The 46858-nt window shown below is 41.3% G+C and carries 39 protein-coding genes and 1 pseudogene; 20 read left to right on the plus strand and 20 right to left on the minus strand.

All coding sequences use genetic code 11. The annotated features are described in order from the left end of the window. Nucleotides 1-1484 (minus strand): primosomal protein N' (gene priA, locus DP117_RS13105; protein WP_169218746.1); only part of this gene is annotated, 1484 nt, incomplete at its 3' end. Between the two features lie 1153 nt (nt 1485-2637). Between priA and DP117_RS13110 the strand changes: the two genes are divergently transcribed. From DP117_RS13110 to DP117_RS13125, 4 genes are all read left to right on the plus strand, one after another. Next, complete coding sequence (locus tag DP117_RS13110; RefSeq protein WP_169218747.1) at nt 2638-3807, plus strand: RpoD/SigA family RNA polymerase sigma factor; 1170 nt, start codon at nt 2638-2640, stop codon at nt 3805-3807. Nucleotides 3808-4136: 329 nt separating this feature from the next. Then, nucleotides 4137-6248, plus strand: coding sequence for a TonB-dependent receptor (locus DP117_RS13115; RefSeq protein ID WP_169218748.1), 2112 nt, complete (start codon nt 4137-4139; stop codon nt 6246-6248). Nucleotides 6249-6283: 35 nt separating this feature from the next. Further along, nucleotides 6284-6580, plus strand: coding sequence for a hypothetical protein (locus DP117_RS13120; RefSeq protein ID WP_211176087.1), 297 nt, complete (start codon nt 6284-6286; stop codon nt 6578-6580). Nucleotides 6581-6907: 327 nt separating this feature from the next. Then, nucleotides 6908-7243, plus strand: coding sequence for a hypothetical protein (locus tag DP117_RS13125; protein WP_169218750.1), 336 nt, complete (start codon nt 6908-6910; stop codon nt 7241-7243). Here DP117_RS13125 and truB read toward each other — a convergent pair. The 5 genes from truB to DP117_RS13150 form a co-directional block, all read right to left on the minus strand. Next, nucleotides 7236-8123 carry a tRNA pseudouridine(55) synthase TruB gene (gene truB / locus DP117_RS13130; protein ID WP_169218751.1) on the minus strand — a complete coding sequence of 296 codons (888 nt, stop codon included), beginning with the start codon at nt 8121-8123 and terminating at the stop codon, nt 7236-7238. The genes DP117_RS13125 and truB overlap by 8 nt on opposite strands. Nucleotides 8124-8442: 319 nt before the next feature. Then, nucleotides 8443-9360: a DMT family transporter gene (locus tag DP117_RS13135; protein ID WP_169218752.1), complete on the minus strand. Its 918-nt coding sequence runs from the start codon at nt 9358-9360 to the stop codon at nt 8443-8445. A 177-nt stretch (nt 9361-9537) separates the two neighbouring features. Further along, a complete protein-coding gene (locus DP117_RS13140) occupies nt 9538-10716 on the minus strand; it encodes a GNAT family N-acetyltransferase (protein WP_169218753.1) in 1179 nt (392 codons plus the stop codon). A gap of 98 nt (nt 10717-10814) precedes the next feature. Then, nucleotides 10815-11384, minus strand: a complete 570-nt coding sequence (locus DP117_RS13145) for a GNAT family N-acetyltransferase (protein ID WP_211176083.1) — start codon at nt 11382-11384, stop codon at nt 10815-10817. Between the two features lie 36 nt (nt 11385-11420). Then, complete coding sequence (locus DP117_RS13150) at nt 11421-12194, minus strand: amino acid ABC transporter ATP-binding protein (RefSeq protein WP_169218755.1); 774 nt, start codon at nt 12192-12194, stop codon at nt 11421-11423. A gap of 110 nt (nt 12195-12304) precedes the next feature. Between DP117_RS13150 and DP117_RS37225 the strand changes: the two genes are divergently transcribed. Next, a complete protein-coding gene (locus DP117_RS37225) occupies nt 12305-13189 on the plus strand; it encodes a basic amino acid ABC transporter substrate-binding protein (protein ID WP_211176084.1) in 885 nt (294 codons plus the stop codon). A gap of 62 nt (nt 13190-13251) precedes the next feature. Beyond that, complete coding sequence (locus DP117_RS37230) at nt 13252-13962, plus strand: amino acid ABC transporter permease (protein ID WP_169218756.1); 711 nt, start codon at nt 13252-13254, stop codon at nt 13960-13962. Nucleotides 13963-14017: 55 nt separating this feature from the next. On the opposite strand, the gene DP117_RS13165 is transcribed toward DP117_RS37230, so the two are convergent. Further along, complete coding sequence (locus DP117_RS13165) at nt 14018-14248, minus strand: hypothetical protein (protein WP_169218757.1); 231 nt, start codon at nt 14246-14248, stop codon at nt 14018-14020. A gap of 361 nt (nt 14249-14609) precedes the next feature. Between DP117_RS13165 and aspS the strand changes: the two genes are divergently transcribed. Beyond that, nucleotides 14610-15908, plus strand: a complete 1299-nt coding sequence (gene aspS, locus DP117_RS13170) for an aspartate--tRNA(Asn) ligase (RefSeq protein WP_169218758.1) — start codon at nt 14610-14612, stop codon at nt 15906-15908. A gap of 104 nt (nt 15909-16012) precedes the next feature. On the opposite strand, the gene DP117_RS13175 is transcribed toward aspS, so the two are convergent. From DP117_RS13175 to DP117_RS13185, 3 genes are all read right to left on the minus strand, one after another. Further along, nucleotides 16013-17476: a glycoside hydrolase family 13 protein gene (locus DP117_RS13175; protein ID WP_169218759.1), complete on the minus strand. Its 1464-nt coding sequence runs from the start codon at nt 17474-17476 to the stop codon at nt 16013-16015. A gap of 168 nt (nt 17477-17644) precedes the next feature. Then, the gene (locus DP117_RS13180) at nt 17645-17965 is read right to left on the minus strand and encodes a multidrug efflux SMR transporter (RefSeq protein ID WP_169218760.1); all 321 of its coding nucleotides are present in this window, start codon (nt 17963-17965) and stop codon (nt 17645-17647) included. A 127-nt stretch (nt 17966-18092) separates the two neighbouring features. After that, on the minus strand, nt 18093-18413 hold the full coding sequence (locus tag DP117_RS13185) for a DUF2087 domain-containing protein (protein ID WP_169218761.1): 321 nt from the start codon (nt 18411-18413) through the stop codon (nt 18093-18095). Nucleotides 18414-18973: 560 nt separating this feature from the next. On the opposite strand from DP117_RS13185, the gene DP117_RS13190 reads away from it, so the two are divergent. From DP117_RS13190 to DP117_RS13200, 3 genes are all read left to right on the plus strand, one after another. Continuing rightward, on the plus strand, nt 18974-20734 hold the full coding sequence (locus tag DP117_RS13190; RefSeq protein WP_169218762.1) for a WD40 repeat domain-containing protein: 1761 nt from the start codon (nt 18974-18976) through the stop codon (nt 20732-20734). 73 nt (nt 20735-20807) lie between these two features. After that, complete coding sequence (locus DP117_RS13195) at nt 20808-21755, plus strand: phosphotransferase (protein WP_169218763.1); 948 nt, start codon at nt 20808-20810, stop codon at nt 21753-21755. Between the two features lie 420 nt (nt 21756-22175). Beyond that, the gene (locus tag DP117_RS13200; protein WP_169218764.1) at nt 22176-22400 is read left to right on the plus strand and encodes a hypothetical protein; all 225 of its coding nucleotides are present in this window, start codon (nt 22176-22178) and stop codon (nt 22398-22400) included. 168 nt (nt 22401-22568) lie between these two features. Here the strand turns inward: DP117_RS13200 and ftsH are convergent, their stop codons facing one another. Then, nucleotides 22569-24506 (minus strand): ATP-dependent zinc metalloprotease FtsH, encoded by a 1938-nt coding sequence (gene ftsH / locus DP117_RS13205; RefSeq protein WP_169218765.1) that lies wholly within the window; start codon nt 24504-24506, stop codon nt 22569-22571. Nucleotides 24507-24585: 79 nt separating this feature from the next. Beyond that, entirely contained in the window at nt 24586-25254 is a 669-nt protein-coding gene (locus DP117_RS13210; RefSeq protein ID WP_169218766.1) for a DUF1614 domain-containing protein, read from the minus strand. Between the two features lie 396 nt (nt 25255-25650). Between DP117_RS13210 and DP117_RS13215 the strand changes: the two genes are divergently transcribed. The 4 genes from DP117_RS13215 to DP117_RS13230 all read left to right on the plus strand — a co-directional run bounded on the left by DP117_RS13215 (nt 25651) and on the right by DP117_RS13230 (nt 32264). Beyond that, nucleotides 25651-26772 (plus strand): AI-2E family transporter, encoded by a 1122-nt coding sequence (locus tag DP117_RS13215; RefSeq protein ID WP_169218782.1) that lies wholly within the window; start codon nt 25651-25653, stop codon nt 26770-26772. Nucleotides 26773-27704: 932 nt separating this feature from the next. Beyond that, on the plus strand, nt 27705-29498 hold the full coding sequence (locus tag DP117_RS13220; protein WP_169218767.1) for an ABC transporter ATP-binding protein: 1794 nt from the start codon (nt 27705-27707) through the stop codon (nt 29496-29498). Nucleotides 29499-29577: 79 nt separating this feature from the next. Then, nucleotides 29578-31230, plus strand: coding sequence for a glycosyltransferase (locus DP117_RS13225; RefSeq protein ID WP_169218768.1), 1653 nt, complete (start codon nt 29578-29580; stop codon nt 31228-31230). Next, the gene (locus DP117_RS13230) at nt 31227-32264 is read left to right on the plus strand and encodes a polysaccharide deacetylase family protein (RefSeq protein WP_169218769.1); all 1038 of its coding nucleotides are present in this window, start codon (nt 31227-31229) and stop codon (nt 32262-32264) included. Before DP117_RS13225 ends, DP117_RS13230 begins: the two co-directional genes overlap by 4 nt. A gap of 96 nt (nt 32265-32360) precedes the next feature. On the opposite strand, the gene DP117_RS13235 is transcribed toward DP117_RS13230, so the two are convergent. Continuing rightward, nucleotides 32361-32675 (minus strand): BMC domain-containing protein, encoded by a 315-nt coding sequence (locus DP117_RS13235; protein ID WP_169218770.1) that lies wholly within the window; start codon nt 32673-32675, stop codon nt 32361-32363. A gap of 905 nt (nt 32676-33580) precedes the next feature. Here DP117_RS13235 and DP117_RS13240 point away from each other — a divergent pair. Then, nucleotides 33581-34132, plus strand: a complete 552-nt coding sequence (locus tag DP117_RS13240; RefSeq protein ID WP_169218771.1) for a response regulator — start codon at nt 33581-33583, stop codon at nt 34130-34132. 33 nt (nt 34133-34165) lie between these two features. On the opposite strand, the gene DP117_RS13245 is transcribed toward DP117_RS13240, so the two are convergent. Together DP117_RS13245 and acsF are read right to left on the minus strand one after the other, a co-directional pair. Further along, a complete protein-coding gene (locus tag DP117_RS13245; protein WP_169218772.1) occupies nt 34166-34852 on the minus strand; it encodes a hypothetical protein in 687 nt (228 codons plus the stop codon). 78 nt (nt 34853-34930) lie between these two features. Beyond that, nucleotides 34931-36007, minus strand: coding sequence for a magnesium-protoporphyrin IX monomethyl ester (oxidative) cyclase (gene acsF, locus DP117_RS13250; RefSeq protein WP_169218773.1), 1077 nt, complete (start codon nt 36005-36007; stop codon nt 34931-34933). A gap of 537 nt (nt 36008-36544) precedes the next feature. On the opposite strand from acsF, the gene DP117_RS13255 reads away from it, so the two are divergent. Next, nucleotides 36545-37051, plus strand: coding sequence for a TM2 domain-containing protein (locus DP117_RS13255; RefSeq protein ID WP_169218774.1), 507 nt, complete (start codon nt 36545-36547; stop codon nt 37049-37051). Here DP117_RS13255 and DP117_RS13260 read toward each other — a convergent pair. The 3 genes from DP117_RS13260 to thrC form a co-directional block, all read right to left on the minus strand. Next, entirely contained in the window at nt 37048-37695 is a 648-nt protein-coding gene (locus tag DP117_RS13260) for a DUF2996 domain-containing protein (protein WP_169218775.1), read from the minus strand. The two genes, DP117_RS13255 and DP117_RS13260, sit on opposite strands and share 4 nt — an antisense overlap. Nucleotides 37696-37906: 211 nt before the next feature. After that, nucleotides 37907-38182 carry a MoaD/ThiS family protein gene (locus DP117_RS13265; protein ID WP_169218776.1) on the minus strand — a complete coding sequence of 92 codons (276 nt, stop codon included), beginning with the start codon at nt 38180-38182 and terminating at the stop codon, nt 37907-37909. 84 nt (nt 38183-38266) lie between these two features. Beyond that, nucleotides 38267-39571 carry a threonine synthase gene (gene thrC, locus DP117_RS13270; RefSeq protein ID WP_169218783.1) on the minus strand — a complete coding sequence of 435 codons (1305 nt, stop codon included), beginning with the start codon at nt 39569-39571 and terminating at the stop codon, nt 38267-38269. A gap of 216 nt (nt 39572-39787) precedes the next feature. Between thrC and DP117_RS13275 the strand changes: the two genes are divergently transcribed. Next, entirely contained in the window at nt 39788-40339 is a 552-nt protein-coding gene (locus DP117_RS13275; RefSeq protein ID WP_169218777.1) for a Uma2 family endonuclease, read from the plus strand. Nucleotides 40340-40439: 100 nt separating this feature from the next. On the opposite strand, the gene DP117_RS13280 is transcribed toward DP117_RS13275, so the two are convergent. After that, nucleotides 40440-40736 (minus strand): hypothetical protein, encoded by a 297-nt coding sequence (locus tag DP117_RS13280; protein WP_169218778.1) that lies wholly within the window; start codon nt 40734-40736, stop codon nt 40440-40442. A gap of 149 nt (nt 40737-40885) precedes the next feature. Next, complete coding sequence (bchI, locus tag DP117_RS13285) at nt 40886-42007, minus strand: magnesium chelatase ATPase subunit I (RefSeq protein ID WP_169218779.1); 1122 nt, start codon at nt 42005-42007, stop codon at nt 40886-40888. Between the two features lie 214 nt (nt 42008-42221). Between bchI and DP117_RS13290 the strand changes: the two genes are divergently transcribed. From DP117_RS13290 to DP117_RS13300, 3 genes and pseudogenes are all read left to right on the plus strand, one after another. Further along, on the plus strand, nt 42222-42896 hold the full coding sequence (locus tag DP117_RS13290) for a Uma2 family endonuclease (protein WP_169218784.1): 675 nt from the start codon (nt 42222-42224) through the stop codon (nt 42894-42896). Nucleotides 42897-43008: 112 nt separating this feature from the next. After that, a complete protein-coding gene (locus DP117_RS13295; RefSeq protein WP_169218780.1) occupies nt 43009-44358 on the plus strand; it encodes an AAA family ATPase in 1350 nt (449 codons plus the stop codon). Nucleotides 44359-45017: 659 nt separating this feature from the next. After that, nucleotides 45018-46858, plus strand: a pseudogene (locus tag DP117_RS13300) (ribosome assembly protein 4); the annotation flags it as partial.

The following is a 46858-nucleotide window of genomic DNA, read 5'->3' on the forward strand; positions in this document are numbered from 1 at the left end:
ACTCCCCCGACTCCCCCGACTTCCTCTACTCCTCCTACGTCCCTAACACTCACCCACGTTTCCAGTGAGGGAGTTGCTGAACCTAGGATGAGGGGGTAGTTTTCTAACTCTGCTCGCCATTGGGCGACTGTGCGGGCGTGATAGTTGGGGATGAGAGAATCTTGCTTAAAGCTGCTGTCGTGTTCTTCGTCTAAGATTATCAAACCTAAATTTGGTAAAGGAGCAAAAACTGCACTGCGGGTACCTATGACAACTTGGGGTTCTCCTGTTAACATTTGTCGCCAAGTGTCATATCGTTCACCATCTGAAAGGGCGCTGTGATAAACGCTGACTTTATTGCCGAAACGAGCACGGAAACGATCAGTCAGCTGAGGTGTCAGTCCAATTTCTGGTACTAAAACGAGAGCAGACTTGCCTTTTGCCAGTAGAGGGGCTATGGCTTGCAAATACACCTCTGTTTTTCCAGAACCTGTCACACCATGCAACAATACCGTAGCACATCCTTCTAGATGGGTAATGACCCCTAACGCTTGCGATTGAGCTGATGTTAGTATTTTGGTCTGCTCCAATGCAGAAGTATCGCCTTGCGTTCCGTCTGCAAGAGGAGGAAACACAGGAGATGTTCGCAAGACTTCTCGTTCTTGAATGACAATGTACCCCTTTTGTTCTAATGTTTTAAGAGTGGAGGTAGTGGTACTACAAATTTGTAAGAGTTCACTTTGCCACAACTCGCCCCCGCGTCTTCGCAGCACTTCTAAAATTTCTCGCTGACGAATGCTTAAGTCGCGTTCCAATGTACTCCCTATTAGTGTCACTGCTTTTTGCTGTTTTGGTTGAGTCAGTCGTGGGGGTTCTAAATAACTTTCCACTAAACCTCGTCGCTGCAGTTCTCGTACACCTTGGTAAGCAGCTTTGATTTGGCGTTGCAGGTAGGCGAAACTATAATCTCCATCTGCTTGTGCTTGTAAAAGTTCCAGAATTTGCTGCGCTGCTGAACTGAGGAAGGGTAGAACAGATGACGAAGATGAGGAGAGGTTTATTTCTTTGTTATCTTTTTTGGCGAGGCGAATGCGCCGTTGCGATCGCCCTAACAAACCAGGTGGTAAAGCTATACGTATAACTTGAATCAGCGGTGTGTAGTAGTACGCTGCAACTCGATTCAAAAGTTCCCAGTAATGCGACGGAAAAAACCCCACACTGACGACATCTTCTACGTTACGAATTTTTTCTAGTGGTAAATCTACTGGAGGTTGTGTTACAAAACGAATGGCGATTCCTCCTAGCAATTGCGTACCAAATGGCACACTTAAAATATCCCCTGGTTTTACTTCTAACTGAGCAGGGAGCCGATATGTATAAAGTCCTGAACCTCCCGGACAGTCTACTAGCACCTCAATCCAACGATTCACTGGTGTTTGTGACTGGTACGATTGACCAGGTTCAGCAACTATCAAAGAGGACAACCTGACACCATTCATATACATACTTTGTGAACTAATAGTATAGATCTTTTCTTTACCAAAACAGTTCCAAGTGTGAAAAGACTTCTTTTCTATTTTCAATCCTCTAGATGACTCCAGCACTTAGGAAAATAGTTAGAAGCCCTCGAATTGATTCTTGGAAAAACAACTTTTTTTCTTTGTTCTATGTTTCGGATTCATTGGTCGTCATTTCTATAAAACTCTCAACTCAACACTTTTGCAATCATGAACCAGTTTGTCTATCTTAACTTTCCTTTCTTCGGCTCTAAATATATACATCCCTTGATGGAAAATGTAATTGCCAATACTGTCATCAGACATAATACTTGATAAGTTTCGTCTTATGTAATCTGGTAGAAAATGACTCTATTACTGTAGAAGACAATCAATATTTGAGGTTATCCCAACAAAATTAGACAATCTCAGCTTTTTCAGTTCATATTCTCTGATTACTAAATAGGGAATGATGCTTTTCCCCCTATTGATAGATATTCAACCCTAGGTGTATGTGAGATCCTTTATCAGGAGAAGACATTGCTAAAGTTTTTACTTGCCAAGTTTCTAATTTTGGGGAAAGCTCAAGAGCGATGCATAACCCCCACTATTCTAAAGACATCAAAAAGTCAAAAAAATTAGAAAATACAAAAAGATTTAAGATTCTGGAGAGAGACGAATGAGTTTTTACCATTGTTAAGATAGTGATACTTTCGTGGAGGAGGGTTAGGAAAAATTTTTAATCAAGAAAATTAACAAGACCTGTATCGCTAGCCTGAGAAAATATTAATAGGGTGAGACTACCAAGATTAGTTAAGAACTGTATCTATCTGTAACCAAAAAATGACATCAACCGAGGTTTAAGTGTTGAAAATGAAGTATGAAGAAACTGCATAAATAAAAAAACCAGGGCTTGTGTGAGAGTGTTTCCTGTTTTTTCATACTTCTACCTTGATCCCAGCTTATGGCAAATACTGACATCTTTATTGTATGTCATTGGCTTAAGACACTTTTCCTAAAGCATGAGCTTTTGGTGATGATAGATAGATACTATTGTTCAGAATCAGATCAATTCTGGGCAGGTATTTGTATTTTGTCATGTGGCAGTGTCTTTGTTCTTAAAAGAAAACAATAAGCAATGCCTGAGTAGCTGTGACTAATTATGTACCAAACAGAGCAACAATCCCTGAAGGAAACTATGAATCTAGCTGAATTAAAAACAACGGAGACAATGGGAAGTGCTGCTGATAATGAAGAATTATTTATAACGTTAGATGCAGTGGTAGATGATGAATCTCTAGTTGTAGTAGAAAATATAGAAGCCGAAGAGCGCGATGGAGATCGAATGGCGGCGGCGCGTCCCTCGGGATATAATAAAACCGAGTATGATGATGCGGTTGGGGCGTTTTTTAAAGAAATGGCTCGCTACCCGTTGCTAAAGCCAGATGAAGAAGTTGAATTAGCGCGTAGAGTCCGATTTTTAGAAGAATTTAGAGAAATACAAGCTTCGTTGTTTGAAAAACTAGGAGAACAACCAAGCAAGGAAACTGTAGGTTCCCATCTGGGGATGACAGAAAAACAATTGGAACATCGGTTGTATCAAGGGCGGGTTGCGAAACGTAAAATGATTCGCTCAAATCTACGGTTAGTCGTTTCTATTGCTAAGCGATATTTAAATAGGGGAGTTCCTTTTCTGGATTTAATTCAGGAAGGAGCAATGGGGTTAAATCGTGCCACAGAAAAATTTGATCCAGATAAAGGATATAAGTTCTCTACATATGCTTATTGGTGGATCAGACAAGCAATTACGCGGGCGATCGCCAACGATGCACGAACAATTCGCTTACCCATTCATATTGTTGAAAAACTTAACAAACTCAAAAAAGCGCAACGAGAACTCAAGCAGAGATTAGGGCGCAACCCATCTGAAGAAGAAATGGCTCAAGCTTTGGATGTTCCCGCCCAACAACTACGCCAGCTGCAACAACTACGACGACAAGCACTATCCCTCAACCATCGTGTTGGTAAAGAAGAAGACACAGAATTGATGGATTTGCTAGAAGATGATGATAACCTCTCTCCAGAGGCGAAAATGAATGAAAGTATGATGCGCCAGGAGATTTGGGAAGTCTTAGGTGACGTACTTACACCTAGAGAGAAAGACGTCATCTCTCTACGCTATGGTTTGGTGACTAGTGAACCCTGTACTTTAGAAGAAGTTGGTACTATGTTCAATCTTTCCCGCGAGCGAGTGCGACAAATTCAAAGTAAAGCTATGCGGAAGTTGAGACGCCCTCACATCGCCAAACGTTTAAAAGGATGGTTGGTATAGATGAAATACCCCACTCTAGCAGCAGTTCAAGGGTGGGGCTTGCAGTTTCACACAAGAGTGGCTATGCTCCACTTGGGGATCGACCTCCGTGGGGATCCCTAGTACAAGGCGGCGGAAATAAGGCTACCATTTTCAATCAACAAAAAGCTTACAGCATAAGCCTTTTGACTTGTTACCTTCAATGCATGACTTCCGCACAGCGGTACTAGCCCCCCACCTGACACGAAGTTTGACAGCTTGTCTTTTGACAAATCATCTTACTAATCGTAAGTTGACAAATACTCTTACCAGAGTTTTTGTTAATAAAGTTGGGTGTGGTGAGGTAGAAAATGAGATTCAATCTCCTTATTTGTCCAGTCATATTAATTAACTTTGCTTTCAATTCTGTCGCTTTTGCACAAGAAAATAATTTAGAGCCAAAGAAGACTTCCATAAAGAAAATATCAAAAATTCCCTATTTAAATGAGATAGAAAAACCATATACCAGTGCAAAATTCCTCACTCAAACGCCAATTCCATCTCAAAAACCACAAACAACTGATAACCCAGAACCAAATTCCACAACGAACGAATCCAAACCCGTAGTTGAAGATGATGGTGCGATTATTATAGATGTGACAGGAAAGAAAGATGACCTTCCTCAATCTACTCCTACATACGTCATTGAAAAAGAAGAAATTGAAAAACAAGGTGCGACAAGTGTCTCTGATGTGTTGAAAAAGTTGCCTGGTTTTGCTATCAATGACTCAGGTCATGGTGCAGATATTCACACAGGTACATACTATCGAGGAGCTTCGATTAATCAGTCTGTCTTTCTGATTAATGGCAGATCCATTAATACTAATGTCAATACCTATCATGGTGCAACAGATTTAAATAGTATTCCTGTAGAAGCAATTGAACGAGTGGAGTTGTATAGTGGAGCTGCTTCTACTCTTTATGGTTCTTCCGCTTTTGGAGGAGTTGTTAATATCATCACCAAAGAAGGTAGCAGGGATCCTCGCTTAAATGCAACTGTAGAATTTGGCGATTTGAATTTTAATAATCAACAATTAACTTATGCAGGTGCAACTGCTTCCTTAAGATATAACCTCAGCTTTGAAAGATCTTTTATTGATAACCGTTACCGTGTTCCTGTTGGTGCAGCCAATCGTGATGAGCGAGGATATTTATTTAATGCTGATACAGCTAGGAGCACATATTTTGGTAGTTTTGCCTTTGATGTCAATTCTAGGAATACGTTAAGTTTAGATGTGACTAAACTTAGCAGTCGTCGAGGATTAATTTACTTTGGCTTTCCTTTGCAAAGCGACCGACTAGACCATGATAATTTAAATATTGGTTTTTCCTGGAAAACTCGCTTGGGTAATGGTAACAGTTCTGTTCTGACAACGACACTCGGTTATAACCAAGATTACTTTAATACTTATGGTCCTAGCAGTCAATATTACCGTACAGGAACTTTAGATACACAATTATATACAGCTAGGGTAGACCATGTGTGGCAACTCACTCCCAATTATAAATTGCGCTGGGGATTAGATCTACAAAACACAGATTTAAGCGGTGATGCATTGAGTACAGTTCCTAATCGAGTCGCCTTGAATGAAGAAGAAAATCAAAGTTTATTCAACACCGCATTATTTGCTGTTAATACTTGGAATATCACCGATAATTTTCAGGTAGATTTAGGCTTGAGACAAAGCTTTGATAGCAAATTCGGAAGTTATCTGAATCCAAGCGTGGGATTTAAATATGATATTGTTCCTGCTTTAGCTGTGCGAGGAAGTTGGGCAGGAGGACAACGTAATCCTGGTTTGGATCAATTGTACGTTTATGATACAGTGCATGGATGGCTTCCTAACCCTGATTTAGAACCAGAAACTGGCTCATCTTGGACTGCGGGAGTTGATGTCATGTTTTTTAAAAACTTAACAGGACAATTTACTTACTTCGGGAGTAGTTTAGATAATCGCTTAGGAGTCGTACAAGGAAAATGGGCAAATATTGGGTTAGTTGATACCAATGGTTTTGAGGCGGCGTTACGGTTGAAAATTGCTTCTGGATGGTCAACTTTTCTCAACTATACATACACAGATGCCAAAATTAAAACGGGAACAGAAAAAGGTTTACAGTTGGGTTTAATTCCTTACTCTGTTGCTTCTGCTGGTATTGGTTATGAAAATAGAGGTTGGCAGGCTAATTTGTATGCTACTTATTATAGTGGCGCTCGTCGCTCTTTATATACAAGAGCTGGAGATACAACGACAGATTTCTCGCCCTCTTTCTTTAATTTAGATTTTAGCGCTCGCCTTCCTGTGACGAGAAATGTGGGGTTAACAGTTTATCTCGAAAATTTACTCGATGAACAATATGAGCGAGTCAATCGTATCTATAGCCCTGGGTTTACTTTTCGTTTGGGTTTAACAGCTAGTATTTAGATATTGTGGAATCTAACTGAGTAAAAATGGCTATCATGAAAGCCAAAATTCAAGACAGCGTACTTTTTCTTCACCACGAGGATGTGCCAGAGTACAAAAAAGGTGGTTCTGTGGTGAGGAATAGTTATTTCTGGGCGCTGCGTTCGATTGCTGGTAAGGCTTCGCGTTATAGTGATTGGGAATATGAGTCTGAGGTTTGGTTTGCACTGACGCGCATGCTTTTATCCTTCGCTGAGTCTGGTTATTTGGGGCTAAAAGAAACTGTGCTAGAGTTTCCTCTATCTCAAGGGGAAATTCCTGAAGTGCTGCGAGATGTTTCAACTTGGGAATAGGATAATACTCAAGGCGGAGGCTGAAAACGAAAAGAATGTAGCAACGTTTACACAAAAACTTAATATTAAAATCAGTCAAAAATCATAGAAGTTAAGGGGCAAAACTAGCTATGCTAGTTTTGCCCCTCGCAAAAAAATTTACCTACTGGAGAGTTATAATTATCCAAACTTTGATCTATTAAAATACTCGCTCTGCTTCGAGATGTTTTAACTTGGCAATAGGATAAAGCTGGAGACTCCGCCTTAGAAAATTTATTTTCAGGCTGAGCCTGGAAACCAGGAGATATTGATTCATTCCAAAAAAATATTTGGGGGGCAAAACTAGCTATGCTAGTTTTGCCCCCCCTTGCAAAGAAATTCATCTACTGGAGAATTATGCATGAAAGCTCTGAAGAATACCGTCAGTTCATTGAAAAATACAATAAGTTCATTGAAGAATACAATAAGTTCTTACAAAATTATGGAAACTCCTCACGAGTTCTTACAGCCATGAAAACTTCAAAACCGCAAAATACTCAAGTTGCCGTATTATATGACGAAGCTCTACAGGCACACATCTATGCTACTGATGCATACATAAAAACAGTTGCAATGTATAGAGAGTTAGTTCAGAAATGGATTTTGTTAGCAAAATCCTGTTACAAGAGTGGATCATTCAAATAGGCTCAAATACCATTTCAGGAATGAGTTGCTCTTGGTTGTCTAAATTTATCAGTTTACCTATTCCCAAAAAACGCTGCTCTTCGTTGTAGACTCGCAAAATTCCTGTAAGACTGGGCGTGACAGGAATACGCTGACCTTGACACCATTTTTGTGCTGATGTTACTGGTAATTTTATAAAAGGAAGATGCTGTAGTGGTGCATCAGGGACAAGAGGTTGAAATGTCCCGGCTTTGAGATGTGTTTCCAAGTCAGTCAAGGTAAGACTATTGGTTAAGTCAAACCCACTGCTTTGTGTTCGTGTTAAAGCAGCAAGAGTTCCACCAGTTTGTAATATTGTGCCTAAATCACGGGCGATCGCCCGAATATATGTACCCGCACCACAGGCGATCGCCACATCCACTTCTGCAAATTCCTCTTCACGCCAGTCCAAAACCTCGATTTTAAAAACCTCCACTGTTCGCGCTGGTACTTCTACATCTTCCCCTTTGCGTGCTAAGTCGTACAAGCGTTTTCCTTGAACTTGAATGGCGCTGTAAATCGGAGGAATTTGTTCAATTTTCCCGACAAATTGTTGCAGTGCTGATTTCACTGCATTTAAACTCAACCCAGTGCAAGGTTTTGAGGTGATGATTTCGCCTTGCAAATCATCAGTTGTTGTCCGCACACCCAAACGAATTGTTGCTTTGTAAGCTTTTTCTCCTGGAAGATATTGTAACAAGCGAGTTGCTTTTCCAAGAGCGATCGGTAATACTCCTGTTGCTGCTGGATCTAAAGTTCCAGCATGTCCGACTCGTTTGAGGTGCAAAAGTTTGCGTGTCTTCGCTACACAGTCGTGAGAAGTCCAACCAAATGGTTTGTTGAGATTGAGGAAACCTTGCATATGAGTTTTGAATTTTGATTTCTTTTTTAACCGCACGAGGCAAGAGAGAACGCACCAGAAAATACGCTTCGCTTGATAGATAATTTTAGAGCACCGAAGAAAGTAAGTTTAGGTTAACTTAGATTTTGCACCTCTACCTGAGCAATGTAGAGACGTAGCATTTACGTGCTCTACACATCACCAAATCTCACCAATAATCCTTAACTGAATATTGCGTTAAAACGGAGCCAAAGACTTATCCAGTCGGTTTTAACGGACTTGAACTTTGAGCCAATAAATTTATTTATTGACATAGGAAAATAATGGTGCGAGATATCAGTTAACGTTCTTTTCCCAAAGCAATAGTCATCGAACCTGTGACCACTAAAACTGCTCCTACGATTCCGATAAAGGAAATGTTTTCTGGTAAAATGAGAGTTGGTGCCAAAACTGATACAAGCCAAATTGAGATTAAAGTCACAATTGGAGCTAATGCTAAAACTGCACTCACGCGTGAGGCTTCCCAATGTTCCAGAGATTCAGCGAATGCACCATAAGCAATCAGAGTATTTAAAGCACAAAAAATTAACACACCCAAATGCCAAGGATTTAGTGTCAAAATGACTTTTGGATTAGCAAATGGAGTAAATAACAAAGTACATCCTCCATAAATGATCAGCATGATGCTAAAAGAAGATAAAGATTGTAATAACTGCTTTTGCGCCAAAGCATAAATAACCCAAGTGACTGCACCTAGCACAACCAAACCACTACCCAAAAGATATTGATCATGAGCTGTCACTAAATTCTTTAATTGTTCGTGAAAAAACAGAGTGAAGCCCATAACAAGAACACTGACACCAATCCATTGAGGCAGAGTATAACGTTCTCTAAAAAGAAATAAACCACCAAAACCCAAAAGGAAAGGAGCCAACTGAATAATCACTTCAGCGTTACCAGGTGTAGTTAATGCTAAACCTTGCGTGAAAAGAATATAGTTAGTTGCTAAGCCGAGAATAGCAATTCCTAGCAACATCCAAGAAGTGGAACGCAATCTTTCTAATGTTGGTAGTTTTCCTTGCCATCCTAAATAAACAGCTGATAACACAAACGATACTAAAAAGCGAAACCAAATGAGCGTGTAAACATCAAGTACTTGCAAAGTGATTGCTAAAGCAATTGGTAGAATTCCCCACAAAGAAACGGTCACTAACGATAATGCTAGCCCGAAACGCCAGCGACCGGAAGTTGTATGCATTGTAGTTATTAGTTATGAGTTATTAATGATTAGTCAAAGAACAAACGACTAATGACAAAAGACAACATCAGGACTTATGTAAAGAAACCCGGTTTATACCAAAAATCATTTGTTTTGCAAGCAAATACGAACGAATAAACCGGGTTTCTAGCAGATGGTGCGTCAGTGGTAAACATTTTAAAAAAAATCAGCCATCCAAGGGGATGCGCCAGCAAATATTTGAGTTGCTGCTAACAAAGCTGTTTCTGTAGCATCAAGTTGTCCTGCAAGTTGCAGTTTCTCAGGAGTAAACAAGCCTGTGTACAAAGGTGCTAATCCTCTAATATCTAGCTTCATTTCGCCTTTCCCACCACTGGTAACTTCACCGCGTCCATTGGCAACAGACAAAATAAATCTACCATTATTTTCAGCAAGCAAGTCATCTTGAATTTCCAGGTGCAGTTCTGCTTTTATTCCTAGTGGATAACCACGCTTTTCTAGCGCCTTGACTACATCAATGACACGTAGCATCCAGCGCTTGACAGATTTTTGCTTAGCAGTTTGCTCTGGTAACAGTAAAGTTAGAGAGTCAACAGCAGAACCTTTCCATCGGATATAGTTGATCATAGAACGATGGTTGGCAATAAAGTTCCAAAAGGTTCGTGCAGCAGCACTTGTCAGGACTGCCCAATCCCTGATACGTATAAAGGAGTCATCCTCGTTTTGGTCTTGATTGAATATTATGTAGCCTTGGGGTTGGTCTGCTGAACCGATAAAATAAGCGTAAACTGTTTCCTTCTCATCTGGTGTCACTAAACGTTTCCAAATCCCTACATGTCGATCTAAGTGTCCGTTGTTGAGTCTTGCATGTTGCTGATACAGCTCATGAAAGAGTTCATGATTGTCTGATATTCTAGATACTAGAGGTAGTGGTTGCTCTTTTAGTTGGATACTCTGGGTATCGACTTCCCAAATACAAAAGGTACCACCTTGTTCATAGCCTGTTTTTCGGTATAAGCCTTGAGTCGCTGGATAAAGAGCAGAGATTGGTACTCCCTTCGCGTGAAGTTCTCTAACAGTATGCTGCATCAGAGTTAATCCTGCTCCACCTCCACGATATTCTGGAGCAACACCTACTGCAGCTATTCCTATCATAGGTACACGTTGACCACCCCACCACTGAGCCATCGGGATAGTCGCTAGTCCACCAGCAACTTCCTCACCTACACGGATGACATGAAAGTTTTCCAAGCCGAGACGGTTGAAGTAAATTTCGCTCTCACCCGGCGACATGAGAAAACACTGCTCAAGAATATTCCCTAGTCGCTGAATGTCCTTTTGATTGACAACTTGGCTGTATTTAAATGTTGATATCATTGTATGTGCTGCCTAGTACGCTCAAACTACAAGCATACTACAGCAAGTAGTCGTACTAGCGCCTCACCCAAAAGGTTCATGCAAATGGGGGAAGTGTGTTAGCCTTCAATTTGTTTTGAAGACTTCCAGTCTTTTGTTTCTATTGCTAAGAGATTTTCTTCCACCCATTTCCCGTGTTTCTGGAAACCTTGTGGGATATAACAAATAAATTTCATCCCAATTCTTTTTAAAACTTTCTCGCTAGCCTTATTCCACAAAGCGTGATACGCTTCAATACGTTCCGCTCCTAAAACAGTAAAACCAAACTCGACAATAGCTTTAGCCGCCTCTGTCATATAACCTTGACGTTGGTGTTCTGGGTGTGTCCAAAACCCAAGATTCCAAACATCTTTTAATTCGTTATGTTTTCTGATAGAAATTCTGCCAATAAATGCATTTGTCTCAGCAGATTCAAGCGTGAATGTGTAAGCTAAACCGAAATCCCAAGCTTGAAGATTTCGTTGAAGAGGTTCGTGAAGTTCTTCGATAGATTTCGGAGCTTCCCAAAGGATACCATCATTAAACCCCTGGAACCGTGTTGCTGAAAACACGTATGGAATATCTTGTTCGCAGACGCATCTTAGAATATAGCGTTCAGTGTGAATTCGGTATGTTCTTGGTACTCTCATGTGTTCAAATAAGAGCTTCACTTGACTTTACCAATCTTAACTTGTAAGATCCAATCCTTTACCATTGAGACGACTTAGGAAACTACGTAGGCGATCGCTTTCTGGATGAGAAAGAACTTTGCAAGCCAAGCCCTGTTCTACCACAACACCTTTATCCAAAAACATAACTCGATGTGCTACTTCACGAGCGAATTGCATTTCATGAGTGACAACTACCATTGTCATACCTTCTGCTGCTAATTGTTGTATGACTTGCAAGACTTCACCAACAAGTTCTGGATCTAAAGCGCTAGTTGGTTCATCAAAAAGCATAACTTGGGGATTCATACACAAACTACGGGCAATAGCGACTCGTTGCTTTTGTCCTCCTGAAAGTTGTTCTGGATATGCAGATACTTTATCAAAAAGTCCTACTTTTTCAAGATAAAATTTTGCCAATTTTGTACTTTCTTGTATTGATTTTCCCTGCACTTGACGCGGAGCTAGTGTAAGATTTTCTAGTACGCTTAAATGAGGAAATAAGTTAAACTGTTGAAACACCATACCGACTTGTGTTCTTAGTTGCCGCAGTTGCCTATCGCTAAAGTTAGGTTGCGATAGGTCTATTCCATTGACTATTAAACGTCCACAATCAATAGCTTCCAGCCGATTGAAGCAGCGAAGTAAAGTACTTTTACCACAACCAGAAGCACCAATGACTGCTACGACTTCTCCGCGTTTGATTTCGCCAGAAATTCCCTTGAGAACTTTTAGGGGACCATAACTCTTTTCAATATTTTGAAAGAAAATTGTAACAGAGGAATTGTCCATTTTATATACTTATTTGACGACAGATTATTCCAGGTAAACACCCTGATTTGTCAAACATAAAAGTTAAGCTGGTACGTCTTGAATATATTGAATCTTTTGGACAAAAACACATGTCAGAGCAAAAAATGACGCGATCGCGTTTTCTGAAACATTTTTTAACGACTTTAGGTGCAGCTGTCATTTTGTCAGCTTGTGAAACTTCAGGCAGCAGTACTAGCACTACTTCTAACGGTAATTCCGAGACAACAGCAAAGTCAACATCAGAAACAGGACAGAAAGCGACATCGGGAAAAACCATAACAGTTGCTACAGAACCGACTTTTCCACCCTTTGAGTCTAAAGGTTTGGGAAATGAACTCGTAGGGTTCGATATTGATCTCATCAAAGCAGTGGGACAAGCCGCTGGAATAACGATTGAATTCCAAAGTTTACCTTTTGATGGTATAATACCAGGACTTCAAGCCAATACTGTTGATGCTGCTATCAGTTCAATTACAATCACTCCAGAACGTGCTCAAGCAGTGTCTTTTTCTCGACCTTATTTTAGAGCAGGGTTGGCGATCGCAGTCCGTCAAGACAACACAGCAATTACCAACCTAGATAATCTAAAAGGCAAGAAAATTGCTGCTCAAATTGGGACAACCGGAGCGAAAAAAGCAAAAAGCATCTCTGGTGCTCAAGTACGGGAATTCGACTCAGCCCCTTTAGCGCTGCAGGAACTGGCAAATGGTAACGTAGATGCTGTCATCAACGATGGTCCTGTGACATTAGAAGCGATCAAGAGTGGTAACATCAAAGGTTTAAAGGTAGTTGGTCAACTCGTCACCGAAGAATATTATGGCATTGCCTTACCGAAAAACTCTCCCAATCTCAACGCCATTAACACAGCTCTTGCAAAGATAATTTCAGACGGTACTTACGCTCAAATTTATAAGAAGTGGTTCAATGCAGAACCTCCAAAATTACCAGAGACTGCACCAGCCTCTACCTCTTAAGGAGAAGACAAGCAGACAAATCAATTCAAAGCAAGTCTTCCCACCTCCCCATTAATAATCTAATGATTCAGAGTCTAACCATCATTCTCAACGCCCTACCAGATTTACTGCTTGGCGCTGTTGTCACGCTTGAGATTACCGCGTTTTCAATTGTTTTTGGCATGATTGGCGGCTCGTTGATTGGAATTGCTCGACTTTCGCCAATTGTACCCTTGCGCTTTTGCACTCGTGCTTATGTTGATTTTTTTCGCGGAACGCCTTTGCTCGTACAAATTTTTATGATTTACTTTGGTTTACCAGCACTGGCTCAAAGCATTGGTATACCTCTGCGTTTTGACCGTTTACTTGCTGCTGTGGTTGCTTTGAGCCTCAACTGTGCTGCATATATAAGTGAAATCGTTCGTGCTGGAATTCAATCTATTGAACCAGGACAAGCAGAAGCAGCAAACTCGCTGGGTATGAGTGGATTACAAACCATGCGCTATATCATTTTTCCCCAGGCGTTGCGCCGCATGATTCCACCGCTTGGAAATGAATTTATTACTTTGCTTAAAGATACCAGTCTTGTCGCAGTCATCGGTTTTGAAGAATTATTTCGACGCGGTCAATTAATTGTCGCTAGTACTTATCGCGCTTTTGAGATTTACACTGCAGTTGCTTTAGTTTACCTTGTTCTCACCTTAGCTTCATCCCAATTTTTCTCTTTTCTTGAAGTTTGGATGAACCCAATCAAGCGTAAAAGACCAAGTCATACCAAATTGACCTCGTCATAATGGCGTTGCTGAATCAGCGTATGAATTGTCATTCTGAGCGTAACGAAGTGAAGCGTTAGCGCAGCGTGTCCGCAGGACATAGAATCTCTGCAGATGCTTCATTTCGCTTCGCTACATTCAGCATGACAAAACTAGATTCATACTTCAAATCAGCAACGCCGTCATAATAATACCATTTCTTTGTGAGGCTGCGCCAAATTTTCTTTCTTTCTTTCTTTCTTTCTTTGTGTCCTTTGCGCTCTACCCTGCGGGAAGCCGCTCCGCGTCTATGTGGTTCGTTCTTCATATAATTAGGCGCATCTTCATACAGAATTGGTATAAGTCAATAGCGCGTTCTACTAAATTTCTGAGCTAATTTTCTTAATAGACACAAGGTCACAACAAAATTTTGCTAAAATGCATTCAACTCATTGAAGAGGAAAGACCCCTCTGAGAGGTTCACCTGAAAAGGAAATCTGCAATCAGACTATAAACTGATTTAGATAGGCATTAGTAAGGTGAAACGTAGCTGCAACGAAACTGCAGTAATTGAGTGCCACATTCTTGTGCTAGCAAGCAAAAAAACCGAGTGTGTGGAAGCTGGATGGCACCGCCGTTGATATGGTTCCAGTACTTAAACAATAGTCGTTGTTTGCGAACCGTAGCATATGGTGAGTCCCACACGTACACTTATTGGCTCCCTTCAATCGTCACTTTCAGAACAAGTTCTTATTCGCGGATGGATATATCGTTTGCGAGAACTTGCTAGAACAACATTTATTATTGTTAAGGACTGTAGCGGCGAAGTTCAGTGTGTTGCTGATTCAGCTTCAGTTCGAGAAATGTCTCTCAAGCTGGATGAACCAGTTGAAATCAAAGGGAAGGTAAAACCTGATCTTCGCTCACGCGGTGGTTTTGAGATAGAAGTTATTGATATTTCCATTTTAAATCGCGTTACTCATCTTGTTCCTTTTAATTCTTGTTCAGATATTTCAGAAATTGGAATTGACACAATTTTGGCTTATCGTCCCTTGTCACTTCGTAATGATAGCGTTGGCAATATTTTCAAGATTCAAGCTGCAATTCTACATAACTTTCGTCAATTCTTGAGAGAGCAACACTTCAGCGAGATAATAACATCCAAAATCGTCTCCAGTGGAACGGAAGGAGGAACAAATCTCTTTGAAATCAAGTACTTTGAACGCTCAGCATACCTTGCTCAAAGTCCCCAATTTTATAAAGAACAAGGCGTGGCGGGATTGGAGAGGGTTTTTGAAACAGGTCATGTTTACCGCGCTGAACCTCACGCCAGTAGTCGTCACCTCACAGAATATTACTCCCTAGACCTGGAAATAGGATTCATCCATAGTCCCGAAGAGGTCATTCAGTTGGAGAAAGAACTCTTGAGTTATGTATTTGAGCGACTTAACCAAGAGTACGCTCACCTACTAAAAAAGTATCGAGACAAGCCTCTTCCAGAAATAATTAACGCCCCTACATGGGAATTTGAAGAATGTCTTGAGCGACTGCATCTGCACTTTAATCGTACTGACCTTGTAGACGACTTAGATCCAGAAGCGGAACGTCAGCTTTGTCAACTTGCAGAGTCAGAAACTGGAATTCCAGCCGTTTTTGTTATAGGTTTCCCACTTTCAGCGCGACCTTTTTACACGCACCCTCGTGGTAATAACGGGGCTTCGCAAAGCTTTGACCTTTTGTTTGAGGGTGTTGAGATTACGACGGGTGGGCAAAGACTTCATAAGCGAGAGGATTTGGAACAAGCACTCACAAACCGTGGTATTCCTCCAGCCTCATTTGAAAATCATCTTCAGATGTTTGAAATGGGTATGCCTCCACATGGTGGGTTGGCTATTGGTTTGGAAAGACTGACTGCACGAATATTGCATCTTTCCAACGTCAGACAAGCAACGCTTTACCCACGAGATAGGTATCGAATCTTTCCGTAGATGGAGCAGAGAGAATGTCTGCCTTAAAATAGTCAGGGTGGGCATTTTGCCCATCCTGCAAAACTTGTTAAATCACTTCTCAAATATGGAACGCCATCACTGGATTACCCTACACCAATAATGCAACCAGAGCGTGGAGGAACACCTAAAGTAAGATTCCTAGATTCTCCCTCAACACTCCACTCTACCTGTGCAGCACCATATAAAAGCTTATTCGGTTGAGTTTTCAAACTTGCGATGTCAACATCTCCTTTTGCCTCAGCAGTACCAACGTTCACTGCAATTATCAATTCTTCTGTTTCCAAAACTCGCGTAAAGATATAGAGTCCTCCTTGAGCACATAAGACTTTGTAATCACCTGTACGTAAACATGGATAAGCGTGTCTTATGGCAATTAATTCGCGGTGAGTCTTGAAAATTTGCCTATCCCAGGTAGCTTCTAGTGGAAAACCACGACGAGAGTCTGGATCTATAGCTCCTGGTAAACCAACCTCATCACCATAATAAACGCTGGGAGCACCAGGAAAGGTCAGCAGCAGTAAAGTTGCTAATTCCACACTTGCTTGATCACCACCAGCGATCGTCATCAACCGTGCTGTATCGTGACTAGCAAGCAGATTTAATTGAGTCAGTTGAATCTCCCAAGGGTAAAGTTGCAGAAGTTCTTGCATTTTCTGTGCATACTCAGCGGCGAACAATGGTGGGTAGGGTTTGTAGTCGCGGCTTTGCACTTGTTCCATAACAACGCGATCGCCTGCGCTAAAAGCAATAGTAGGTCCTGCAAACAGATAATTCATCACCCCATCGAATTGAGTCCCATCCAACCACTCACGCGAATCTCCCCAAACTTCACCGACAATATAAGCATCGGGATTAATCGCTTTGACTCGCTGACGGAATTCTTGCCAAAAACCAGGAGTTTTAATTTCAAAAGGCACATCTAACCGCCAACCGTCAATCCCAAATTTTATCCAATATTCGGCGATTTCCATAATATATTCTTTGACTTCCGGGTTATCATGATTAAACGCTGGCAGCGCCCGATTATCTGCCCAACCGACATAATTAGCAGGAAACTCACCATTGTAAGGAGAAAGTGGCCAGTCTTCTATTTTGAACCAATTCACCCAAGGTGAATAAGGACCATTTTCTAAAACATCATGGAAAAAGAAAAATCCACGACTAGAATGGTTAAACACTCCATCGAGAACAACTTTGATATTACGCTTGTGAGCAGCGTCTAGCAATTCCTTAAAAGCTGGGTTACCACCAAGCATTGGATCTACTTGATAATAATCATGCGTATGATAGCGGTGGTTGCTAGCCGACTGAAAGATAGGCGTAAAGTAAATGGCATTAATTCCTAAATCCTGTATGTAGTCTAACTGCTCTAGAACCCCCCACAAATCTCCTCCTTTGTAACCTTGGAGTGTGGGCGTAGCTTCCCAATCCTCCCAACGAGCATTGTGTAAAAGTTGTTTGCGAGGTTGCTTGCTTTTGGCAAACCGATCTGGAAAGATTTGGTAAAAAACAGCGTGTTTAACCCAGTCTGGTGTTTGAATCTGCATGAATGACACTCTATGACTCCACAGCCATAGTTGCAGATATCAGGCTGCTTACGACTCACACTTATGATAGAAAATTTAACGCTTCTTCACAATGCTGGTAAACTTGCTGGATTTTCCACTTCCTCATTTTTTGATATCCTTTGTCTAGGATATACTGTTAATTTACCATTAATGTGGAGAAACAAGCCTCAGTCCGATCACACCTGTGATGATCAAGCCCATACAAATGAGGCGGCGCGCTTCAAGAGGCTCTTGAAACAAAACTGTACCTAATACAATTGTACCAACAGCGCCTATACCTGTCCAAACAGTGTAGGCAGTACCCACTGGTAGTGTACGCAGGGCTCTAGACAGAAAGGTGAAGCTCAGTAACATAAAAACAATAGTAATAACACTGGCACCAAACTTAGTGAATCCTTGTGCATACTTAAGACTAATTGCCCACCCTACCTCAAGTAAACCAGCAATTAGAAGATAGATCCACGCCATACGCTTCTCCCTATACATTAGCAATCACTTAAAACTGAGGAGTTTCTATCCGAGTCATAGTAGGGATACTTTGGTCAATGAGTTCAGTATTTTATGTAATTAAAATAACATAATATTCTCTTGTTGTCTATAACTCTATCTGTCTCATAATTTCAGTTTCAGACTTCCAAAGACATGCTGGCAATCGCCAATAAAAACCATTTTCCCGCTCCATGAGCTGATAACCAATCAGTTCCCGTCGTAATGTCGCATGGTCACAGTGATGACGCCCGATAATTTCGTTCACTTGACGTTCCGTGTAAGTCACCTCTTGCTCAAATTTTCTGATTAACCACCTGAGTACAACTAAGCGTTTTTTGCGAGAAGCAGGAATCTTTATGAGACGCGTGCCATCAAGATAATTTTTAAGTACTTTTTCTTCCCATGCTTCTATTTTGACATTTCTCATTTGTTGCATCCTGCACTCTAAAATATCAATGCCTAAGCACAAGAAAAATCTGGCGCTATATGAGCGTTAAGGTGTTGGAAAATTTGAGAACAATATGTTACAGAGAATCAGTTAGGATTGTTTTTGCTATCTATAATTTTAGATCAGGTTATGTCAGGACCTTATGGCACTCCGAATTTTCAGTGAATTGAAAAATGTATTGAAAATTACACTTGTTTCATGAACTTTCACAGGGTGATTTATGCAGGAGCATGGAAGCCCATTATAATTCCTTAGATTTGTTCAAATTTGACCACAATTTTGTCTTAAACTGCGTCCGGTGAAACAGTATCTCATGCTCCAAGTTAGGTAAAATCATTTATCATCTTAATTTTTACAAGGCAAACTGGCTACCTCACCACTTAACCACAGTTACTTGGTGTGTATCCACAGAAGACGTTATGTTACATTAACCACTGGAATAACCAGTTTCTTACATAACTATAGTAGATACACTAACTTGAGCAATTGCCTTGACTTAACTTAACGTAGGTATGCAATACTGCGCCGCAGGAATGCAAATGGATTGGATTAGCTTACTCAAAGCTCAACAAGCTGATTTCCTTCAAAGAGTCAAAAAACCTAAGACTTATGATCTGTCTTTGCTGGAAAGTCAAGTCAAAGGTTGCCACAGCGAAATTATGGCATTTTGGGGTGAACCATTGGCAAAACTGCTTGATATGACTCGCCAACAAGCAGAAATTATTGCCAAAAATCCCCCTCCTACACCGCCTGAATATCCTGAACCTCCTGACTGGGCTATTCCCTTTACAACATACTTTCAGCAGCAAGCAGAAGATTATCTTTTGCGAGAGCAAATTGTTGACCGGGTGATAGGCGATCGCCTGGCTAAGCAAGTGAAAAAAGTGGCACAAGATACCTTGAACAATATAGTTCTAGATGACGAAGGAAATTTACGTGGTGAAAGCAAATTTTCCTACGTGCTTGCAAGTAACCCCAAAGTCAGTCTTCAAGTTTATGCTGCGGATGGAGAAAGTTTTAACAGTATTAAGAAAGATAAAGTGAGATGGTCTGTTACACAAGAGGATATAAAAAATCACCAAGTCTTAATATTTCTATGTTTGTTTTATCCATTTACTGGTCAAAGAGGTTACGAAAAGCAGGCGGTGATGGCAGGATTTTTACCTACAAATCAAATTGAATTTAGTGAGCCAAAACTGTATATCACGCCAAGTCAATTGTTATATACTGGAGGACTGAGTTGGTATTTAGAATCACTAAATACTCAAAAAGACAAGCTACGAGTCTTGAATGCAATTACGATCACAGAGTCAACTCAAACTCTACCACCAGACCATCCTCTCAAGGCAATAGTAGGTGATTGGGAATGCTGGCAGACGTTAAAAGGACATACCAGAGGAATAAATTGCTTAGCGTTCAGTCACAGAGGTAGTAATGGGAATGCCTCTCCTCTTGTCGCAAGTGGTAGTCGTGGAGAGACAAAACTATGGGATTTAACCAAAGGTGAGTTGATAGGGACATTATCTGAACATCCTTGGATTTTATCTGGGTTAGTTGATGAAGTGAATTCCCTGGCTTTCAGTCCAGATGGACAGACATTAGTCAGTGCTGGTGCAGACTCGACAATTAAACTTTGGCACGTTGGGGCACAAGATTTGATTGATATTTTGCACAAGCATAATGGGATGGTGCGGTGTGTAGCCTTTACCCCAAATGGACGAATGTTAGCAACTGGGGGGGATGATAGAACAATTATGTTTTGGGACTTGATGCAGCGTCAGGTTGCTATTGCCCTATCTTTAGAAGATACAGCTGCCCATTCACTTGCTTTGAGTCCAGATGGACAAACTCTAGTCACCGGGAGTTACCGTAAAATCAAAGTTTGGCGTCTATGCCAACAAGAAGGTAAAATACCTTTGGTTCCTGAGTTGCTACACTCGTTTACAGGTCACTCCCATATTGTTCGTTCCTTGGCTGTGAGTACAGACGGCAAACTTTTGGTTAGCGGTAGTCGGGATAAAACAATTAAAATTTGGCACTTAGAGAATGGAGAATTACTTCGCACTCTGAATGGACACAGGGATGGAGTGTATGCTATTGGGTTAAGTCCCGATGGACAAATTATCGCCAGTGGCAGTGCAGATAAAACGATTAAATTGTGGCATATAGAAACGGGAGAACTACTAGCTACATTTACAGGTCATACGCATACGGTAACAGCACTAGCTTTTACTGCTTCCGGGGAACTTTTGGTGAGTGGGAGTTTGGATAAGACGATTAAAATTTGGCAGCGGAGTTGAAAGGATTTTCGATGCTAAATTGTAGAGGCGTGAAGCGCAAAGTTTCTCACGTCTCTACAACTGTGATTCTCATATGACAAATGATATTGTGAAGGCAGCTCTTGCAGAATATAACTTAGAACAAACCAACGCTTCTTTATTAAGAAGTTTAGGTAACTCAACATATAAAGTTGTTGCTAATGATGAGAAATGTTTTTCCTTAAGAATCTATTCACCAGATAACTTTGACGAAGCTCAAGTTTCTTCCGAATTAACTTGGCTGCGTTTCCTATTCTCAAAAAATAGTATACTCGTTCCAAATCCTGTAAGAAATAAACAAGGAAATTTCATTACAAATCTTCATCTTAAAGATAGTGAAAGCTTGTGGCTGTGCTGCTTGTTTGACTGGGTTGAAGGACAAGAATCTAGCAAGAACCTTTCCTCAAAATTGATAGAGAATATAGGTGAGACAATAGCACATCTTCACTCTTATTCCCGGAGTTTCCATCCACCTGCTGGATTTAAACGCAAAAGTTATGATGCAAATTGGCTGAGAAAGCACTCTTCTTGGATACGTAATGCCTATACTGAACTTAGTGAAAATGAGTGTCAGTTATTATTGCAAGCCATAGAAAGAATTTACTCTGAAATGGTCACACTTGGAGAAAGCAATCAATACTTTGGCTTAATTCATTCTGACTTGCATTTTGGCAATTTTATAGTGAATTCAGAGAAAGTTCAAGTTATAGATTTTGATGAGTGCGGCTGGGGATTTTATCTATTTGATATAGCCGGAACTCTCATGGAAATTATAGATGAGCCAAGTCAATACCCAATTTTTCGAGAATGTCTACTCAAAGGTTATGAGAAGCTATCTCCCTTGCCTCTGACTCACATACAACAAATAGAAATTTTTATGGCAGCCCAAGGTCTAGCTTTTTTACAATGGGTCTTTCTAGCTAAAAATCCAGAAGTTCGTCAACAAAAAATGAAATGGGTTCCTGAGATAATAGAACGCATTGAAGAGTTTATTTCAGCTTGACTAAAAATTAAAAAGAAAAGTGACCCTCGCTTCGCTCAAATTCAAAGTTCAAAATTCAAAATTCAAAAAAAAAGAAAAAAGGATACAAGCCCCTAAATTTATTTATGGAAAATTTAAAGAGATTTTTTCCGAGACGCGCAGCGCAAGGAAAAAGGCGTCCTTATTTCAAGCCCCTAAATTTATTTTGGTGGTTCTTAATTTTGAACTTTGAATTTTGAATTTTGAATTGTTTTGACTTGGGGCGGCACGTTTTTAGAGAAATCTTCCCCAAAAACCTGCAAAGCCTTCCAGACAGAATCTTCCGCCCAGCAAGCTTTGCACCTTGACAATGCGTCGGAGTTGTCAGTCTCTCCGGAATCGAAAGAGTTGAGATTGTATCATACTTTGTCAGCACATTCTAATTAACTTTGATCATCTATTATGAAACTCAACAAAAATCAACTTGATTTACTTGGCACTGTCTTAGGTGTTGTTGCAGGTGTTTCCACAGTCCTCACAACCCAAGGCGTTATTAATCAGAAAGTTGGCGGTAGCGTCAGTGGTATTGCTACTGTTTTATTAGGGGTTATTGTCCAAAGACCAACAGATGCAGAGCCAACGACTCAACAAGTAGAACAAGAAGAAGTCAAACAAACAAAAGTTTAATGAATGATTGCAAAGGAGCGCAGCGCCTTGACAAACAATTGGGCGATCATTTAATAACTACTTTTATCAATAAAACTATCTTTATTGGACTTCTTATATAAAAAAAGCGATCGCTCTTTTAGTAGGGCGATCGCTTTTCAATTATTTCAATAACTTTATACCAACAAATTACACCAGCAAACTTTGCATCAAGGGCTTATCTTCCGATAACTTACCCGTCCGCAACCACTCAGCTAGTTCAGCTGGTGCTTTTGCTTGGTTGAGATGTTCGCGCAGTTGTGTACCTTCTAAAATTTCCCTCTGCAACAGTTCTTGTGCAGTTTGCTCTAGTAAGTCGCGGTTTTCTTGCAAAATACTTAAAGCAATATGATGAGCATTATCCACTATCTGCTTGACCTCGCGGTCAATTTCTTTTGCCACTTCAGGACTAATTGAACGACGCGGGTTACCATATCCTTCAATAAACTGCTGTTGAACTTTTTCAAATGCCACAGGACCGAGTTTATCGCTCATACCGTAGACAGTCACGGCGCGTTCTGCAAGATCAGTAGCTTTTTGGATATCGTCACTCGCACCTGTGGATACCTTCCCAAAGACGATTTCTTCTGCAGAACGTCCACCCAACAGGATTGCAATGCGACCACGAATTTCGTCTTCTATCATTAAGAAGCGGTCTTCTTCTGGCATTTGAATAGTGTAACCTAAGGCTCCAACACCACGAGGGACGACAGAAATTTTCTCTACTTTACCAGCCCCTGGCATCAAAGCACCAATGATAGCGTGACCAACTTCGTGATAAGCAACAGTCTTTTTCTCAATTTCATTGAGAACACGAGAGCGTTTTTCCAAACCAGCAACAACGCGTTCAATGGCTTCGTTGAAGTCTGCCATGATCACTGCTTGTCGATTTTGCCGTGCTGCAAGTAGTGCAGCTTCGTTGACAAGATTCGCTAAATCTGCTCCAGCAAATCCAGGTGTCCTGATAGCGATGGTTCCTAAGTTGACATCATCAGCCAATTTGACATTTCTGGCATGAACTTTGAGAATTGCTTCACGACCAATTTTATCAGGACGATCCACAACAACTTGACGGTCAAAGCGACCAGGACGACGTAATGCAGGGTCAAGAATTTCAGGACGGTTGGTAGCGGCGATGATGATCACTCCAGTATTAGCATCAAAGCCATCCATTTCAGTTAGTAACTGGTTGAGGGTTTGTTCTCGTTCATCGTTACCACCCATCATTGCACCACTACCGCGAGATTTACCCAGTGCATCCAATTCATCAATAAAGACGATACACGGAGCTTGTTTTTTTGCTTGTTCAAATAAGTCGCGGACTCGTGCAGCACCAACACCAACAAAGAGTTCAATAAATTCAGAACCAGAGATGCTGAAGAAAGGGACACTCGCTTCACCAGCAATTGCCTTGGCTAGAAGTGTTTTACCTGTTCCTGGAGGTCCTACCAGTAAGACTCCTTTAGGAATTTTCGCACCTAAACGGGTGTATTTATCAGCACTTTTAAGAAAGTCAACAATCTCTTCCAGTTCAGCTTTAGCTTCATCTACACCAGCAACATCGAGAAATTTGACACCAGTGCTACCTTCTGAGTAAATACGAGCTTTACTTTTACCGACTGTCAGTGCTGCAGGACCACCCCCACCTCGATTGAGCAAAAAGCCCCAAATACCAAAGAAAATTAATGGTGGTGCAACCCAGCTTAAAAGAGTGCCAATCCAACCATTTTGGTCTGGTGGTGGTGCGGCAAACTCTACCTTATTGTCGCGCAGAATTTTAGGTAAATCTAGGTCGATTGCCACTGGTGTGGTTGCAAAAACTTGTTCAGAAGGTTTACCATCAGGGGCTTGAGTCTTGAGGGCATACTCAATGCGATCGCCACCCACAACCGCCCTATCAACTTTACCTGCTTGTACCTGAGCAATAAAATCGCTATAAGGAACTTGTGGTAATTTAGGACCGAAAAAGCTAGGAACAATCGCGTTCAGAAGAAAAAGAAGCGTCAACAAAATGAGCAAGCTACCACCAAACTGACGTATTCTTGGTGGTTTCATTTGACGTTTATTATTATTAGTTTCTACTGGCATTGTTTGAGCTACCCTCCAATAATTTCTTCTTTATCCTTCTTCATTCGCCTGTTGTTCTCGCAAATGAAAAATGACTATTTCACGTTAATAAAAGAGCAAATAAACCACACAAGGCGATACCATCAAATACACCCGCACCACCAATACTCAGGACTCCTGAACTCATCATTTGAATGTCCTTAAGATGCAGTAAGTCAGCACCAATTAAAGTTCCAAGAACGCCACTAGCAAAGGCAACTGGAGCCGCATGGCTTGCAGCAAAAACAGAAGCAGATAAAGCCGCAGTTAAAGGAGCCAGCAATGGATTCATTTGTATGCCTATTCCAGGGACAACACGCGCTGCATAGTAGCTCACAACTGTGACAATAGCTGTCACTGGCAAAATAGCGATCGCGTTTCCTTGTGTAAATTGATAAAGTGCCAACACAATAGGGATCAAGCCTCCCCCCACATTGAGAGCGATCACAGTCGAACGCTGTACTTTCCCCAGAGGAATGCCCCAAAACTCCCTCACCCACAAAGATGCAAAGCTATCTGCCACTGCAATAGATGATTCAGTGCGGTACAGAGGAATATTGATCGTACTGGTCAATATCACTAGCGCAAATAATAAAATTGCGATAGAGGGGGAAAGCCCTAATTTTGCAACTGCAATTTCTACCACGTCTACTGCGACAACAAACCAAAGAAAAGGTAGTAGCAGTAACAACACCAGAAAAAGCAGCAGCGATACTGGTAAGTAAATCATGGCAGTTTACAAGCAGAGTGTTGTCTATATGCTCTGCTTGCATTTATTTTAAATAATGATATGTCTTTTTTTATTTCGTATCTCCCCCCCAGATAGATGTGAATTGCCGTACTTGTTATGCAAAATCAATTTGGATTTGTTTTAAAAGTGTTTTTTCTCTCCGCTGGACTCTCAGTCTTGATCAAGTACATTTTTCCAAATCTACATATTCCAGCCACAGCAGCCAATGCTCTGATAATTGTTTTTTTGCCAATCGTTATTGTGACAGGTGTTTTATTGTGGCGATTTCAACAACAGCACAATTAACAAAAAATATTTAGTCGGTGACTGCTAAAATCAGCTAACCTATCTGGAGCAAGAGGAATGAGCAGCTCGTTAAAAGCCAGGAGTCAGGTAGTGAATCTAGGTCAATGGATTGGTTTAATTGTCATAGTTCTTTCTTTGTATATTCTGTGGCAAATTCGGGAAGTTTTGTTACTGATATTTGCTGCAGTTGTCTTAGCAACTACCTTAAATCGACTGGCTCGAAGGTTCCAGCGCTCAGGAATGAAACGTGGAATTGGGGTTTTCTTATCAGTTACTTTGTTCATAGCGCTAGTTGTATTTTTCTTCTTGCTGGTTGTACCGCCTTTTGCAGTTGAGTTTCAAGCAGTCACAAAACAGGTTCCTCAAGGATTGGAGCTGTTTAATAGTTGGCTGGATCAACTTAAAAATCGCATTCCTAGCCAACTCACTCCCTATGTACCAGATTTAAATAGCTTGATTAAACAAGCACAACCTTTTATCAATCGTGCGGTGGGAAGTTCTTTAGCCTTAGTCTCTGGTTCTTTGGAAGTTCTTGGCAAAACCTTACTGGTACTGGTGTTGACTGGAATGTTCCTTGTAGATCCCTCAGCTTATCGAAAGGTTTTTGTGCGGCTGTTTCCCTCATTTTATCGACGGCGAGTAGATGGCATTTTGGATAAATGCGAAGTGTCATTGGAAGGATGGGTGACAGGTGCTTTTATTGGTATAGGTGTTGTGGGACTCATGAGCGTGATTGGCTTATCAATTTTGCGCGTACGTTCAGCGCTGGCTTTAGGGATTTTGGCGGGATTTTTGAATTTGATTCCTAATCTCGGTCCAATAATGAGTGTAGTTCCAGCAATGGCGATCGCCCTTTTAGATGCTCCCTGGAAAGCTGTTGCTGTGTTGATTCTCTACGTTGTCATTCAGCAGATTGAGAGCAACTTTATCACCCCAATTGTGATGGCGCATCAAGTGTCGCTATTACCTGCTATCACTCTAATTGCTCAGTTATTTTTTGTGACATTCTTTGGTGTTCTGGGCTTGTTTCTTGCACTACCCCTAACAGTTGTCGCTAAAATTTGGCTGCAAGAAGTGTTGATTAAAGATGTTTTGGATCGATGGGGTCATAGATCTCATGCAGAGACTGAGTGTGTGCTTGTTTGTGATCAGCCGCAAACAGAGAAATCTGAAGAGAATTTGCCAAATGATGAGAATCAACCAGTTCGTTAATGTTTTAAATCTTCCTAAAATCCTGTAGTTCTTAATTTGACATTCTCTCCACCCTCAATACGGTTCAGATAAGCCTTTTAGCATAAATAGGCTTTTTTCTCGTAAAAATATAATTTTTGTGTAAGAATTCAGCACCCAGGAGTCAGAAGTCAGAATATACTAGGAATCCAGTATATTTGGTAAATTAATTTATCAAATGTTTTTTTGATTCTTTAAATCTTCTGACTCCTGAATTCTGACTCCTGAATTCTTACATTTTTGTAATATGCATTGGTTCTGTCAATGAGTTTAGATTGACTAATAAATATGTTTTAGATACAACTAAGTATACTTCGGTTTGCTAAGTAAAATCATGGGGCTATATTAGCTCAATCATCTATTTTCCAAGAGCTTTAGATGAATTGATTACCTCTCAACAACGAAGCTCAATAAATTTTGATTATTATTTAATACATGTAAAAAGCTTGATTAATCCTGAAACAACAAGTATAATCAACTACGAAAGCCAAAAAAGTACGCAAATCAATGCTAGAAGAGATATCTATAACGATGTGATATGAGAATTTCAAAAAGAGTTCAGTATTCACAATGCAATGAGTGGTGGCTGAGAATTCTCTACTCATTGAATACCCTTCATAGTAGGTCGAACAAAAGTCATTCTGACTTCTGGCGGGGAGCGTAGGCAAGAGGGAACGTTGCTAGTAATTGAGTTGGTAAGTTGTTTCTTGATGAAGTGCAAGTAAGCACAAGTTGGAAACTCAGTCAATAGCTCAAAAAACACATTACCTTTTAAGCATCTGAGTGTCAAAATTTAAATATCTAATCTCTTAACATTGTCGATTGATTTAACTCTTGCTTTAAGAAATATTTAATAAATAATTAATAAAAAATCATGATTTCCTGCCAATATCCTGACAGCATAAGGAAACACAATGCAAGAAGTAAAGGCAATTAAGGCTTTATTGCCACTGTTAAGATTATATCCTTGGACAATTCCATTAATCATCATTCTAGGAATATTCTCCTCTTTGTTTGAGGGATTAGGAATTAGTTTGTTTATACCTTTTCTACAAAGTCTAGATACAACAAACTTGCAAGAGAAAGCAAGTCATTCACTCGTCGATAATTTTCTGAATCAAATATTTATTCATGTCCCACAAGAGAAACGTTTGTTTCTAATACCGTTGTGTATGCTTGGATTGGTTTTACTAAAAAACTGTCTTGCATATATTAGTACTCTTCTTTCTTATCAACTATACTGGCGTATTGGGCAGCGTTTACTATGCAAAATTTTTCAGCATCTTTTAAGCGTGAGTTATAGTTTTTTAGACTCTACTCCATCAGGTAAATTGCTGAATACTCTAGATATTGAAACCTGGCGAACTTGTGACGCTATTTTTACTTTCATTAATATTATTATCAGTCTTTGCACAGTTGTTGTTTTTGTCATTCTGCTCATGTTGACATCTTGGCAATTGAGTGTGTTAGTTACTGTTGCCTTGATACTCATTTCACTGAGCATACAGTATGTAACGCGCAGAGCAAAAAAGCTTGGTCAGCAATCAGTACAGGCAAATAATAACCTTGCTAATCGAGTGATGGAAGGGTTTTACGGAATGAGAGAGATTCGCGCCTTTGGTCACGAATCTTACGAACTTAAACGTTTTGAACAAGCAACGATTCATTCACGTAATATCGCTTTGAAACTGGCGAAGCTTTATTCAATTACGGGACCACTATCAGAATTTTTAGCTGTTGCTTTACTAGTATGTATTTTGATTATCGCTCTGCAATATAAATCAGATGTCCCAACATTACTAACATTCATTTTTATGCTTTATCGTCTCCAACCAGTCGTGAGGCGGTTAGATACTGAGCGTGTAAATTTTATTAGTTACTTAGGTGCGCTAGAGGATGTTATGTCCTTTTTGGAGAGAGCAGAGAAACATTACATTCATTCGGGCGATATCCAATTTCAAAAATTACAGCGAGGAATCAGTTTTGAATCTGTTGATTTTTGCTATACCGCTTCAGAAAAACCTGCACTACAGGATATTTCACTTTTGATTCCACGAGGAAAAACCACCGCGTTAGTTGGACCATCAGGTGCAGGTAAGTCTACACTGATTGGGTTGATTTGCCGCTTTCATGAGATAACAAAGGGAGAAATTTGTGTTGATAATTTGCCTCTTAGAAAGTTGAATTTGCCTTCCTGGCGTAGTCGAATTGCTATTGTCAGTCAGGATATTTATATATTCAATACAACGATAGGAGAAAATATCGCTTATGGTCGCTTGGATGCAACAAAATCCGAAATTATTGCCGCCGCCAAAAAAGCGAATGCCCATGAGTTTATTAGTAAATTACCCGAAGGATACGATACTGTAGTAGGCGATCGCGGAATTCGACTTTCTGGGGGACAAAAGCAACGTATCGCCCTAGCTCGTGCTATGGTTCGCGAACCAGAGATTTTGATTCTTGATGAAGCAACGAATGCTTTGGATAGTCTTTCTGAAAATTTAATTCAGGAAGCTCTCAATTCCTTTAGTCAGAATCGTACTGTCATTGTGATTGCCCACCGTTTATCTACGATTGAGCAAGCAGACCAAATTATTGTACTGCAAGAAGGACGGATTGTAGAACAAGGTCATCTTCAATATTTACTTAAACTTAATGGATTATTTGCTAAGCTCTATCATCTGCAATCTGGTAGTACACAAGTTTAAATCAGTACACAATGATCACTAATAACTGTTAAATGTTTAGAACAAAGAAATTTTCTTCATATTCAGGGTATAGAAAATCATGAACAATCAACCTCTAGTCTCTATCATTACTCCCTTTTTAAATACTGAAAAATTCATCCAAGAAGCGATAGAAAGTGTCATCATCCAATCTTATGAAAATTGGGAGTTATTGTTAATAGATGATGGTTCCACTGATAGGAGTACTGCAATTGCTCAGGAGTATGTTTCTTTGTATCCAAAAAAGGTGTATTATTTTGAGCATGATGGTCACCAAAATTGCGGTAAGAGTACTTCCCGCAACTTGGGAGTCAGCAAGGCAAAAGGCAAGTATATTGCTTTTCTAGATGCCGATGATATCTTTTTGCCACAAAAACTAGAACATCAGGTGGCAATTTTGGAATCTCAACCTGAGACTGGTATGGTCTACGGACCAACTCAACATTGGTACAGTTGGACAGGCAAACCAGAAGATTACCAACGTGACAGTATGAGACCACTTGGGGTTGAGCCGAACACTTTGTTTCATCCACCAAGCTTGCTCACAGAATTTTTAAAAACGGGTGAGATCGTACCTTGTACCTGCGGAGTACTGGTGCGACGGGAGGTTATGGAAGCTGTAGGAGGATTCGATGACAGTATTCAATATATGTTTGAGGATCAAGTGTTGCTAGCAAAAATTTGCTTGCACGTCCCTGTATTTGTAGATAGTAGTTGCTGGGATCGGTATCGCCAACACTCAGAATCTAGTTGCTCTAAAGCAATGCAAAAAGGAGAGTATCATCCTTCAAAACCGAATCGTGCGCATCAGATTTATTTAAATTGGGTACAGCAGTACATTACTACACAGCAAGTGAAAGATGCTGAACTTTGGAAGGCACTGCACAAGGCTATATTTCCATATCGCTATCCCTTCTTATACTTCTTGTTGCGAATGAAAAACAAACTCAAGCAAATAGGACACAAAAGATTACCTGGTTTGGTTCACCGCTTTGTGGGAACGCAATTACAGGGTGATAAATATATCCCTCCAACGGGGGCAGTGGACTTTGGTAGTTTGCGGCGGGTTATCCCCATGAGCCAAAACTTTGGCTATGAGAGAGGTCAGCCTGTTGACCGCTACTATATTGAAAACTTTCTAGCTCGTTGTCAAGATGATATTCGTGGGCGTGTCTTGGAGGTTGGTGATGATGGCTATACAAGGCGGTTTGGTGGTGGTGTTTGTGGTAAGGACTTCGTTCAACGCATCACTCAAAGCGATGTACTTCATGTGACAAAAGGCAATCCCAAGGCAACTATTATTGGGGATCTTGCCTCTGGCGACAATATTCCATCAGATAGCTTTGACTGCTTTATTTTGACCCATACAATACAGCTGATTTACGATGTCCGGGCGACACTGAAGACAGTTTACCGCATTCTGAAGCCTGGAGGAGTTGCCCTAGTTACAGTTCCGGGCATTAGTCATATTGGTGATCATCAGTGGTCTCATTACTGGTGTTGGAGTTTTACAGCTCTGTCAATACAGCGTTTATTTGAAGAGTCCTTCCCAAGCGAAAATCTCCAGATAGAGACTCACGGAAATGTGCTAGTTGCTGCTGCTTTTCTGTATGGGTTAGCAACAGAAGAACTGCGTCAAGAAGAATTAGATTACCACGATCCCAATTATCAAGTCACGATTACTATCAGAGCAGTCAAGCCACAGACACCATGAAAATACCTGGAGTAAGTAAATTGCGGCGAGTTGCTAAACGCTTGCGCGCACGTTTAGCACCAGGGGGTCTAATTTTGATGTATCACCGTATTACTGAAGTAAAATCTGATCCCTGGTCAATTTGCGTCAGTCCCCGCCACTTTGCCGAACAAATGGAAGTCTTACGCAAGTTTGGCAAAGTTGTTTCGTTACAACAATTCAACCAGACATTACAACAAGGAAAGAGTCCTCATTGGCAGATAGCAGTCACTTTTGATGATGGTTACACAGATAATTTATATACTGCCAAACCATTGTTAGAGCGTTACGATATTCCTGCCACGATGTTTTTGACTAGTGGATATATAGAGCAAAAACGTGATTTGTGGTGGGATGAACTTAATAGGTTATTGCTGGAACCTGGTTCTTTACCAGAAGTTCTTTGTTTAGAAATTAACGGTACAATCCATCGGTGGGAATTAGGTACAGCAGCTCATTACAACGAAGAGCAGTTCCAACAATATCGCAGCTGGAAGGCGTCGAGGGAAGATCACCCCACTCCTCGTCATGCTCTTTTCTATGAACTTTACTGGCTACTATCGCCTTTGCTTCCAGAAGTACGACAAAAAGTCATGGATGAACTGCTGGCGTGGGCTGGTTCTGTTCCAACACTACGCCCTGAGTACCGTATTGCAAATTTAGAGGAAGTGTCTGCTTTAGCGAAAGGTGGACTTATTGAAATTGGCGCTCATTCTGTGACACATCCATTTTTATCTTTCTTAGCGATCGCCAGACAAAGGCAGGAAATTCAAGACAACAAAACTGATCTTGAAGAAATTGTAGGACAACCAGTGGTGAGTTTTGCTTATCCTCACGGCAATTATTCTGAGGAAACAACAGCTTTGGTGCAGGAAGCCGGATTTACGAGTGCTTGCACGACTTATGCTGGTACTGTGCGGCGAAAGTGCGATCGCCTGAAATTACCTCGCGTTGTTGTTGAGGATTGGGATGGAGAAGAGTTCGCCAAACAGTTGTTTGAGTGGAGAGCAAACTGAACGGTGCATTGAGATGTCGAGGTAGTTATCTACTTAGTGACCGGGAAAATGGGCTATCCCGGTCGTTCTGTTTTAAACTTGCTGCCGTTCAACTCTTTACATGACTCGGAACGGTTCTGATTTTGTCGTGAAATGAATTGGCAAAACACTTTCCACATTCTCAGGCGGATTAGGCACAATGTAGTGGGTAATAACCTTACCACCATTAGATTGAGTATTACCAGCTTCTATACCAGCTTCAACAGCTCTTTCTACCTCAGCAGTTTGTCCCCGAACAGCGACTATCAAGCGAGCACTTTCCGCTTGCCCATAATAGACAATGGTGACTGCAGCAGCTTTTACCATTGCATCTGCTGCTGCTAGCACAGCAGAAAAACCCTGGGTTTCAATGACTCCAACTGCAATTGGCACGGTTTTACACCCCTTGATGAAGGATTGGCAATCTTTATTGTACAAGCAAGCACTTAGAATTTAAAACTCTTCACCTCAGATCTTGCACCAGCTTCAAAAACCGGGTTTCTTGCAACTCATACAATCTAGAAACCTTGATTTTTCGTTAAGAAACCCGGTTTTTTGGTCTTGTTGAGAATGGTGCAAGATCTCAGTCACCAGGATTTACGCAAACAAACCCGGTTAGGGGAGACCGTAAAAATAAAATACCAGCCGTATTTCGGGTTGACGGGTTGGTAACAAGGGATCTAGGAATGATCTGCTGGTATTTTATTTCAAGGCAAGTGCCTTAAGAGCAAAAATCGTCTGTTGCGCAACTAAATACGAATGAAAAAACTAGGTTTGTGGCAGATGCTGCGTAAGTCTTGGCTACTTGATAGCTACAATCTTAAGATTTTATCAAAAGAAGTCAGGAGCGGAGCAAGGAAAGCTCCGCCTCCGGTCAGGAGTCAGGAGCGGAGCCACCAGCCGCTCCGCCTCCGGTCAGAATGAACGAGCGGTACTCAGAGATGCGGATGACTCTAGGGGTCGCGCAACCCCACCGTCTTCACGGGAGCCAGTACTGCAGGAGGGTCTCCCTCCGTAGGTATCTGGCGTTGTCTACAATTGGTTGGGGTCCCAAACCCCATCCAAAAGATTGCTGAATTCTGAATCAGGACTTGCTGAATTCTTCTTCATTAACTTTTCTTACCTTTTTATTTTCATCATCCTGTCGATAGATAGATTGAGCCAGCTTAATAGAGAATAATTAAAAACAATCTAACTAAATTAATAAAATCTTATGAAAATATATATAAAGTCATAAGTTTATAAGTGAAGTTAGCGTCCCAACATAGGCAAGCGTATTAAGAATAGAATTTAAGCGTATGAACACTCCACAATTCTTAGATGGGTTGCGGGTACTGGTTGTTGATGACGATACTGATAATCTTGATTTGATAAAGATTATTTTTGAAGAGTACAATACTCAAGTGATTACGGTTACATCAGCAACTGAAGGCCTTGAAGCAATTACGCGGTTAAAGCCGAATATTCTGATTAGCGATATTGCTATGCCTGGTGAGGATGGTTTTTCCTTTATTCACAAAGTTAGAAACCTTGCTCTTAAAGTCAGCCAGATTCCGGCGATCGCTTTGACTGCACTAGCTTCTGAGGAAGTAGGTACTCTTGCTCTTGATGCAGGATTCTCCACAAGGTTAGTTAAGCCATTTGATCCTGATGAGTTAGTTGAAGTTGTTTCCAAGCTTGCTTTAATTGCTCAATACGATATTTGTCCTATTTGTCGCACTGAAAAACTATCCTTTATTGAGTGGGAATCACTCAACAAAATTAGGTTTCATTGTCGGGGCTGTCAATGGAATAAGAGTTACAAACTCAATAAAGCTAAAGAAGTTGGATTTATGAATCGATACCATTAGAAAAACAGAATGCATGATACAAGTAAGCCTGCTTTAGGGTATCCACTCCACATTCATACCTAAGCGAGTATCTTTATCCTGTCTGGTATTTTGCTGCTGTATTTCTGTAGATATACGTAGATGACGAGTCAGGGCATAACTGAATGATATAGTCGTGAAACCAACTTCTTCTCCTGTACCCAAAGCAATCCAACTCTGTGTTAAAGAAATATCTGCAGCACCACCACGAGACAACACTAACAACAGTTTTGCACCTAGACTCACTCCATCTGTGGAATCGCTATTTATTTCCAGGTGACGATAGCCTACCACAGGTGCGATATTGATGTAGCTACCTAAAGGACGCAGATAATAATGCAAGTCTGCACCATAAACCTCACGCTGACCATTGAACGCTGCTTGATACTCACCACTTAACGTTAAACCACTACGACCAATAAAGATATCCTGTACACTAATATTTAGCCCAAATGCTTGCTTAGAAGAAAAGTAAGAATAACCCAACCGTACTTTGGTGGGAAAACTAGGGTCATTTTTGATATCTTCCAAGACATTAGGCACTTGACGCTGCCAACGCTGCAAAACTGGACTATTTTTAATAATTTCCGGGCTTAAATCTAAATCCTGGGCACTTTTTGAAGGCGTATCACATAAACCAGGAGTAGCCGTCAAAATCAAATTCATACCTACTCCAAAGCATAAAGCTAACCGCCCTCTCATTCCTTTGCGCCTCTGCTGTTCATAAAAAAGTGGCTCTGTATCATACAGAACCACTTAAGTTTTAGCAAATCTTATAACTTAGTGAACAGTTGCTTGAATTGCTGTAGCATCAATTGGTTTGATGAAGTACAACCGTGAAATTTGCCAAGCGTTGGAGATGTAATAAGGTAGCTTTTGGAAGAATTGTAGGAATTTAGGAGTCTTTGAGTTAGCGATCGCCGTTAACTTCTCGTTATTCTTCACACAAACTTCTAATCGCTGATAAAACTCCGGATGCTCAACATCCAGTATCACTGGGAACACACGTCCTGCGGTTTCATTGGTCTTTTCAATCACGTAGATGTCATATTCTCTTGCATCTAAACCAATTGATGCATAGAAGTCTTTGCGCTGGACATCGTTGAGGTACATTGTCGCGAACACCGACAATAAAAAGAACCGACTCCACAACCGTGCCTTCCAATCATTTAACATTTGGGGCTGGGACCTCATGATCGCATCAAAGAAATCCCCGTGACGGTTTTCATCCTGACACCAGTTTTCAAACCAACGGAAAATTGGATAAACTCGGTCTTCTGGATGTGCCTCTAAATGACGATAAATTGTGATATATCGCCAATAACCAATTTTTTCTGACAAATAAGTTGCGTAAAAGATGAATTTCGGCTTAAAGAAGGTGTATTGGCGGCTTTTCGTCAAAAACCCTAAATCCAGCGCCAGATTAAAGTCCGACAGCGCTTTGTTCAAGAAGCCAGCATGACGTGCTTCATCCCGAGACATGAGGGTGAAACATTCTGCTAAAACAGGACTTTTGTCCTTCAAGCGGCGACCGAGTTCTTTATACAGCAAAAAGCCAGAAAACTCTGCCGTACAAGAACGTTCTAGAAATTCAACGAACAATCGGCGAGTATCCCCGTCAATATGATCCCAGGATTGTTCAAACTCGGCATCCCGAACAAAGTGATGGCGGTTGTAATCTGCACGAAACTCTTCCAAAATGGCTTTCAATTCGTCTTCATTTGGCGAGATGTCCATCCGTGCCATCTCATCAAAGTCGGTCGTGTAGAATCGGGGTGTCAGTAGGGTTTCTTTTGCCGGAACTTTAATCCCGGACCGCATTTCTTCAAAGCCTGGTTTTTTTAGGGAATCTACCATGTCTTGATTGCCACGAGTGTCTTATTATCTTGAGTGCCTGCAAAAGTCAACAGTAATACTTTTATTAAGGCACAATATGACGACAGTATTTTATTCGTACTGTTCAGTCTACCAAGGTGTAGGGCGACAACAAACACAACAAACGTTAAGAGTTGCAACAACACTGCAATTTTTTTGGAAATCCTCAATTGAGGATGTGTAGCCTGTAGTAAATGCCCATGCGAACTCAAATCATCCAGTTGGGTGAATCCACTAGGTGAGGTAGGGTAAGCACAAATCAATCATACTGTAAATATATGCCAGCCTGATTTAATTTGTAAAAAATGTAACATTTATCTTTTCAGTAGAATTACTATAATCTTAGTTATTGTCATGGATGAGAACTGTCCAATCACACTCAGCTTGTTGGTGCGCTGGTTTGCTCAGTCGTGGTGGTTATGAAAATTTAGAAAACTCTAACTGCCTATCCTGACACGAAAAAAACAGAAGAGAAAGTTATTGGGGAATTAAGAATGAATGAGAGGGGAAAGAAACGAGATGAAAGCAGAAAATAATAATAATAAAGATAATCAAGAACGTCTTCTTGTCTCCTACATCTTGAGTGCAGCCTGGTTTGTTGGCTTGGGAGGACTCCACCGTTTATATAACGGCAAGATAGGGACAGGTATAGTTTGGTTGTTAACTGGTGGTGTGCTAGGGATAGGGCAGTTTGTAGACTTGTTCGTTATCCCCAACATGGTAGATGAACACCAAATGAGACTCAGAGCAAAAGCCGGTTTATCGCCTTTGGGTGTTCCTTTGAATCAACCGGCTGTTGCTGCTCAAGTTTTTCGCTCTCCTCAGGAAAAACTGATGATGGAATTGCTCAAAGCAGCAGAAAAAAGAGGTGGACAGTTGACTGTGACTCAAGCAGTTATGGACACAGGTGCTAGCTTTGCGGAGGTCGAGGCTGTTTTTAAGGAGATGCTGAAAACAGGTTACGTTAGAATAGGTAACGATCCGGTCACCGGAGCCGTCACCTATGATTTTCACGAATTGAACTAATTTCTCCCCAGCCACTTTTGACCATTCAAGCGCTGTACGAGTCCATAAACTAGTAAGTCAAGAGTGACTTTGCGTTCATCGATTAAGAATGACTCAAGAGTACTAGGCTTTTTGCCTTCATGACAGGAAAAAGCCTTTTTCGCTTGGATATCTTCTTCGGTAAAGTACAGGTTGAATTGACGCAATCCATTCTGCCAACAGCCGATAATTTGCCAGCATTCGTCAGACTTGTCAAAACCAACGATGGAAATTTTTTGCTTAGCGAAATTCAGCGCTAAATCTTGGACTCCTTCTTTGGCGATCGCCTTTTGCACAGCTGGCAAATAATCTTGCTGGATAAACTCTGCAAATGGCTTATCTTCCAAAGCCGGGGCTTTCTCTTTTTTTGCTGCTTTAGCGGCTGGCTTTTCCCCTGCGGTTGCTTTGGCTGCCCCTGCTGGTTTCTCGCCTTTGGGTGCTTTGGCTGCATTTGGATTCTCTTCTGGATTCGCCGCTTTGGGATCTGGCGCATTTGCAGAAGGAATATCTGTCGCTTCGGGTGAGTCTGTACTGGGAGCGTGTTCTTCAGCGACACTGGGAGCCTGCTTATCTACAGTGCTGGGAGCAACTTCCCTAGCTTCATTGTGATTTGTTTCTTCTGCCATTGCTCAGGTTTATCCTTTGTCTTGCGTTTAAGAGCTCACAAGCATGGTTCAGTCACTTTCATTTTGACACAGCCACGTGCATCTCCCGACAGCGATAGCTTCGCTGCTGCGCGGAGCGCAGATCGCTTTTTAAAGCAACCAAAACCTTGCCTTTTGAGGACAAATCAATTCAAAAGTATTCTTTCTTTTGAATTTTGAATGTTGAATTCTACTAGCCTCCAGCCACTGCTGGTACAATGCTGACTTCATCACCATCATTTAATGGTGTTTCGGTTCCATCCAAAAAGCGAATATCTTCACTGTTTACGTAGAAATTCAAAAACCGACGTGGTTGTCCAGCCTCATCGCACAAGCGCGACTTAATTCCAGGACAGTTTGCTTCTAGAGAGTCAAATAGTTCTGCAACCGTATCACCTTTACATTCTAAGGTGGCTTGGTCATTGGTGAATTTTTGCAGAGCAGTAGGAACTAAAACTTTTACAGTCATAAATTCGGAGACTTGTGAATTGGGAGTGAAGAGTTGTCGTTTGTCCTTTGTTCTTACTGATGACAAACGACAAATAACTAATGACTAAACCAAGACTTGCTGCCATTCTAGGCGATCTAATGTCTGGGAACGCTCTAGCGCTCGTTCAAAGCTATCGAGTTTTGCCTCGATTGTCAGAGGTTCGCCAATGTAACCTTGTATCGCTTCTTGGGTTTTCAAGCCGTTTCCGGTAATATATACCACGGTGGTTTCATCTGGGTTAATCTTACCAGCTTCTGCTAACTTCTTCAGCACAGCAATAGTTGTTCCACCTGCGGTTTCTGTAAAAATGCCTTCTGTTTCTGCCAAGAGCTTAATACCTTCGATAATTTCAGTATCGGTCACTGATTCAATATGACCACCTGTTTTTTTAGCGAGTTCTACAGCGTAGACACCATCTGCTGGGTTACCAATTGCAAGAGACTTGGCAATGGTGTTGGGTTTGACTGGCTTGATAAAGTCGCGTTCTTCTTTGTAAGCTTGGGCTATCGGTGAACACCCTTCTGCTTGTGCGCCACTGAATCTAACACTCTTGCCTTCCACTAAACCAACTTCTACAAATTCTTGGAAGCCTTTGTAGATTTTTGTGTATAGCGAACCAGATGCTAAGGGTGCAACAATGTGGTCGGGTAGCTCCCAGCCCAGTTGTTCGGCCACTTCAAAACCCAATGTCTTTGAACCTTCTGAGTAGTAAGGACGCAAGTTTATATTGACAAAACCCCAACCATGTGTATTAGCAACTTCAGAACAGAGGCGGTTAACTTGGTCGTAATTACCTTTAACAGCCATGAGGGTTGGACTGTAAACAAGGCTACCTAAAACTTTTCCAGCTTCTAAATCAGCAGGAATGAAGACGCAACAGTCTAAACCAGCATGTGCGGCGATCGCAGCAGTTGAATTTGCGAGGTTACCTGTGCTAGCGCAAGAAACTGTTGTGAAACCTAACTCGCGTGCGCGGGTAAGTGCAACTGATACCACCCGATCTTTGAAGCTGAGCGTAGGCATGTTGACGGCATCGTTTTTAATATAGAGCTTATTTAAACCAAGGCGACGTGCCAAGCGATGGGAACGAACCAACGGAGTCATACCAGTTCCTACATCAATGGGGTTGTCACTTGCGACAGGCAAAAACTTACGATAGCGCCAGATGGAGTTTGGTCCCGCTTGAATTGTTTCACGGGTGACTGTAGAGCGTAGGGCACTATAGTCGTAGGTTACTTCCAATGGACCAAAGCAGAACTCGCACACATGAAGAGCCTTGAGTTCGTACTCCGCGCCACATTCTTTACACTTTAAGGCTTTAAAAGCGGCAGTGGTGGCTTGGGTGTGGGTAGTTTTCGCCTGTGTCATAAGTCTTCCCTGGATGTCCGTCAACTGAGCATTGATGTTACCACGAGCAAAAACACGAGTCAAACATACCCGACTTTTTTTATCGGGTATTTTGGAAAGATTGTCTTTCAATATCTTTGGCGATTGCCTGTTACAGTTGGATAAAGTCCTGAGCAAAAAAAACTGTCTAAAGTTATAGAATGTAAATAAAGTTCCCAAGCAAGCTGGCATTTAAGGATGACTCTCACCACAGCCAAATGGACGCTTGACGATTATCATCGGATGATTGAAGTCGGTCTTCTTTCTGGTCGTCAGGTTGAACTGTTGAATGGAGAAATCGTTGAAATGTCCCCTGAAGGTCCCGAACACGCACAGATCAGTACAGATGCTGGGGATTATCTGCGATCGCTACTTGGTGAAAAAGCACTGGTGCGTGATGCAAAACCAATTACAATACCCGAAATCAATTCGGAACCAGAACCTGATTTAGCAATTGTTCAACCATTAAGGGCAGTGTATCGTACTCGTCACCCATACCCAGAAAATATTTTTTGGGTTATTGAATATTCAAACACTAGCTTGAGTAAAGATTTAGATGCGAAGAGAAAGACTTACGCATATGCTGGGATTAAAGAATATTGGGTTGTAGATTTGAAGAATCGCCTCCTCAAAGTTTTACGCAATCCTATTGATGAAAACTATAGCGATGAAGTCACCCTGAGTGAGGGGGAAATTAGTCCTCTTGCGTTTCCAGAAATTAAGGTCTTAGTGCAACGATTATTAAATTAGTACAAAAAGTCAGGAGTCAGAAGTCAGGAGTCAGGAGAGAAAAAAACATAGCAAACAAGTAGTCAAAAGTCAAGAGTCAGCAAATGTGAATGGCGAATCCTCAAAGATTTTGAAATACGTAAACAAAGCCATAGAGACTGATGCTAAGAAAGAAAAATGCTGCTAATTGATTAATTCGTATATCGGGTGAAGGAGCAATCGCTTCTCGTACTAAGATAGAAATAGACGCTCCAATCACAAAGCTCCACCCAAGTATCATATAAGGTGTATCTAGCGTAAAGTTCCAAATAATCAGCATTATTATTGCTAACAATACCATCAGCATCTCTACAAACCGAGGCGGATTGTATTGACTGGATAAAACAAAGCTATTGAGCCAAAAGTGCCAAAATCTCATAATTAGTGCTGAGTAAGAAGTCAGGAGTCACCGAGTCAGGAATCAGGAGTCAGGAATCACCGAGTCAGGAGTCAGGAGTCACCGAGTCAGGAGTCAGGAGGGAATGCTGAATTCTATCTCCTGGCTTCTACATTTTGGATTCTGAATTCTTAATTTCTAACTCCTAGTTTTTGTGCTGTACCGTTTGCTTGTGTTGTTTCTTGTGATGTCTCTACACCAAAGACGCGGCTAAAGGCTTTATCTACTTTATATCCAGAATCAATTGACTCTAGAGGATCTTTCCGTAGTCTGTGGCGCAGACATAAAGTCATCACGCGGCGGATGTCATCAACTGTAACCTCAGTACGTCCTTCATATGCGGTTATTGCTTTGGCGGCGCGGTTAGTTACAATGTCTCCGCGTAAACCATCAACATCGAGTTCGGAACAAACTTCGGAAATCTTTACCCGCAAGTCATAATCTATTTTTACTGATGGCAACAACTTTTGGGCGTTGATGATATTCTGTTGGAGTTCTTGTTGCTGTTGTTTATATTTTTCCAGAAATTCTGGTGGGTTTTGGTCGAACTCTGAACGTTGCTCAACGATTTGGACGCGCAAGGCTGGTTCTTTGACTGTATGAATTTCTGCGTGCATTCCAAATCTATCTAAGAGTTGGGGGCGTAGCTCTCCTTCTTCTGGGTTACCAGAACCTACAAGAACAAAACGCGCTGGGTGACGTATGGAAATTCCTTCTCGTTCTACAGTGTTCCAACCACTGGCGGCGGAGTCTAGAAGTACGTCTACGAGGTGATCATCTAGCAAGTTGACTTCATCTACGTAGAGGATACCCCGGTTGGCTTTTGCCAAAAGTCCTGGTTCAAAGGCTTTGACACCTTCTGATAATGCTTTTTCGATGTCTATTGTACCACAAACTCGGTCTTCTGTTGCTCCTAGTGGTAAATCTACCATTTGGACTTTTTTCTGAACTATGGGAATATCCACCCCTTGCTGTAGCTGTTGGCGGACTTCATCACTCATCAAATCGGGATCGCTAGGATCGCTGTTGAAGGGATCATTCGCAACGACGGGGATTTCTGGGAGTAAATCAGCCAGCGCCCTGATAGTTGTGGATTTTCCGGTACCGCGATCGCCCATAATCATCACACCACCAATTTTAGGGTCAATCACGTTCAACAGCAAAGCCAGTTTCATTTCTTCTTGACCGACAATTGCTGTAAATGGAAATACCACGCGACGCGCAGCAGCGGTAGCTTGAGCAGTAGGACTCACTAAATTACCTTATCTATATTTTTCTTATTACCGTCTTTATTGTGCCACACGTGGGGAGACCCCCTCCGGGGGAATTCAAAGTTCAAAATTCAAAGTTCAAAAAAAGATTCTTTAATGAGCGAATTTTGAATTTGTTAGCGTAGCGAGTGGGGAGGTGGGGAGGTGGGGAGGGATATGATCGGGAATGAGGAAATCACTATTAACTCATTGGTTTATGTTAGAGTACGATGCTTTTGCCTGTTTGCCCTCATCTGAGGAACTTCCCGATTCTGACGATACGCCCGTGGATAATGAACTCCAAGATTTAATTCCTAGTTTACTCAAAGCCATACTCGCTATGGTGTGGGCTAACCGCATGGACTGGTTTTTTGGTGTTGATATGGGTGTTTACTTTGACCCAAATCAACCGCCTATTGTACCAGATGGGTTTCTGAGTTTGGGTGTTGAGCGATTTTTTGACGAAAATTTGCGTCCGAGTTATGTTCTTTGGGAAGAAGAGAAACTCCCAATTTTGATGCTGGAAGTTGTTTCTCAGAATTATCGTGGAGAATATACCACCAAAAAAGATGCGTATGCAAAGTTAGGAGTTTTGTACTACGTCGTTTATCATCCAACTCGTCGTCGCAAACCACGTTTGGAAGTCTATAAGTTGGTAAATGACACCTATTTCTTGCAGCAAGGGAATCCTGTATGGTTACCCGAAGTTGGTTTAGGTATTGGTATGGAACGGGGAATTTATCAAGGAATTACGCGGGAGTGGCTGTATTGGTATCATGAGCAAGGAGAACGAATTCTGACACCAGAGGAACAGGCTCAACAAGCTCAACATCGTCTTCACTTGCTGGCGGAACGCTTACGTACAATGGGTGTTGACCCAGATTCTTTTTAAAATCGTCTAGAAATCATCTTAAGATCATCGGAAAATCAAGCATCAAAGCTGTAATTATTTGTATTCTTGAAATCAAGGATATGAAAAATAAATAATCTAAATTACACGCTTTATGATAATAGATTTACGAAAGTTTTTTGAAGCAACAGACCCCAGCCGAACTCTGGTTATTAACAACACACAGGATAAGAAATATTATATTGATTTTTCTTCTGTGCGCGGTGGGGATATTATCAGCAAACTGAAGCAGAAAATCACATATTTTAAGCCAGATGATCCGACTTGCACTTTGTTTACTGGGCACATTGGCTGTGGTAAATCTACGGAATTACGGCGGCTGCAACTAGAACTGGAAGCGGATGGTTTTTGTGTTATCTATTTTGAGTCTAGTGAAGATTTGGAAATGACTGATGTGGATATTGCTGATGTACTTTTAGCAATCGCCCGTCGTGTCAGTCAAAGTTTAGAAAAACTCAATCTTGCAGAACCCAGTCGGCTTAAGGAATTACTGCTAGGTGCGATCAAGGTTTTAAACGCTGATGTGACTGGGGTAAAACTTAAAGTTCCTAATGTTGGTGATTTTGGTGTCAGTTCTGAAAAAGAAAAGTTTACTTTGGCTTTTGGAATTGGAGAAATCACGACTAAGGCTAAGAGTGATGCGACGCTGCGCGAAAGACTTAATCAGTATTTGGGACCACAAAAAATTAAGCTCTTAGATGCAATTAATAAGGAGTTGCTGGAACCTGCGATCGCCAAACTCAAACAGCAAGGCAAAAAAGGTCTAGTAGTCATTGTAGATAATCTTGACAGAATTGATAATCGTCCCAAGGCTTGGGGACGTCCACAACAGGAATACTTGTTTGTGGATCAGGGTGAGTATTTGACGAAGTTGAATTGTCATGTTGTGTATACAATGCCACTATCTCTGAAGTTTTCCAATGACTATGGTACGCTCACACAACGGTTTTTGGAAGACCCCAGAGTGTTACCGATGGTACCTGTACAATGGTCTGATGGCAGTGTTCATGAAGAAGGAATGATGCTGATGCAACAAATGGTACTGGCAAGAGCTTATCCTGACTTGCGATCAGACCAGCGTCTCAGTAATATTACTTTTATCTTTGACCGGAAAGCGACACTTGAGTATTTATGTAGAATGAGTGGCGGTCATGTCCGCGACTTGTTGAGGCTGCTGAATACATGGATTATGGAGGAAATGTCACTTCCTTTAACGCGTGATACTTTGGATACTGTAATTCGTGCTCGTCGAAATGAAATGGTTTTACCGATTTCTGATGATGAGTGGGGATTGTTACGTCGTGTGAAGGAAACGAAAAAAGTCAGTGATGATCAAGGATATCAAAAGCTGATTCGCAGTCGGTTTGTTTTTGAATATCGCGATCGCGGTGAGTCTTGGTTTGAAGTTAATCCGATTTTGGCACAAGCGCGGGAGTTGCAGTAAGGGGGACAAGGGGACTTAGGGTGTACACACCGAAGTGCTCAAAACCTCACCCTCGCTTTTCGCTTCGCTAAAATCTTTCCCTCTCCTACCCTGCGGGAAGCCCTTCGGATTCGCAGTCGCCTACGGAGGGAAACCCTCCTGCAGCGCTGTCTCACCGCAAAGCGTCTATAGCAAGGAGAGGGATGCCCGACAGGGCAGGGTGAGGTTCCCAGAGTCTTGGTTTGAGGTTAATCCGATTTTGGCACAGGCGCGGGAGTTGCAGTAAGGGGGACAAGGGGACTTAGGGTGTACACAGCGAAGCCCTCAAAACCTCACCCTCGCTTTTCGCTTCGCGAAAATCTTTCCCTCTCCTTGCTAAGGAGAGGGATGCCCGACAGGGCAGGGTGAGGTTCCCAGAGTCTTGGTTTGAAGTTAATCCGATTTTGGCACAGGCGCGGGAGTTGCAGTAAGGGGGACAAGAGGACTTAGGATGTACACAGCGAAGCCCTCAAAACCTCACCCTCGCTTTTCGCTTCGCGAAAATCTTTCCCTCTCCTTGCTAAGGAGAGGGATGCCCGACAGGGCAGGGTGAGGTTCCCAGGGAGTTTTGGATCATTCGATGACTTGTACACCACCACCGTAGAGTAGAACCTGGGAACGAGTCTAAGGACTAATGACTAATGAATAATGACAAATTAGAAGATGTCGATTTTAACAATGAGCGATCGCTACAACAACTGGCTTGGGCGATTGATGCTTCTGTTGGACAGTTTAAGCTGATTTTGGCACGGTGTAATTATGCTAGTTCGCGATCGCATCTCCTACAACGATTACGTGACATTTGTCAAGCAAAAATTCGCGTCTTGGTTCTGAAGGAATCTGCAAGGAGTCTCTATACTGCAATTCGGGAAGAATTAAAGGATAATGTGCAAGCTTTGATGATTTTAGGTTTAGAATCAGTACGGAATCTTGACCAAATGCTGATTAGTGCAAATCAGGTACGAGAGGAGTTTCGCAATCATTTTCCTTTTCCTGTAGTGTTGTGGATTGATGATGAAGTTCACAAGCGGTTTATGCAGTTTGCCCCTGATTTGGAAAGTTGGGGAACGACGAGAAATTTTGCGATTGCTCCCAATGAATTGATAAAGTTTCTGCAAGAAACAGCTGAGCAATTTTTGATTGGTGATTCTAGCCTGACATTAGAAAAATATTCAGAGATTAAATTAGCTTGGCAAGATTTGCAAAATTCGGGATATGTTTTAGAACCAGAAGTGAAAGCGAGAATTGAATATTTGTTGGGAGTCACAGAATATGTGGATAATCATCTAGATAATGCTCTGGAATACTATCAAAAAAGTTTGGCTTTTTGGCAGCAAGTGAATGATTTAGTCTGGCAAGGTAAAGTCTTGAGTGATATTACTTTATGTTATTACGAAAAAGCGAGACAACAAGAAACAAATTCTCCTCAGACTGTAGAGACGTTGCATGCAACGTCTCTACAACGTGAGAACACAGATGATTCTGATTGGCAAGAAACAAGAAATTACCTTCAGCAATCTCTCCAAATTTTAGAAGCTACTCAACGTCCTGATTTAGTTGCTCATTCACTTGAGAAATTTGGCAAAATATTACGTGATTTACAAGACTTTGAGCAGTTGAAAAACTTAGCAGAACGTGCTTTAGTCGTTCATGAAGCTGAAGGAGATTCGCTCAAGATATCTCAGGATTATGGGTTTTTAGCTGAAGCTGCTTTAGCAAATCAAAAATGGCAAGATGCGAAAACTTTAGCGCAAAAGGCGTTAGAAGTAAATAGCGCTCAGACTAGAAGTCTGGCGCTACACAGACAAAGCCTGCCTCCGCAGGCTAATGAGTCCGCGCAGGCGGACTTCGTTTGTGTAGCCGCGATTTCTAATCGCCAGGAATTTTTGTTTATTTTAGCGAAAGCAGAACAAAACTTAGGCGAAGAGCAAGCTGCTATAAGTTTTTTAAAAACAGCAATCAAAATAGGTGTTATTGACTCTAAACCACAACTTTATCTTAGTCTTTTAATAAATTTACGAAGCTTATATTTAAAAGAAAAGCAATATCTCGAAGCTTTTAAAATTAAACAAGAAAGACTTTCTGTTGAACAGCAATTTGGCTTACGGGCGTTTATTGGTGCTGGGAGATTACAAGCAACACGACAGGTAAATTTCTCCAAAATTGTAGAACTTTCGGATGCAACGTCTCTACAGGAAAATATCTCGCCAGAAATTAGCGCATCTGGTCGTTTACTTGATGTAGAACGTTTGATTGAACGCGTCGGTCGTCTTGATTATAAATTAATTGTTATTTATGGACAATCCGGTGTTGGTAAAAGTTCTCTGGTTAATGCGGGAATTGTACCAGCTTTGAAAAAGAAGGCGATCGGCATTCAAGATAATTTGGTTGTGCCGATACGAGTTTACACGAACTGGGCGGATGAGTTGGGATGGCAGATGACAGAGGCGTTGCGGGAAATGGGGAGAGGGGGAGCTGTCTC

It is taken from the genome of Brasilonema sp. UFV-L1, from assembly GCF_012912105.1.
Lineage (GTDB): Bacteria > Cyanobacteriota > Cyanobacteriia > Cyanobacteriales > Nostocaceae > Brasilonema.

Coding starts and splice junctions, on each gene's coding strand:
- DP117_RS37225 (WP_211176084.1), top strand. CDS start 12,305: ATGTCAGAGCAAAAAATGACGCGATCGCGTTTTCTGAAACATTTTTTA.
- thrC (WP_169218783.1), bottom strand. CDS start 39,571: ATGACACAGGCGAAAACTACCCACACCCAAGCCACCACTGCCGCTTTT.
- DP117_RS13210 (WP_169218766.1), bottom strand. CDS start 25,254: ATGATTTACTTACCAGTATCGCTGCTGCTTTTTCTGGTGTTGTTACTG.
- DP117_RS13185 (WP_169218761.1), bottom strand. CDS start 18,413: ATGAGAAATGTCAAAATAGAAGCATGGGAAGAAAAAGTACTTAAAAAT.
- DP117_RS13290 (WP_169218784.1), top strand. CDS start 42,222: ATGTTAGAGTACGATGCTTTTGCCTGTTTGCCCTCATCTGAGGAACTT.
- DP117_RS13115 (WP_169218748.1), top strand. CDS start 4,137: ATGAGATTCAATCTCCTTATTTGTCCAGTCATATTAATTAACTTTGCT.
- DP117_RS13240 (WP_169218771.1), top strand. CDS start 33,581: ATGAACACTCCACAATTCTTAGATGGGTTGCGGGTACTGGTTGTTGAT.
- truB (WP_169218751.1), bottom strand. CDS start 8,123: ATGCAAGGTTTCCTCAATCTCAACAAACCATTTGGTTGGACTTCTCAC.
- DP117_RS13145 (WP_211176083.1), bottom strand. CDS start 11,384: ATGAGAGTACCAAGAACATACCGAATTCACACTGAACGCTATATTCTA.
- ftsH (WP_169218765.1), bottom strand. CDS start 24,506: ATGCCAGTAGAAACTAATAATAATAAACGTCAAATGAAACCACCAAGA.
- DP117_RS13280 (WP_169218778.1), bottom strand. CDS start 40,736: ATGAGATTTTGGCACTTTTGGCTCAATAGCTTTGTTTTATCCAGTCAA.
- DP117_RS13265 (WP_169218776.1), bottom strand. CDS start 38,182: ATGACTGTAAAAGTTTTAGTTCCTACTGCTCTGCAAAAATTCACCAAT.
- aspS (WP_169218758.1), top strand. CDS start 14,610: ATGGTGAGTCCCACACGTACACTTATTGGCTCCCTTCAATCGTCACTT.
- DP117_RS13150 (WP_169218755.1), bottom strand. CDS start 12,194: ATGGACAATTCCTCTGTTACAATTTTCTTTCAAAATATTGAAAAGAGT.
- DP117_RS13120 (WP_211176087.1), top strand. CDS start 6,284: ATGAAAGCCAAAATTCAAGACAGCGTACTTTTTCTTCACCACGAGGAT.
- DP117_RS13110 (WP_169218747.1), top strand. CDS start 2,638: ATGTACCAAACAGAGCAACAATCCCTGAAGGAAACTATGAATCTAGCT.
- DP117_RS13220 (WP_169218767.1), top strand. CDS start 27,705: ATGCAAGAAGTAAAGGCAATTAAGGCTTTATTGCCACTGTTAAGATTA.
- DP117_RS13135 (WP_169218752.1), bottom strand. CDS start 9,360: ATGCATACAACTTCCGGTCGCTGGCGTTTCGGGCTAGCATTATCGTTA.
- DP117_RS13125 (WP_169218750.1), top strand. CDS start 6,908: ATGCTAGTTTTGCCCCCCCTTGCAAAGAAATTCATCTACTGGAGAATT.
- acsF (WP_169218773.1), bottom strand. CDS start 36,007: ATGGTAGATTCCCTAAAAAAACCAGGCTTTGAAGAAATGCGGTCCGGG.
- DP117_RS13230 (WP_169218769.1), top strand. CDS start 31,227: ATGAAAATACCTGGAGTAAGTAAATTGCGGCGAGTTGCTAAACGCTTG.
- DP117_RS13255 (WP_169218774.1), top strand. CDS start 36,545: ATGAAAGCAGAAAATAATAATAATAAAGATAATCAAGAACGTCTTCTT.
- DP117_RS13175 (WP_169218759.1), bottom strand. CDS start 17,476: ATGCAGATTCAAACACCAGACTGGGTTAAACACGCTGTTTTTTACCAA.
- DP117_RS13140 (WP_169218753.1), bottom strand. CDS start 10,716: ATGATATCAACATTTAAATACAGCCAAGTTGTCAATCAAAAGGACATT.
- DP117_RS13260 (WP_169218775.1), bottom strand. CDS start 37,695: ATGGCAGAAGAAACAAATCACAATGAAGCTAGGGAAGTTGCTCCCAGC.
- DP117_RS37230 (WP_169218756.1), top strand. CDS start 13,252: ATGATTCAGAGTCTAACCATCATTCTCAACGCCCTACCAGATTTACTG.
- DP117_RS13190 (WP_169218762.1), top strand. CDS start 18,974: ATGGATTGGATTAGCTTACTCAAAGCTCAACAAGCTGATTTCCTTCAA.
- DP117_RS13225 (WP_169218768.1), top strand. CDS start 29,578: ATGAACAATCAACCTCTAGTCTCTATCATTACTCCCTTTTTAAATACT.
- DP117_RS13275 (WP_169218777.1), top strand. CDS start 39,788: ATGACTCTCACCACAGCCAAATGGACGCTTGACGATTATCATCGGATG.
- DP117_RS13195 (WP_169218763.1), top strand. CDS start 20,808: ATGACAAATGATATTGTGAAGGCAGCTCTTGCAGAATATAACTTAGAA.
- DP117_RS13245 (WP_169218772.1), bottom strand. CDS start 34,852: ATGAGAGGGCGGTTAGCTTTATGCTTTGGAGTAGGTATGAATTTGATT.
- DP117_RS13200 (WP_169218764.1), top strand. CDS start 22,176: ATGAAACTCAACAAAAATCAACTTGATTTACTTGGCACTGTCTTAGGT.
- DP117_RS13165 (WP_169218757.1), bottom strand. CDS start 14,248: ATGAAGAACGAACCACATAGACGCGGAGCGGCTTCCCGCAGGGTAGAG.
- DP117_RS13295 (WP_169218780.1), top strand. CDS start 43,009: ATGATAATAGATTTACGAAAGTTTTTTGAAGCAACAGACCCCAGCCGA.
- DP117_RS13180 (WP_169218760.1), bottom strand. CDS start 17,965: ATGGCGTGGATCTATCTTCTAATTGCTGGTTTACTTGAGGTAGGGTGG.